The sequence below is a fragment of the Pseudomonas rosaeacicularis genome, assembly GCF_057128745.1.
The window spans coordinates 223168-280286 of record NZ_JBSKHT010000004.1 but is presented as its reverse complement, the minus strand read 5'-3'; the positions used below and the strand labels follow the sequence as shown (position 1 = coordinate 280286).

At 59.5% G+C, this 57119-nt stretch carries 50 protein-coding genes (1 of these 50 running past the window's edge); 36 read left to right on the top strand and 14 right to left on the bottom strand.

Annotated features, from left to right (window positions below):
- From ACWKWM_RS07870 to ACWKWM_RS07855, 4 genes are all read left to right on the top strand, one after another.
- Nucleotides 1-705: the 3' portion of an alpha-D-ribose 1-methylphosphonate 5-triphosphate diphosphatase gene (locus ACWKWM_RS07870; RefSeq protein WP_483845599.1), read on the top strand. The gene continues 465 nt to the left of window position 1, outside the view; 705 of the gene's 1170 nt are visible here — the last part of the coding sequence; its start codon lies beyond the left edge, outside the window; the stop codon is at nucleotides 703-705.
- Nucleotides 705-1271: a phosphonate metabolism protein/1,5-bisphosphokinase (PRPP-forming) PhnN gene (gene phnN, locus ACWKWM_RS07865; RefSeq protein ID WP_483845598.1), complete on the top strand. Its 567-nt coding sequence runs from the start codon at nucleotides 705-707 to the stop codon at nucleotides 1269-1271. The genes ACWKWM_RS07870 and phnN overlap by 1 nt, the downstream gene beginning before the upstream one ends.
- The gene (gene phnP, locus ACWKWM_RS07860; protein WP_483845597.1) at nucleotides 1262-2026 is read left to right on the top strand and encodes a phosphonate metabolism protein PhnP; all 765 of its coding nucleotides are present in this window, start codon (nucleotides 1262-1264) and stop codon (nucleotides 2024-2026) included. Before phnN ends, phnP begins: the two co-directional genes overlap by 10 nt.
- A gap of 679 nt (nucleotides 2027-2705) precedes the next feature.
- Nucleotides 2706-3527, top strand: a complete 822-nt coding sequence (locus ACWKWM_RS07855) for an alpha/beta fold hydrolase (protein ID WP_483845596.1) — start codon at nucleotides 2706-2708, stop codon at nucleotides 3525-3527.
- 202 nt (nucleotides 3528-3729) lie between these two features.
- Here ACWKWM_RS07855 and ACWKWM_RS07850 read toward each other — a convergent pair whose 3' ends face one another.
- The 3 genes from ACWKWM_RS07850 to msrB form a co-directional block, all read right to left on the bottom strand.
- Nucleotides 3730-5166: a catalase gene (locus ACWKWM_RS07850; protein ID WP_483845595.1), complete on the bottom strand. Its 1437-nt coding sequence runs from the start codon at nucleotides 5164-5166 to the stop codon at nucleotides 3730-3732.
- A 279-nt stretch (nucleotides 5167-5445) separates the two neighbouring features.
- Entirely contained in the window at nucleotides 5446-6174 is a 729-nt protein-coding gene (gene msrA / locus ACWKWM_RS07845) for a peptide-methionine (S)-S-oxide reductase MsrA (protein ID WP_483845594.1), read from the bottom strand.
- 49 nt (nucleotides 6175-6223) lie between these two features.
- Nucleotides 6224-6742: a peptide-methionine (R)-S-oxide reductase MsrB gene (gene msrB, locus ACWKWM_RS07840; protein WP_483845593.1), complete on the bottom strand. Its 519-nt coding sequence runs from the start codon at nucleotides 6740-6742 to the stop codon at nucleotides 6224-6226.
- 178 nt (nucleotides 6743-6920) lie between these two features.
- Between msrB and ACWKWM_RS07835 the strand changes: the two genes are divergently transcribed.
- Together ACWKWM_RS07835 and ACWKWM_RS07830 are read left to right on the top strand one after the other, a co-directional pair.
- On the top strand, nucleotides 6921-7637 hold the full coding sequence (locus tag ACWKWM_RS07835) for a response regulator transcription factor (RefSeq protein ID WP_483845639.1): 717 nt from the start codon (nucleotides 6921-6923) through the stop codon (nucleotides 7635-7637).
- Nucleotides 7634-9133 carry a sensor histidine kinase gene (locus ACWKWM_RS07830; protein ID WP_483845592.1) on the top strand — a complete coding sequence of 500 codons (1500 nt, stop codon included), beginning with the start codon at nucleotides 7634-7636 and terminating at the stop codon, nucleotides 9131-9133. The genes ACWKWM_RS07835 and ACWKWM_RS07830 overlap by 4 nt, the downstream gene beginning before the upstream one ends.
- 127 nt (nucleotides 9134-9260) lie before the next feature.
- Here the strand turns inward: ACWKWM_RS07830 and ACWKWM_RS07825 are convergent, their stop codons facing one another.
- Entirely contained in the window at nucleotides 9261-9893 is a 633-nt protein-coding gene (locus tag ACWKWM_RS07825) for a response regulator (RefSeq protein ID WP_483845591.1), read from the bottom strand.
- A gap of 35 nt (nucleotides 9894-9928) precedes the next feature.
- A complete protein-coding gene (locus tag ACWKWM_RS07820) occupies nucleotides 9929-11287 on the bottom strand; it encodes a cache domain-containing protein (protein ID WP_483845590.1) in 1359 nt (452 codons plus the stop codon).
- Between the two features lie 377 nt (nucleotides 11288-11664).
- On the opposite strand from ACWKWM_RS07820, the gene ACWKWM_RS07815 reads away from it, so the two are divergent.
- Both ACWKWM_RS07815 and ACWKWM_RS07810 read left to right on the top strand, forming a co-directional pair.
- Complete coding sequence (locus tag ACWKWM_RS07815) at nucleotides 11665-13725, top strand: carbon starvation CstA family protein (RefSeq protein WP_483845589.1); 2061 nt, start codon at nucleotides 11665-11667, stop codon at nucleotides 13723-13725.
- 18 nt (nucleotides 13726-13743) lie between these two features.
- The gene (locus ACWKWM_RS07810; protein WP_483845588.1) at nucleotides 13744-13941 is read left to right on the top strand and encodes a YbdD/YjiX family protein; all 198 of its coding nucleotides are present in this window, start codon (nucleotides 13744-13746) and stop codon (nucleotides 13939-13941) included.
- 93 nt (nucleotides 13942-14034) lie between these two features.
- On the opposite strand, the gene ACWKWM_RS07805 is transcribed toward ACWKWM_RS07810, so the two are convergent.
- Genes ACWKWM_RS07805 through ACWKWM_RS07795 form a run of 3 tightly spaced genes read right to left on the bottom strand, consistent with a single transcriptional unit; the run spans nucleotide 14035 to nucleotide 21306 of the window.
- Entirely contained in the window at nucleotides 14035-19101 is a 5067-nt protein-coding gene (locus ACWKWM_RS07805; RefSeq protein WP_483845587.1) for an RHS repeat domain-containing protein, read from the bottom strand.
- A 47-nt stretch (nucleotides 19102-19148) separates the two neighbouring features.
- The gene (locus ACWKWM_RS07800; protein ID WP_483845586.1) at nucleotides 19149-20228 is read right to left on the bottom strand and encodes a hypothetical protein; all 1080 of its coding nucleotides are present in this window, start codon (nucleotides 20226-20228) and stop codon (nucleotides 19149-19151) included.
- Between the two features lie 31 nt (nucleotides 20229-20259).
- Nucleotides 20260-21306, bottom strand: coding sequence for a hypothetical protein (locus ACWKWM_RS07795; protein ID WP_483845585.1), 1047 nt, complete (start codon nucleotides 21304-21306; stop codon nucleotides 20260-20262).
- Between the two features lie 300 nt (nucleotides 21307-21606).
- Between ACWKWM_RS07795 and ACWKWM_RS07790 the strand changes: the two genes are divergently transcribed.
- From ACWKWM_RS07790 to ACWKWM_RS07775, 4 genes are all read left to right on the top strand, one after another.
- Complete coding sequence (locus tag ACWKWM_RS07790) at nucleotides 21607-22479, top strand: helix-turn-helix domain-containing protein (RefSeq protein ID WP_483845584.1); 873 nt, start codon at nucleotides 21607-21609, stop codon at nucleotides 22477-22479.
- Nucleotides 22480-22859: 380 nt separating this feature from the next.
- Nucleotides 22860-24410 carry an ATP-binding protein gene (locus ACWKWM_RS07785; protein WP_483845638.1) on the top strand — a complete coding sequence of 517 codons (1551 nt, stop codon included), beginning with the start codon at nucleotides 22860-22862 and terminating at the stop codon, nucleotides 24408-24410.
- Between the two features lie 20 nt (nucleotides 24411-24430).
- On the top strand, nucleotides 24431-25048 hold the full coding sequence (locus ACWKWM_RS07780) for a response regulator transcription factor (RefSeq protein WP_483845583.1): 618 nt from the start codon (nucleotides 24431-24433) through the stop codon (nucleotides 25046-25048).
- Nucleotides 25049-25274: 226 nt separating this feature from the next.
- Nucleotides 25275-27584 carry an ATP-binding protein gene (locus ACWKWM_RS07775; RefSeq protein WP_483845582.1) on the top strand — a complete coding sequence of 770 codons (2310 nt, stop codon included), beginning with the start codon at nucleotides 25275-25277 and terminating at the stop codon, nucleotides 27582-27584.
- Nucleotides 27585-28478: 894 nt separating this feature from the next.
- On the opposite strand, the gene ACWKWM_RS07770 is transcribed toward ACWKWM_RS07775, so the two are convergent.
- Entirely contained in the window at nucleotides 28479-29129 is a 651-nt protein-coding gene (locus ACWKWM_RS07770; RefSeq protein WP_483845637.1) for a phosphohydrolase, read from the bottom strand.
- Between the two features lie 241 nt (nucleotides 29130-29370).
- Here ACWKWM_RS07770 and ACWKWM_RS07765 point away from each other — a divergent pair, with 241 nt between their 5' ends.
- The 6 genes from ACWKWM_RS07765 (at nucleotide 29371) to ycaC (ending at nucleotide 34987) form a co-directional block, all read left to right on the top strand.
- Complete coding sequence (locus tag ACWKWM_RS07765) at nucleotides 29371-29856, top strand: helix-turn-helix domain-containing protein (protein ID WP_483845581.1); 486 nt, start codon at nucleotides 29371-29373, stop codon at nucleotides 29854-29856.
- Nucleotides 29857-30043: 187 nt separating this feature from the next.
- Entirely contained in the window at nucleotides 30044-30964 is a 921-nt protein-coding gene (locus ACWKWM_RS07760) for a LysR family transcriptional regulator (RefSeq protein WP_483845580.1), read from the top strand.
- A gap of 272 nt (nucleotides 30965-31236) precedes the next feature.
- Nucleotides 31237-31653, top strand: coding sequence for a DoxX family protein (locus ACWKWM_RS07755; RefSeq protein ID WP_483845579.1), 417 nt, complete (start codon nucleotides 31237-31239; stop codon nucleotides 31651-31653).
- Nucleotides 31646-32284: an antibiotic biosynthesis monooxygenase gene (locus tag ACWKWM_RS07750; protein WP_483845578.1), complete on the top strand. Its 639-nt coding sequence runs from the start codon at nucleotides 31646-31648 to the stop codon at nucleotides 32282-32284. The genes ACWKWM_RS07755 and ACWKWM_RS07750 overlap by 8 nt, the downstream gene beginning before the upstream one ends.
- Before the next feature lie 139 nt (nucleotides 32285-32423).
- Nucleotides 32424-34262 (top strand): amidohydrolase, encoded by a 1839-nt coding sequence (locus tag ACWKWM_RS07745; RefSeq protein ID WP_483845636.1) that lies wholly within the window; start codon nucleotides 32424-32426, stop codon nucleotides 34260-34262.
- A 101-nt stretch (nucleotides 34263-34363) separates the two neighbouring features.
- A complete protein-coding gene (gene ycaC / locus ACWKWM_RS07740) occupies nucleotides 34364-34987 on the top strand; it encodes an isochorismate family cysteine hydrolase YcaC (RefSeq protein ID WP_483845577.1) in 624 nt (207 codons plus the stop codon).
- A 134-nt stretch (nucleotides 34988-35121) separates the two neighbouring features.
- On the opposite strand, the gene ACWKWM_RS07735 is transcribed toward ycaC, so the two are convergent.
- Nucleotides 35122-36060, bottom strand: coding sequence for a LysR substrate-binding domain-containing protein (locus tag ACWKWM_RS07735; RefSeq protein ID WP_483845576.1), 939 nt, complete (start codon nucleotides 36058-36060; stop codon nucleotides 35122-35124).
- 130 nt (nucleotides 36061-36190) lie between these two features.
- Here ACWKWM_RS07735 and ACWKWM_RS07730 point away from each other — a divergent pair, with 130 nt between their 5' ends.
- The 5 genes from ACWKWM_RS07730 (at nucleotide 36191) to ACWKWM_RS07710 (ending at nucleotide 40136) form a co-directional block, all read left to right on the top strand.
- Entirely contained in the window at nucleotides 36191-37201 is a 1011-nt protein-coding gene (locus tag ACWKWM_RS07730) for an aldo/keto reductase (protein ID WP_483845575.1), read from the top strand.
- 167 nt (nucleotides 37202-37368) lie between these two features.
- Nucleotides 37369-37776 carry an SRPBCC family protein gene (locus ACWKWM_RS07725; protein ID WP_483845574.1) on the top strand — a complete coding sequence of 136 codons (408 nt, stop codon included), beginning with the start codon at nucleotides 37369-37371 and terminating at the stop codon, nucleotides 37774-37776.
- A gap of 213 nt (nucleotides 37777-37989) precedes the next feature.
- Entirely contained in the window at nucleotides 37990-38730 is a 741-nt protein-coding gene (locus ACWKWM_RS07720) for an MFS transporter (RefSeq protein ID WP_483845573.1), read from the top strand.
- Between the two features lie 62 nt (nucleotides 38731-38792).
- Nucleotides 38793-39206, top strand: a complete 414-nt coding sequence (locus ACWKWM_RS07715; RefSeq protein ID WP_483845572.1) for a hypothetical protein — start codon at nucleotides 38793-38795, stop codon at nucleotides 39204-39206.
- Nucleotides 39207-39455: 249 nt separating this feature from the next.
- Nucleotides 39456-40136, top strand: a complete 681-nt coding sequence (locus tag ACWKWM_RS07710) for a GntR family transcriptional regulator (protein WP_483845571.1) — start codon at nucleotides 39456-39458, stop codon at nucleotides 40134-40136.
- A gap of 436 nt (nucleotides 40137-40572) precedes the next feature.
- Here ACWKWM_RS07710 and ACWKWM_RS07705 read toward each other — a convergent pair whose 3' ends face one another.
- Nucleotides 40573-40899 (bottom strand): NIPSNAP family protein, encoded by a 327-nt coding sequence (locus tag ACWKWM_RS07705; protein WP_483845570.1) that lies wholly within the window; start codon nucleotides 40897-40899, stop codon nucleotides 40573-40575.
- Between the two features lie 165 nt (nucleotides 40900-41064).
- Here ACWKWM_RS07705 and ACWKWM_RS07700 point away from each other — a divergent pair, with 165 nt between their 5' ends.
- From ACWKWM_RS07700 to ACWKWM_RS07650, 11 genes are all read left to right on the top strand, one after another.
- Complete coding sequence (locus ACWKWM_RS07700; RefSeq protein WP_483845569.1) at nucleotides 41065-41955, top strand: NAD(P)-dependent oxidoreductase; 891 nt, start codon at nucleotides 41065-41067, stop codon at nucleotides 41953-41955.
- A gap of 38 nt (nucleotides 41956-41993) precedes the next feature.
- On the top strand, nucleotides 41994-43421 hold the full coding sequence (locus tag ACWKWM_RS07695) for an aldehyde dehydrogenase family protein (RefSeq protein ID WP_483845568.1): 1428 nt from the start codon (nucleotides 41994-41996) through the stop codon (nucleotides 43419-43421).
- Nucleotides 43422-43512: 91 nt separating this feature from the next.
- The gene (locus tag ACWKWM_RS07690) at nucleotides 43513-43908 is read left to right on the top strand and encodes a carboxymuconolactone decarboxylase family protein (RefSeq protein WP_483845567.1); all 396 of its coding nucleotides are present in this window, start codon (nucleotides 43513-43515) and stop codon (nucleotides 43906-43908) included.
- Between the two features lie 56 nt (nucleotides 43909-43964).
- Nucleotides 43965-45305, top strand: a complete 1341-nt coding sequence (locus ACWKWM_RS07685; RefSeq protein WP_483845566.1) for an MFS transporter — start codon at nucleotides 43965-43967, stop codon at nucleotides 45303-45305.
- 13 nt (nucleotides 45306-45318) lie between these two features.
- Entirely contained in the window at nucleotides 45319-46257 is a 939-nt protein-coding gene (locus ACWKWM_RS07680; protein ID WP_483845565.1) for an NAD(P)-dependent oxidoreductase, read from the top strand.
- The gene (locus ACWKWM_RS07675) at nucleotides 46254-46643 is read left to right on the top strand and encodes a cupin domain-containing protein (RefSeq protein ID WP_483845564.1); all 390 of its coding nucleotides are present in this window, start codon (nucleotides 46254-46256) and stop codon (nucleotides 46641-46643) included. The genes ACWKWM_RS07680 and ACWKWM_RS07675 overlap by 4 nt, the downstream gene beginning before the upstream one ends.
- A 121-nt stretch (nucleotides 46644-46764) precedes the next feature.
- On the top strand, nucleotides 46765-47526 hold the full coding sequence (locus tag ACWKWM_RS07670) for a carboxymuconolactone decarboxylase family protein (protein WP_483845563.1): 762 nt from the start codon (nucleotides 46765-46767) through the stop codon (nucleotides 47524-47526).
- A 15-nt stretch (nucleotides 47527-47541) separates the two neighbouring features.
- Nucleotides 47542-48390 (top strand): N-acyl homoserine lactonase family protein, encoded by an 849-nt coding sequence (locus ACWKWM_RS07665; RefSeq protein ID WP_483845562.1) that lies wholly within the window; start codon nucleotides 47542-47544, stop codon nucleotides 48388-48390.
- Nucleotides 48387-49154 carry an SDR family oxidoreductase gene (locus ACWKWM_RS07660; RefSeq protein ID WP_483845561.1) on the top strand — a complete coding sequence of 256 codons (768 nt, stop codon included), beginning with the start codon at nucleotides 48387-48389 and terminating at the stop codon, nucleotides 49152-49154. The genes ACWKWM_RS07665 and ACWKWM_RS07660 overlap by 4 nt, the downstream gene beginning before the upstream one ends.
- Before the next feature lie 251 nt (nucleotides 49155-49405).
- The gene (locus tag ACWKWM_RS07655) at nucleotides 49406-50749 is read left to right on the top strand and encodes an MmgE/PrpD family protein (RefSeq protein ID WP_483845560.1); all 1344 of its coding nucleotides are present in this window, start codon (nucleotides 49406-49408) and stop codon (nucleotides 50747-50749) included.
- Nucleotides 50750-50775: 26 nt separating this feature from the next.
- Nucleotides 50776-51669, top strand: a complete 894-nt coding sequence (locus ACWKWM_RS07650; RefSeq protein ID WP_483845559.1) for an NAD(P)-dependent oxidoreductase — start codon at nucleotides 50776-50778, stop codon at nucleotides 51667-51669.
- A gap of 87 nt (nucleotides 51670-51756) precedes the next feature.
- On the opposite strand, the gene ACWKWM_RS07645 is transcribed toward ACWKWM_RS07650, so the two are convergent.
- Together ACWKWM_RS07645 and ACWKWM_RS07640 are read right to left on the bottom strand one after the other, a co-directional pair.
- Nucleotides 51757-53163, bottom strand: coding sequence for an ATP-binding protein (locus tag ACWKWM_RS07645; RefSeq protein ID WP_483845558.1), 1407 nt, complete (start codon nucleotides 53161-53163; stop codon nucleotides 51757-51759).
- Between the two features lie 169 nt (nucleotides 53164-53332).
- Nucleotides 53333-54283 carry a GlxA family transcriptional regulator gene (locus tag ACWKWM_RS07640; RefSeq protein WP_483845557.1) on the bottom strand — a complete coding sequence of 317 codons (951 nt, stop codon included), beginning with the start codon at nucleotides 54281-54283 and terminating at the stop codon, nucleotides 53333-53335.
- A gap of 477 nt (nucleotides 54284-54760) precedes the next feature.
- Here ACWKWM_RS07640 and tam point away from each other — a divergent pair, with 477 nt between their 5' ends.
- On the top strand, nucleotides 54761-55525 hold the full coding sequence (gene tam / locus ACWKWM_RS07635) for a trans-aconitate 2-methyltransferase (protein ID WP_483845556.1): 765 nt from the start codon (nucleotides 54761-54763) through the stop codon (nucleotides 55523-55525).
- 94 nt (nucleotides 55526-55619) lie between these two features.
- Here the strand turns inward: tam and ACWKWM_RS07630 are convergent, their stop codons facing one another.
- Nucleotides 55620-56150, bottom strand: coding sequence for a winged helix-turn-helix transcriptional regulator (locus ACWKWM_RS07630; RefSeq protein ID WP_483845555.1), 531 nt, complete (start codon nucleotides 56148-56150; stop codon nucleotides 55620-55622).
- A 574-nt stretch (nucleotides 56151-56724) separates the two neighbouring features.
- Between ACWKWM_RS07630 and ACWKWM_RS07625 the strand changes: the two genes are divergently transcribed.
- A partial coding sequence (locus tag ACWKWM_RS07625) for a phage infection protein (protein WP_483845554.1) occupies nucleotides 56725-57119 on the top strand: 395 nt, incomplete at its 3' end.

Genomic DNA, 57119 nt, shown 5'->3' with positions numbered 1-57119 from the left:
GTGGAGCAGCCGCTGGTGCAACTGGTGTCGGTGATGGACCATTCGCCGGGTCAGCGTCAATTTGCCCTTGAATCCAAGTACCGCGAGTACTACATGGGTAAATATCACCTGAGCAGCGAGCAGATGGACGAGTTCGTCGTCGAGCAGGTCGCCAACTCCAAGACCTACAGCGACCGTTATCGCAAGGCTATTGTCGACATCTGCCTGGCGCGCGGGCTGTCGGTGGCCAGTCACGATGACGCGACCTTGGCGCACGTGGAGGAGTCGGCGGCTTACGGCATGTCCATTGCCGAATTCCCGACTACGCTGGAGGCGGCGCAAGGTTGCCGTCGCCTGGGCATGAGCGTGGTGATGGGCGCGCCGAACATCGTTCGCGGCGGCTCGCATTCGGGCAATATCGCGGCGGCCGACCTGGCGAAAGAAGGGCTACTGGATATTTTGTCGAGCGATTATTATCCGGCGAGTCTGTTGCAGGCAGCGTTTGCGCTGGCCGCGCAACTGGACTCTTTTGGGCAGGAGGGCGGGCAGGGCGCCGGGCTGGCCAAGGCGATGGACACGGTCAGCGGCGCACCGGCCAGGGCGGCGGGGCTCAATGATCGCGGCGAAATCCGTGTCGGTCTGCGGGCCGATCTGATTCACGCCAGAAGCCACGGCACGCTGCCGGTGATCCAACAGGTCTGGCGACAGGCGAAGAGGGTGTTTTGATGGCAGGCAGGTTGATCTATCTCATCGGACCGTCCGGTTCGGGCAAGGACAGCCTGCTGGATGCGGCGCGCGAACCTTTGGCCGAGCGTGGCTGCCGGATCGTGCGTCGGGTCATCACCCGTTCGGCGGAAGCAAATGGCGAGGCTGCGCAGGCGGTCAGCGTCGAACGGTTTCTGACGATGCAGGCGCAGGGCGAGTTTGCCTTGAGCTGGTTTGCCAACGGCTTGCACTACGGCATTCCCGTCGAGATCGATCAATGGCTGGCGCAGGGGCATGGCGTGCTGATCAATGGCTCGCGCGGGCATCTGCTTCAGGCTCGCGAGCGTTATCCCCAATTGCTGGCCGTGCTGCTGACGGTGGATCAGGCAGTATTGCGTCAACGCCTGCTGGCGCGAGCGCGCGAATCAGTGGACGAGATCGACGCACGACTGGCGCGCAATGCGCAGTTTGCTTCGGAGCTGTCGGCGGGCGATTCAGGGTTGTTTGAGCTGGATAACTCAGGCCCGTTGCCCAGTACTGTGGCGCGCTTGATTCATCATCTTGATCGCGAGCGCGTATGCGCCTGACCTTGCTCGGCACTGGCGATGCGCGCCAGGTGCCGGTCTATGGCTGCCAGTGCGTGGCGTGTCTGGCTGCCCATGATGATTCGCGCTGGCGGCGGTTGCCGTGTTGCGCGCTGGTGGAAGTGGGTGATCAGCGTTGGTTGATCGACAGCGGGCTGACAGACCTGTGCGAGCGTTTTCCTCCGCATAGTCTGAGGGGGATTCTGCAGACCCATTACCATGCCGATCACGCTCAAGGCCTGTTGCATTTGCGCTGGGGGCAGGGGTTGGTGATTCCGGTCCATGGCCCCGCGGATCGCGAAGGGCTGGCGGACCTCTACAAACATCCGGGGATTCTGGATTTCAGTCAGCCGTTTGCTGAATTTGAAACGCGGCAGTTGGGTGCATTGAATGTCACCGCGTTGCCGCTGGTGCATTCCAGGCCGACGTTGGGTTATTTGCTGGAAATCGAAGGCCGACGTGTCGCTTATCTAACCGATACAGTTGGCCTGCCTGAAGACACCACGGCGTATCTGCAACAGGCGCCTTTGGATGTGTTGATCCTCGATTGCTCCATGCCGCCTCAGCCGCAAACCCCGCGTAATCACAATGACCTTAATCTGGCGTTGCAGATTGTCGATGCACTGCAGCCACGGCAGGCAGTGCTGACTCACATTGGGCACACGCTGGATGCGTGGTTGATGCACGAACCCCGCGAGCTACCCGCCAACGTCACCATCGCCCGCGACGGCATGGTCTTGCAACCACAGGCCCTGTAGGCGCGAGCTTGTTCGCGAAGTGTTTCGCCTGACACACCGCACCGAACCCTCGCCAACAAGTTGGCTCCTACAAATCACGAGCACCACGAACGCATCGGTTATTGCGGGTTTGCTCGAATCCGCATGTCGACAGTGCATCAGCTTTTGTTGGAGCGAGGCTTGCCCGCGAAGCTGACGCCTGGATTCGCCTGACACTGCGCGTCGTTAACTTCGCGGGCAAGCCTCGCCCCAACGGTTCGGCGTTAAACCAAGATTGTGCAAACATCCGAAATCCCTGTAGGCGCGAGCTTGTTCGCGAAGTGTTTCGCCTGACACACCGCATCGCAGCCTTCGGCAGCTCCTTCAGGTACGGGCTAATCCTGGATTTGGGCTTGACGCCGAATGTGTAGGAGCGCGCTTGCCCGCGATGACGGTGTGGCTGTGCCGCCTATGTCTTCTGACCCAACGCGATCGTGGGCAAGCGCGCTCCTACGGTCTTCATGCGCCGCGAATGTCGGTCCACCACAAACCTACAGGGGACTGCTTTTTTTCGTGGGAGCGGACCTGTCCGCGAAGGGGGAGGCGAGCCCGACGCATGGCGCAAAACAAGCACAATCTTTCAAGTCGTTTGGCCCATCTGCGACTAGGCTCACTGGTTCTTGCATACCCCATCCGTGAAACGATACGAGGATCGCGTCCCATGACTACCTTGACCCTGAAAGACGGCACCGAGTTTTTCTACAAAGACTGGGGCACCGGACAGCCCATCGTGTTCTCCCACGGCTGGCCGCTGGATGGCGATGCCTGGGACGCGCAGATGCTGTTTCTTGGCCAGAAAGGCTATCGCGTCATCGCCCACGACCGTCGCGGTCACGGCCGTTCCGGGCAGACCTGGGAAGGCAATGACATGAACACTTACGCCGATGACCTGGCAGAGCTGTTCGAACACCTGGACCTCAAAGACGTGATCATGATCGGTCACTCCACCGGCGGCGGCGAAGTTGCGCGCTACATCGGTCGTCACGGCACGTCACGTGTGGCCAAGGCTGTGCTGATCGGGGCAGTTCCGCCGATCATGCTCAAATCGGCGAGCAACCCTGAAGGCGTGCCCATCGACGTATTCGATGGTATTCGTGCGGGCGTGACAGCAGACCGTTCGCAGTTCTTCAAGGACCTGGCGATGCCGTTCTTCGGCTTCAACCGTGACGGCGCCAAAGTGTCTCAGGGCGCGATCGATTCGTTCTGGTCCATCGGCATGCTGGGCGGGGTTAAGGCCGAGTACGACTGCATCAAGGCGTTCTCTGAAACCGACTTCACCGAAGACCTGAAAAAGATCGATGTCCCGACGCTGATCCTCCACGGCGATGACGACCAGATCGTACCCATCGCGGCCTCTGGTCTGAAAAGCCACGAGCTGGTGCAAGGCTCGACCCTGCACATCGTCAAAGGCGGCGCCCACGGCATGTGCACCGTGCAGCCGGATGAGATCAACGAGATCTTGCTGGGCTTCATCAAGGGCTGAAGCGGGGCAACGCCGGCGTAGAGCGAACAGAGGACTGTGGGAGCGGACCTGTCCGCTAAGACAATGTGTCGGGCAAAGGATATATGTCGGGCACCCGGGCCTCTTCGCGGACAGGTCCGCTCCCACGGGTGCTGTGTCCGGTGACGTCGAACGTTGAAGTATGCATTCCCACGCACAGCGTGGGAATGATCTCAAGCTTGTGTCAGCCAACCATTTCGATAGCCGCCGCAACCCCCGCGCCATAGGCAGGATCGGCCTTGGTGCAGTTGTCGATGTGGCGTTGTTTGACCAATGCCGAGGCGCCGGAAATTGCCCTCGCCGTGTTGAAGAACAGTACCTGTTGCTGCTCAGGCGTCATCAAACGGAACAACGCTCGCGGCTGCGAGTAGTAGTCGTCATCGTCTTCCCGGAAATTCCAGTTGTGCGCCGCACCGTCCAGGGCCAGTGGTGGCTCGGTGAAGTCCGGTTGCTCGACCCACGCGCCTTTGCTGTTGGGCTCGTAACCGATGGTCCCGCCCGCATTGTTGTTCACCCGCATCTGACCGTCGCGGTGGTAACTGTTGACCGGGCATCGCGGGGTATTCACCGGAATCTGGTGATGGTTCACGCCCAAACGATAGCGCTGCGCGTCGCCGTAAGAAAACAAACGTCCCTGGAGCATCTTGTCCGGTGAGAAGCTGATCCCCGGCACCACGTTGGCCGGGTTGAACGCCGCCTGCTCGACGTCGTGGAAATAGTTGTCCGAGTTGCGGTTGAGCTCGAACTCACCCACTTCAATCAGCGGGTAATCGGCGTGGGGCCAGACTTTGGTCAGGTCGAACGGGTGGATATGGTAAGTGCCGGCATCCGCTTCCGGCATGATCTGCACGAACATTGTCCACTTCGGAAACTGACCCTGCTCGATGGCGTCGTACAAATCGCGCTGATGGGTTTCTCGGTCGCCGGCAACCTGTGCAGCGGCTTCTTCGTCGGTGAGGTTCTTGATGCCCTGTTGGGTTTTCATCGTGAACTTGACCCAGTAACGCTTGTTGTCCGGGCTGATGAAACTGAAGGTGTGGCTGCCAAAACCGTGCATGTGACGGTACGAACTTGGCAGGCCGCGATCGCTCATCACCACGGTGACCTGGTGCAGCGCTTCGGGCAGTGAACTCCAGAAATCCCAGTTGTTGTCGGCGCTTCGCATGTTGCTGCGCGGGTCGCGTTTGATCGCGTGGTTCAGGTCCGGAAACTTTAACGGATCGCGCAGGAAGAACACCGGCGTGTTGTTGCCCACCAGATCCCAGTTGCCTTGCTCGGTGTAGAACTTGATCGCAAAGCCGCGAATATCGCGCTCGGCATCGGCGGCGCCACGTTCCCCGGCCACGGTAGAAAAGCGAATGAACAGCTCGGTCTTTTTGCCGATCTCGGAGAACAATTTGGCCTTGGTGTAGCGAGTGATGTCGTGAGTCACGGTGAAGGTGCCGAACGCGCCGGAACCCTTGGCGTGCATGCGCCGCTCCGGGATGACTTCGCGGTCGAAGTGCGCGAGCTTTTCCAGCAGCCATACGTCTTGCAGCAACAACGGCCCGCGTTTGCCCGCTGATTGCGAGTTCTGGTTATCGACGACAGGTGCGCCGGCGACGGTGGTCAGTTTGTTCATGGTTCAGGCTCCTCAGGTGGACATTCAAGTCTCTTGAAGGGCAGCGCTTTTTTATAGGACGGTTGTGCGTTTTGACACTGCGGTACGGCGAAAAACAGGCAAAAAAAAGCGCCTGAACCAGGCGCTAAAGGGGAGGAGTGAACGTTAACTGGCGGGCTCGGTGGCTACAGAGATGAATGATGACCTGTAGGAGCCAACTTGTTGGCGAGCAAGGCGGTGCGGTGTCAGGTATGCCGCCTCGCGAACCAGTTCGCTCCTACAGAAAGTCAGCGTTCGCGTTTATAACCCCTCTTTCACCAACACCGGCTCATCGCTGTAGCGATCGGCGAACAACTGCTTGAGCTGGCCGACTTTGGGCAGGTCGTTAATCACGATGTACGGGTAGGTCGGGTGAGTGGTCAGGAAGTTCTGGTGATAGCCTTCGGCTGGGTAGAACTGCTGACCGGTCTCGATTTTGGTCACGATGGGCGCGCTGAATGAATGAGCGGCGTCCAGTTGCGCGATATAGGCCTGGGCCACGGCTTGTTGTCCCTGGCTTTCGGGGAAAATCGCCGAGCGATATTGCGTGCCGTGGTCCGGCCCCTGACGGTTCAATTCGGTGGGGTTGTGCGCCACAGAAAAGAAGATCTGCAACAGCGTGCCATAGCTGACCTGCTGCGGATTGAAGGTGATTTTCACCGCTTCCGCATGACCGGTGTCGCCGTCACTGACCCGCTCGTATTGCGCGGTGTCCGCCTTGCCGCCGGCATAACCGGAAACCACGTTTTTCACACCATTAACGTGCTGGAAGACACCCTGGACACCCCAGAAGCAGCCGCCCGACAGCACCGCGGTTTCTGTCGTCGCGGTGCTGACCATTTCATCCTGTTGCGGCGGCGCCAGTGCCACGGAATCTTCGCCGGCAAACGAACAGGCAGCGGTTTGCAGCAACAGTGCACCGGCCAGCATGCGCAGGCCGCCGCGACGCCAGGCTGGCAGTGCTGCTTTGAAAGCGTTCAGGTTTTTCATACAGCGCTCCAGAATTCAATCAGAAGTAATGTTGAGTAGCGTCGCCTCTTCAGGCCGCCCGCTTTTCAAATGTCATCGCCAGGCCGTTCATGCAATAACGCAGACCGGTGGGCTTGGGGCCATCGGTGAAGACGTGGCCCAAATGCCCGCCGCAGCGCCGGCAGTGAACTTCCTTGCGGGTCACGCCGAACGAGGTGTCGGTGCGGATCGCCGTGGCGTTTTCCAGCGGCGCCCAGAAACTTGGCCAGCCGGTATGGCTGTCGAACTTGGTGCTGGAGGCGAACAACGCCAGCGCGCATCCGGCGCAGGCAAACGTGCCGTCGCGGTGTTCTTCATTCAACGCGCTGCTGTAAGGTCGTTCGGTGTCTTCGTGGCGCAGCACCTGATATTGGTCATCGTTGAGCATCGCCCGCCACTCGGCATCGGTGTGCTGCACTTCGAAGGTGCCGATCGGGGAGTCCCTTGGTGCCAGCGCTTCCCCGTCGGCAAATTTGGGCAGCACGCCCAACGCTATGACGGCGACCCCGGCGGTGGCGCTCAAGGTCAAAAACTGTCGTCTTGAAAACATGAAAACGTCCTCGAAGTCGCTGTGCATCCGATGGCAATCAGGCGATGGAGCAAGACTAGGCTCATGCTGCTCCCGAAATCCTCACGCAGAGTTAAACAATTCGTGATAACTCAATGCCGCCAAACGCTGCACAATGACGACATCGCGCAACTCCGGCGCCCAGCAGGTTCAGCACTCGATGGAACAGCCCAAACGCGTTCTGGTGGTCGAAGACGACAGTCATATCGCCGACCTCATTTGTCTGCATTTGCGAGACGAGCACTTTGAAGTAGTGCACAGCGCCGACGGTGAAAAGGGCCTGCGCCTGCTGGAGCAGGGCGGTTGGGACGCGCTGATTCTCGATCTGATGCTGCCCGGCGTCGACGGCCTGGAAATCTGCCGTCGGGCCCGCGCCATGACCCGCTATACACCGATCATCATCACCAGCGCGCGCTCCAGCGAGATGCACCGGATTCTCGGCCTTGAACTGGGGGCCGACGATTACCTGGCCAAGCCGTTTTCGATGATGGAACTGGTGGCACGGGTCAAAGCCTTGTTGCGTCGGGTTGATGCCATGGCGCGCAACCTGAAAATGGATTCGGGCAGCCTCTCCAGCGCCGGATTGTTTATCGATCCGCTGACTCGCGAAGCCTCGCTGGAGGGCGGTCAGCTGGACCTCACGCCACGGGAATTCGACCTGCTGTACTTCTTCGCTCGTCAGCCGGGCAAGGTGTTTTCGCGCCTGGATCTGCTCAATTCGGTGTGGGGATACAACCACGAAGGTTACGAGCACACGGTCAACACTCACATCAATCGTCTGCGGGCCAAGATCGAAGCCGATCCCGCGCAGCCGCTGAGGATTCTGACGGTCTGGGGCCGCGGCTATAAGTTCGTCGCGCCGGGAGAGCCCACGTGAGAATGTCTTTGACGCAACGGCTTTCGCTGGTGTTCGCGGTGTTGCTGCTGGTGTGCAGCGGCACCTCGGTGTGGTTGCAAGTGCGCTCCAGCAAAATGCACGAGCTGGAAGTGGTGCAGGGTTTGTCCCGGGACTTGGCGCAGCACATCGCCCACGACACGCAACTGATGGACGCCAACGGGCTCAAGCCTGAGGCGGTACGGCAACTGTTCGGGCAGTTGATGCTGGTCAATCCCAGCGTCGAGGTTTATCTGCTGGATGTGAACGGCAAGGTCATTGGCGATGCCGCGCCCAAGGACCGGATGCTGCGTCAGCAGATCGATCTAGGCCCGGTGCAGCGCCTGCTGGCGGGTGATCCGCTGCCGATTCTGGGTGACGACCCGCGCAGTGCCCAAGGCCGCAAAGTGTTCAGTGCCGCGCCCTTGATGGTGGCGGGGCAACCGGCGGGGTTTCTGTACGTAGTGCTGCTGGGCGAGGCCCATGATCAGTTCGCCGAGCGTGGTGCCACCAGCGAAGCGCTGAAAACTGCGCTGTGGTCGATTGGGCTGGTGGCGTTGTTGTGCCTTGTGGCGGGGCTTGCAGCGTTCGGCCTGATCACGCGGCCATTGCGGCGGCTGACCGATTCGGTCGGCCGGTTCGATATCAATGCCGCCCCGGTTGCACTGCCCGCGCCGAACGCCGCCACTGCATCGGATCAGGCCAATCAGGACGAAATCAGCGTGCTGGATGCCACGTTCCGGCAGATGCAGGCGCGGCTGAGCGAGCAGTGGCGCACCCTGACCCGGCAAAGCCAGGACCGCCGCGAACTGGTGGCCAATATTTCTCATGACCTGCGTACGCCACTGGCATCGTTGCACGGCTATCTGGAAGTGCTCTCGGTGAAGGACGCGAGCCTGAGCCCGGAAGAGCGTCGACGCTACCTTGGCGTCGCGCTGGACCAGAGCCGCAAGGTCGGCGGCCTTGCGCAATCGCTGCTGGAACTGGTGCGTCTGGAGCACGGTTTTGTGGTGCCGGTGATCGAGCGCTTTTCGCTGACCGATCTGGTGCAGGACATTTTCCAGAAGTTCGAACTGAGCGCAGAAGCCAAGGCCATTACGCTGACACCTGATTTTGCGACCAGAGTCCCCGGCGTGCACGCGGACCTGGGCTTGATCGAGCGGGTGCTGACTAACTTGCTGGACAACGCGCTGCGTCATACGCCCCGGGGCGGTGAAGTGAAGATCACCCTGGCGCCGCAAGGGCAGTTCGTGGACGTGACGGTGAGTGACAGCGGGCCGGGAATTGCGCCTGAGTTGCGCGACGGTCTGTTTCTGCGGCCATTCAATATCGGCGGCGCGCGCCGTGATGGCGGGTTGGGTCTGCGCATCGTGCATCAGATTTTGCAATTGCATGGGCATCGGGTGGATCTGCTGGACGTCGCGGGGCAGGGTGCGACGTTCCGGTTTGCATTGCCGGTTGATCAGCAGACGGCGGAACAGCGATTGCCTGTTTCCTGATCGGAGATGATCCATCTGTAGGAGCGAATTTATTCGCGAGGCAATGGATCAGACGCAACAGAAGGATTGATCCTGCCGGCGTCTCGCGAATAAATTCGCTCCTACAGTGTTTTCGTTATCCAGAGCATCACGGCAACAACAACCCATGCTCCATCGCGTACTTCACCAGCCCCGCCGGTTTATCCACTTTCAATTTACGCCGAATGCTCAAGCGATGGGTCTCGACCGTGCGCACGCTGATGGCCAGATCCCGGGCGATGGTTTTGTTGTCCAGCCCCTTGGCCAGGCCCACCAGCACCTGTACTTCACGTGGCGTCAGCTCGTTTTCTTCAGTCTTTTTGGACACCAGTTTCAACGTCACTTCGGCGCTGTAGAACGTCCCGCCGGTAGCAATGGCCTCAATGGCGGCGACGATTTCCCGTGACGGCGCGTTCTTCAGCACATAGCCACTGGCGCCGGCGCGGATCGACGTGGCGACGTACTCCTGATTGTCGTACATGCTCAGGATCAGAATCTTGATCGCCGGACAGCGGCTGCGCACGAGTTGGGTCAGCTCCAGGCCGTTCATGTCCTGCAAACCGATGTCCACCAGCAGAATGTCCGGCTTGACCTCTTCGCACAGCTTCAATCCCTGAGCTGCGTTTTCCGCCTCGCCCACCACTTCAAATTGCGGCCGGGCGGAGAGCAGGGCGCGCACGCCGTCGCGCACCAGAGAATGATCGTCAACCAGGGCGATGCGGATCGGTAGGGACTGGCTCATGTTCGCAACGTCATTCCTGGCTGAAAAAGAAGGGTTCAAGCGATGGCTCGAATCGGCATGGTCACGGTCATTTCGCTGCGACCGGGCACCGAAAATAGCGCCAGTTGGCCCTGGAAGTGTTCGACGCGCTCGCGGATATTACGCAAACCGATGCCGCCTTGTATCTCCTGCAATCGGCCGACATCGACTTTAAAGCCCACCCCGTCGTCGCGCACCGACAACTGCACCTGCCGCTGATTGCCATCCAGGTGGATGTAGACGTTTTTGGCGTGGGCGTGGCGTTCGATGTTGGTCAGCGCTTCCTGCAGGATACGGAACAGTGCAACCGGCGCGCCTTCCTGAAGCTTGAGATTGCCCAGGTTGTGCTGGTAATGAATCGACAGGCCGCTTCGCTGTTCGAACTCGGTCACCAACTGGGTGACAGCCGCAGCCAGGCCAAGGGTGTCGAGCAGGGAGGGGCGCAGGTCATGGGAAATGGTGCGGATTTCACCGATGGCGTCGCCCAGCCGGTCGGTGCCCTGACGCAGCGCGTCCATGCCGCGTTCGTTACCGGCTTCCAGTTGCAGGCAGGCCAGCTCGAACTGAAATTTGATCGACACCAACACCTGACTGATGCCGTCGTGCAGTTCCCGGGACAGCCGCGAACGCTCCTCTTCCTGCAGGTTGATGATGCGCTGGTTGAGCAATTGCAATTTGCGGTCGGCCAGCCGGTGCTCGCTGGCATTGAGCGTTACACCGCAGATGAACACCAGCAACACCGCGACCAGTGCCACGGCGCCGATGTCGAACATGGTCGCGTAAATGCCCTGAGCGACTTCCTTGCGCGCCTGCTGGGTCGCGCGTTCGACGTCTTCCAGATAGATGCCGGTGCCAAGCATCCAGCCCCAGCGGTCAAGCATCACCACTCGCGCCAGTTTGCCGGTGACTTGTCCGGTGGAGGGTTTTTCCCAGGCGTAATGCTGAAAGCCGTCGCCGCTTTCTGCGCTGGTCAGCAGCGCGCGGATCACCAGCAGGCCTTGGGGGTCGGTCATGTTCCACAGGTCCTTGCCCACCAACGCGGCTTGGCGCGGGTGCATCAGGTTGCGGCCGTTGCGGTCGTAGACGAAGAAATAACCGTCGATGCCAAAGCTCAGTTTCGACAGTTCTTCGAGGACTTGCTGCTTGGTTTGCTCGTCGTCGCGGCCGCTTTCATAGATCGGGGTGAGGGCGCTCATGGCCATTTCGACGTAGTTTTTCAGCTCCGCGCGTTTGCTCGCCAGAATGCTGTCTTCGATTAACTGCGCCTGCTGCTCGCCCAGACGCTGGTTCTGCACGATGACCAGCGCGCAGATCACCGACACCGCAAGGATCAACGGCAAAATGCCCAGAGCGACAATCTTGTGTTTGAGTTGCATGGAGAGAGGTCCCGCAAGCGCGTGTTGTTTGGGCGGTATTAGACACGTAACGCCGGCTGACGGCGAGGGCGCTGCTTGCCGCAACACATGTAGGAGCGTGGCTTGTCCCGCGATCTGGCGCGAAGCGGCAGCGAATTCGGTGGATAAGTTATTTCAAATAGACCGTGTTGACAGAATTACGGCGGGTTCCCGCCGATCGCGGGACAAGCCACGCTCCTACAGATGAGTTTGCCGCTGCGTAGTACTACGCAGTCACTACCGTAGTAATACCAATTTCTCTTGCTGACAGCAGCGCGGATAGTGGCGACGCTCCGTTACCGCGGGGACAACAATAACAATTACGCCACGAGCCAACAGGCTTGGGCAGGAGACCCACAATGACCCGACTGACCAAACACCTGGGTTGGTTCGCCGTCGCTGCCCTCGGGGCATGCGCCTTGGGTGTCGTCGCGCTGCGCCGCGGCGAAGCCATTAACGCGCTCTGGATTGTCGTCGCCGCCGTCGCGATTTATCTGGTTGCGTACCGCTATTACAGCCTGTTCATCGCCAACCACGTCATGCAGCTTGATCCGACTCGGGCCACCCCGGCGGTCGTCAACAATGACGGTCTGGATTACGTTCCGACCAACAAACACATTCTCTTCGGTCACCACTTCGCCGCCATCGCGGGCGCTGGCCCTCTGGTCGGCCCGGTGCTGGCCGCGCAAATGGGTTATTTGCCCGGCACGCTCTGGCTGATCGCCGGTGTGGTGCTTGCAGGCGCGGTGCAGGATTTCATGATCCTGTTCCTCTCAACCCGCCGCAACGGTCGCTCCCTGGGCGACATGGTGCGTGAGGAAATGGGCCGCATCCCCGGCACCATCGCCTTGTTCGGCTGCTTTCTGATCATGATCATCATCCTTGCGGTGCTGGCGCTGATCGTGGTCAAGGCCCTGGCCGAGAGCCCTTGGGGCATGTTCACGGTCATGGCGACCATCCCGATCGCGATGTTCATGGGCGTGTACATGCGCTACATCCGTCCAGGCCGTATTGGTGAAATCTCCATCGTCGGCGTGGTGTTGCTGCTGGGTTCGATCTGGTTGGGCGGGCAAATCGCTGCAAGTCCTGCCTGGGCGCCAATGTTCACCTTCACCGGCGTGCAGATCACCTGGATGCTCGTGGGTTATGGCTTCGTCGCCGCCATGCTGCCGGTCTGGCTGCTGCTGGCGCCTCGTGACTACCTTTCTACGTTCTTGAAGATCGGCACCATCGTTGCCCTGGCAATCGGCATCCTGATCCTTGCGCCTGAATTGAGAATGCCTGCGCTGACCCAATTCACCGACGGCACTGGCCCGGTGTGGAAGGGCGCGCTGTTCCCGTTCCTGTTTATCACCATCGCTTGCGGCGCAGTTTCCGGCTTCCACGCGCTGATCTCGTCGGGCACCACGCCCAAGTTGCTGGACAACGAAAAGAACGCCCGTTACATCGGTTACGGCGGCATGTTGATGGAATCGTTCGTCGCCATCATGGCCATGGTTGCGGCCTCGGTGATCGATCCGGGCGTCTACTTCGCCATGAACAGCCCGGCTGCCGTGGTCGGCGGTGACGTAGTGACGGTTGCGCAGACCATCTCCAGTTGGGGCTTTGCCATCACGCCGGAAACCCTGACCGCTGTGGCCAAGGATATCGGGGAAAACACCGTGCTGGCTCGTGCCGGTGGTGCCCCAACATTGGCGGTCGGTATCGCGCAGATCCTGCACCAGGTGCTGCCGGGCCAGAACACCATGGCGTTCTGGTACCACTTCGCGATCCTGTTTGAAGCGCTGTTTATCCTGACTGCTGTTGACGCAGGCACCCGCGCCGGTCGTTTCATGCTGCAGGACTTGCTCGGCAGTTTCGTCCCGGCTCTCAAGCGCACTGAGTCCTGGACCGCCAACATCATCGGTACCGGTGGCTGCGTCGCGCTTTGGGGTTACTTGCTGTATCAGGGCGTGATCGATCCGCTGGGTGGCATCAACACCTTGTGGCCGCTGTTCGGTATCTCTAATCAGATGCTGGCCGGGATCGCGCTGATGCTGGCGACCGTCGTGCTGATCAAAATGAAGCGCCAGCAGTACGTGTGGGTGACCATCCTGCCGGCCTCTTGGCTGCTGATTTGCACCGTAACTGCAGGCTTCATCAAGCTGTTCGACCCGAGCCCGGCGGTTGGCTTTCTGGCGCTGGCGAAAAAATACAGCACTGCCGCCGATGCCGGTCAGATCATCGCCCCGGCCAAGACGGTCGAGCAGATGCAGCATGTGATCTTCAACGCGTACACCAATGCCACGTTGACCATTCTGTTCCTGTTCGTGGTGCTGAGCATTCTGTTCTACGCGGTCAAGGTTGGTCGCGCAGCGTGGATCAAGAAAGAACGCTCGGACAAGGAATCGCCGTTTCAGCCATTCCCTGAAACCCATTGATCGAGCGGAGCACTGCGTATGTTCAATGACCTGAGCAAGCTGGGCAAATACTTGGGTCAGGCCGCGCGCCTGATGGTGGGTATGCCCGACTACGACAACTACGTTGAACATATGCACAAGACCCACCCGGACAAGCCGGTGATGAGCTACGAGATGTTCTTTCGGGAGCGTCAGGATGCGCGGTATGGCGGGAAGGCTGGGCCTAAGTGTTGTTGATCGATAGATCGGTTTGAACGAAAACGCCACGCTGAGTCGTGGCGTTTTTTTATTTCCGGTCGGCTCACTGTTTACCGTTCGATATTTTATCGATCACTGCGGAAAGTATGTCTTCATTGCCCCAATGGACATATTTGGGATGCCCTGGAGGTACATTTTTAGTCGAACGAAAGGGTTGGTTCGCACGGTCTTCAGAAGATTGTTGTTGAGAATATTGCGCTCCGATACGCTTAAAAGACGCATGAGATGAGGCGAGCGAATACTCACAACATGGTCGAATCCCACGACTGGGCGTTGCAAGACGTTCGCAGTTTTCTGAGCTGCTCCCGATCGCCCACCCCAGCAGGCTATCAAGATAATCGGCTTGTCAGCAGGATAAGCAGTCGGCATAGCGTCGATCAGTGGTTTGATATCTTTCAGGGCCACTTGCGTCGCTGAGCTCATCTTGCCCTCAGTATTCATAAGACTTCCGAAAATACTACCGTGTGTTTCATATGCAACGATCCCCTTATTCCAAATGTTGTCGTGAAACACGACATCGTGATCGCCGGGAAATTCTTCGAAAAGCGTTCTGCCTTTCACTCGCTCTGATGGACCTTTTATCCTCGTCGACCCACGGCCCGGCGCCCTCGACGCTCGTACCGCTGCTTTTGTAGCAATCCCGGAGCCCAACCTCGTCACCGCCGACGCAACCCCTGTCCCTAACGAAACCCACCCCAGAATACCGGCTGCTTTTTCATCTCCTCCGGTAGCTTCCAGTGTCATCGCCGCCACGCCGGTGGCCAACGACACCGCCGCAAACCCTGCTGAGGTAATTGCCATTGCACCGCCAAGCGTCAAGGCGCCCATCCCCCCGGCCCATAACGCAGCGAGGGCAGGTGCAGCAGTGCCGAACGAGGCGACGGTACCGGCGATCGCCAGCGCGGTACCGACACCTGCCACCAGCCATTTCCACCACGCGTGACCATTAGGGTCGATATTGTTGACCGGGTCGCCCGCGCAATAGGCATACGGGTTCAATCCGCCGTCGCCAAAAGGGCTTTCGCTGTCGGGGCTTAAAAAACTCATCAGCACAGGGTCATAAGGACGATAGCTGCCGGGTAGGTACCAGCCAGTCAATTCGTCTTGCCGTTCCTCCGCAAAACCGGGTTGGCCCTGCATCGCATCGCCGCTTCTGAAGCCATGGGGCGAGTAAGTAGCCATGCGCGCAGAATCGTCGACCTCAAGGCGCACCGACCCTTGTGCGTCTGCACCCAGGAGCATGACGCTGGTGGTGGCCTTTACAGTTTCTGCGCGGTTGAGAACGCCCTGATGTACCGCCTCGGAAAGCTTACTGATGGCCAACACCGTACGCCCCGCGCTCAGGTAACCGCGCCATCCCTCGGCGTCTCGCTCGTTGGCAACCGTATCGGCCCGATAAAAAAGCCGCCGCTTTTTACTGTCCAGAATGACTTCGCCCAGTTGGCCGAGCGGGTCGTACCGATATTCAGCGGTTCGAACACCTTCAGTCACACTCACCAGACGATTTTGTGCATCCCATGTCAGCACCCGGCCAAGACCGTCGCGGGTCACATTTCCATGGGCGTCGTAGGAGGGCTCGATCAGTTTTGGCCAACTGGCATGGGTGTGGGTGACTTGTTTTATCTGAGTGGGATCGGCATCGCTGTAGGTGAATACGGCGTCGTCTTGCGTCCCGTCGGTATAAACGCTGACGACCTTCTGGTAGCCGTCTAGGGCATTGAGGGTATACGCCTGACTGCGCAGCACATTGCCGAAAGGGTCGGCACTGGAGTTGGGGCCTTCGGTGGTGTAGGTCAGCAGTCGGCCGCGGGTGTCGTAGGCGTAGGTCTCGTGACTGAGGAGCAAGGCGCCCGATCGCCATATCCGCGATTGCACCTGATCACGTGCCGTATACGTGAGTTCCTGCGACCAGGGTTGATCTGCCTCGGAGGAGGACATCGTGCGGGTGATCTCCCGGCCCAGCGGGTCATAGTCCAGCGTCTGAGTCAAACTGCGGTTTTGTGTGAGGTCACGAGTGACTATTCTTTTTGGCCGGGAAAAGCTGTCGTAAGCAAAGGTGACGGCGAGCGATTCAGTCGATTGACCAACCAGGCGGCCGATGGCGTCGTACTCCAGTGCGTGCACGATTCCCGCGAAATCCGTAACGCTCAATGGCAAACCTCCCAGGGAATAAAGCCATTCGCTGGAATGGGTTTCTCCGTCAACGGTCCACACTTGCGACTCGAGCTTTCCGGCTGGGGAGTAGGTCCAGGCCATCTCGCCTAAATCTCCGGTCGCTGTCAGCAGCTGGGCATCACGCGCTGTGTAGGTGAATTCGGACTGCCCGGTGCCGTCGTTAATCCCGGTCACCTGATTGTTCAGGAGCTTCTGATACTGGTACTCGATTGAATCGCCCCGCGCAGTGGTACTCGAAACGGGGGGGATTTGTCCTGCTGTATACAGCTCAAGCTGTTGCCTGCCGCCGACCTCAATGCTGCGGTCGCGCCCCAGCCCGTCATAGGTCTTCCTGCCAAGGGCAAATTTGGTGCCTTGCGGTGTCACCACGTCCACGGACTCACGATGGTCGTCGTCACTGTGAGCGGCATACGACCAGTTCACGACTGTGTTGTCAGGCAGGGTTTTACTGCTGACCCGCCCCTGCAAGTCGTAAAGGGTGCGAGTGATGATGGGGTCCGCCAGCGGCACGATGTCGGATTGAGTGATCACCCGGTTCAGCCCGTCTCGTGAAACATCCTGCGCGAACGTCAGACCGCCGTTAGGGTGCAGATGCTCGGACCTTATGACACTGCCCCATTGGTTCAAAAACGTGACGACTTCCAGGCTCTTGCTGTTATCGATGCTCTGAGTCCACTGCCGGCCCTTGAGCGTGACGGGGTCATAAAGGCTGTATTGCGTGGTGCCATCGGGACGGTAAGTGATGGAGCGATTACCCCAGCCGTCGTACTCGTAGCGGGTTGTAAGGCTGATTGGCTCGGCCTGCATCGGCAGCCAGTCCTGAGAGGTTTCCTGCTCGACCTGTCCCAAGGCGTTGTAACCAGTGCTGAGGATTTCCCGGAAGGTGCCCGGCGCGTTATCCAGGTCCTCGACCTCGATGCGCAGCGTGCGCCCGTCGCCATCCAGATGCAGGCGCTTGCGCACGCCGCGAACATCGGTTTCTTCGACCTCTACATTGAGCGCCCGGGTGCTTCCCGTTAATTGGTAACGGCAGGTCATGGTCACGGTGAAATCGGTATCGGGCGCGATTGTTTTACTGACAATGCGGCCCAGCACATCGTGTGTGTACTGCTCGACGACGCCATCATGATCCTGCTCCATCACCGTCAGGCCGGTGAGCACAGAACGAGCGGAGACCTCGATGGCGGTGTTCTCTTCATCGTTCTCAAAGCCGGTAACCGTCGTACGCATGATCAGTTGGTTGTCCGCCAGCTCATAGCGATAGCCGGTAGTGGTGCTGATGCCGTTGAGGGTCGACACGCTGGTCAAGGGCCGCCCGTGATGCTCACCGCCATCCTGAATGAAGGTTTGAGTCGTGGAGCCAATCATCGCGAGGCCCGTCGGCGTGGATTCGCCCATGAGCTCTTCTGCAACCACCACATGTGCGGCAAAGCCAGGGATCCGCGAGGGCAGTAATGCATAACGATAGGTCGTGACCAACGTAGCGGCCCCGCCCGTGGTGCCATCCTGCAGTAAGGCAGGCTGAACTTTGTACTCACGCGTCCAGCGGGTGAAGCCCAACGGATCGGCGGGACACTCGGGGCCTGTGTAGTCGGCGGGGTAATACTCGCGCGTCTCGACGATGCCGCTTGTGTCACGGAAGTAAAGAATATTGCCAGCCTCGTCGTAACGCGTTTCGGTCTGTTCCTGTCGCGGCGGCTGTGAAGGCTGGGCTGTGTCCGCGTACTCGGTGGTCACTTTCCAGGGCAGCTGGCACCAAGGCGGTTGTGCTCGCCACGGCTGGATGGGGTCTTCGTCATACTCGGTGAACACGCTGGTGGATTTGCCCTGGTATGAGGTGATGTGTGCTGTCTGAAGGTGGAAACGGTTCCATGTCTGTACCACAGAGCCTCGATCCAAGCCGTTTTCGTCGAACAACATTTCCCTGACGCTATAGGAATAGGCGTTTGTTGCTTGATAGAGGTTGTCTCTACCGTCTTCCCAACCTCCCGGTAATTCGGCGCCCCTGCCGAGGAAATTACGATCGCCGACCCATTCGTATCGTTTGGTCAGAAAGGGCAGGTCGTCGTTGGCAATGTGGCGCCAGGTGGTCACGCGCGGCAAAAACGCCAGTGGTGCGCCCGGCGGCAGCCTATGACCATTGGCTCCGGATGCATATAGCACGGTGTCGAGGCTACCAAGTGGATGTTGTATTTGGTTGGGGAAAAGCAGTCCGTCGATCTCGTCGTAGCCAAATACCCAACGACTTTGCTCTTCATCGGGCAGGACTACTTGCGTTAAACGATCGTCCGCGACGGTGATTCTGATGGTGGTTCCCTGATTTGACTCCGGATTGGACTGCAGTTGTATTTCGGTCGCCGACACCGGGCGGATCGTCAGTAAGGTTCTGCTTTCGTCTCTCACCTCCCAAAGTCTTGAGACATTGACGACGCCTGACGGACGCCACTCAAGGAACACACACCGGCCTTCGGGTGAGCAGATCTGTTCAGGCTTGGCGACGCCGGTTTGTTCCTGCATTCGCAGAATCTCGATAACGCCTGACTTGTACTCGATGTGGAAGTCCGCCCCTCGACAGACCACCCGGAAGCTCAGCAACTTGCGGTCGAAAAACACCAGCTCACCTCCGTCGGTAAAGTCGGACTGGTCCATATCGATGGCGTATTGAGCGCCATCCGACAGACGTAACGCTTTCCGGCCCCGGTCCAGTTCCGATAACGTGAGGCTCCAGCCCCGACCAAATCCCTGGCTGGTGGCCGATGCCAGAGAACTGAACGCTAGACTCGCCGAGACTATCGGGCCAGCAAGGTCATTACCGGTAGAAATCGGCAGCTCCAACGCTAGGGTGAACTGGCCGGTGCGGGCGTCCACTCCCGTGCTTACATGGCTGAAGAAGTTGCCCGCTTGGGAATAGAGGCCGTTGCCGTTTTGCAGGCGGGTTAGGTCGAAGGCTTGGGTTTCAGACATGTCAGGGCCAGCTCCTGTATCTTCGTTGTAGGTATTTATTCGAAGGGTTAATCAGTTAAGTAAATGGTATTTCCATCTCCAGATCTGAAACGAATAATGCTCTCGTTGCCGTAGTTGTCTATTGTCGTAGCTTGGCCGTCGCCACCCCAAGCGGTGGCCGTGCATTCTTTTATTTCGTAAACCCGAATCAATGATGCACGCCCCAAACTCCATCCCTGATTGACTTCGATGTCAGCATATACCCAGGAAAACTGGGAATGGACATGCCTCACAGTTGTATTTCCTGGAGGGGGTGCACACAGGAAGTAGCCTTTTCTAGAGGCAGGCTTATATCGGGCGTACACCTCCCCCCATACTACCATTGTGTAAGTAATTCTCCTGATCTGATAGTTGTGGTCTGTGAGATAGTATTCATACAAGTCGACGTCGAGATATTCGGCGCTTGAATAATCAGTACGTGTCAATGTGAAATCCGAGGCTGAATAGTTTCGAGGTGGCACAGGATTAATAGTCAACGAGCTGTTAAATGCTCCACCGTCCGCTCCGCCACCGGGAGCGGCATCGCTGCTACATGTGTGAATGACACCACCGATGGGTGACGGCAAGCTAGCGCCGATGCGCATGGCATTGACGTTTTTGGTCGATAAGTAAAGAAAGAACGTCTGGTCCTGAATGGTGTCCTCTTCAGAGGGCGATGGCGACACGCGAGTAAAAGGGGTAGTAGTGATCGAGTAGTTTGTTGAAGGTGTCGGTATTACGGATAATTCGTCTTCGTTAATTGTTTCTAGGTGGTCAATTTTTATGGTTGAAGACTTCGCGCTTTCGGGATAGTAGTCAAATTCCGCAGATCGATAGAGTCTGACCTCCGTATTAATGAGGCGTGTGCGGGTATAATATTCCACGAGATTAATATTCTTTAGGTCGGCCTCAGGTATCTCAACCAGTTCATTGTTGGCGTCGCGCGCCGCAATAACGATCTGTACAGGCACCTGTTGGTGGCCGTTGCGGAAAACATGAGCGAGAGTGTTGTCGGTGGTACGGCCCAGGTACATAACCTGGAACTTACTCAAATGGGTCCATTGAGCACGAATTTTAGATTCGACCAGTGGATGTGTTTTCTTCTTCATAATATTTGCTCCCTTGTTTGTTTTGATTTGACTAACTAGCGTCTGATATTTCCAGGTTGGTTCGGCCTTCCAGGCCCGTCGGGAGTTTGAACTTTATCTTGAAAAGATGGGGGTTGCCTTGATAATCCACGGCCGTGATCGTGCAGGGACCATTTTGGGTGTTGGCGCTTTCGCTGTGATAGGGAATGAATAAAGAGCCTTGCAGCAGTACAACAATTTTGTCTGAGTTTGGCGAACTGACGTTATCAGCGCGTTCATTCGCTACGAAATAGTCGCCCGTCACAATGGCGGGGTTGTGTTTAAAATTAGCTTCCTTTGGCCCGGCAAAAGCGACGTAGGAAGCTTTGGTTTCGTCAGGGGCTTTATCTTGCCATTGAATCATTCCGGATGGAGACATTGTCGCGGAGTACAGCTTCACTCCGAACGGAAAAATAACCCACTCGTATATGAATATCCCTGAACTTTCGCTGCCCGATATTAATGTCCGGTTGATAGAGTAATCGGCAGGCGCTGAATATTGAGGAATGGGGACGGCTACTAACGTGATATCTGTGACAAATTCAAAATTGGTTTCATAAACCTCGCCGGAACCTTTGGTGATTTGTGCCCAGAGTTGTTTGGTTGTGCCCCCCGATGCTGAGGTCATGGCGTAGAATTTTCTTTCAAGCAGCGGATTGGCTTGGTAGTCATTGTCGGATGACGATGTTGCACTCTTTGCCACTGCGTGCAAGTCGAGGGGTGGGGAAGTAATCGATGCGTAATAGTCGTATTCATTTTTTTCAGTCGATACCCACCAATTTCCTGTGGAAGCCTCTGTTTCCAGAGCAATAAAGGCGCCCGCAGCATTCCTTTCCACGACGCGGAGGCTTTCGAGTTCATCTTCCGTTATTTCTTTTGATTCTCGCGCCTTTACGGTTATGGTGATTTCTACCTGCTGTTTATCATTGGCGTATTGATGATCGCTGGCCGAAGTCAGCTGGATGCGAAAATCGGTAAGCCAGTTTGTTGGGAATGGGTCTAAGGGGTCTGGTATTTGTCTGAAAAATAAGTTTTTGTACAGTTTTGTCAGCCATTTCATAGCGTCTTCCCTGTGCCTCGTCAATCGTCCGTGATGGCAGCATGAATATTGAAAATTCAAACCTTGTATTTAGACTAGCCGCGGAATGCATCAATTTCAGGCATCGTTTAGTTTTTTTCAAAGTAAGGAGCCAGACGCTTATCGCGAAGTAGGCCACTGATTCAGTATCGCTACTAGCGTGATCGCTCCGACGCTTTCTGGGACTGCAGTGGCGGCGTGTTGGGCTAGAATCGCAGCCGCTTTTCACTTAATTACCTGCCGGACCTCGTACCGGACAATGGACCGACCCTGGACCCCGCCTTGAACGCACCCTTGATTACCCAGCTCAGCCGCGACAGCATCACCGCGACGCGGGCAACCCACGCGACGCCTGATCCAGCGCGGGTGATCGATATCCCATGCGCGGACGCGTTTTCGATCATCGTGCAGCTGGAAGATTTCGCCGATCACCGGCTATGGCGGGGGCGGCGTCTTAGCTACAGCGGCGGGTATCAGCAGGGCAGTGTCTCGCTGCCGTTCATGGGAGACGAGTTACGCTGCCAGCATCGTTCGGCCTACGACAACCTTCGCGTGAACATCCCCCGGCAGACGCTGGACCAGCTGCAGGCCGAGAATGGCGGGGCGAAGGTCGATATGTTCCGCTACGAGCAAGGGGGCAGCCAAGATCCGGTGCTCTATCACCTGGCGCAGGCACTGCTGCCTGCGCTGCAGCGTCCGGATATGGCCAACCGTTTGTTTATCGATCACGTGCTGTTGGCGATGTTCGGCCACGCGCTGCAGCACTATGGTCGGGTTCGGCCAGCGTCGGGCAAGCCTTGTGCCAGCCTCACGCCTGTTCAATTGCGTCTGGCTCAGGAACTGATAGCCAGCCAGTTAGGCAACGACCTGTCGGTGGAGCGCATCGCTCAGGAGTGCTCACTCTCGCGCAGTCACTTTTCCCGAGCGTTCAAACAAGCCACCGGCGTTGCGCCGCACACCTGGTTGCTGCACATGCGTGTCGAGCGGGCCAAGGGCATGTTGCTGGAACAGCCCGTCATCCCGATGGCGCGCATCGCGCAGGAGTGCGGTTTTGCGGACCAACCTCATCTCACCCGAGTGTTTTCCCGTCTTGTCGGCCAAACGCCCAGCGTCTGGCGCAGCCGCCAGCAACGGCTGGTGTTCCTGCCTGTCTGAAGCGCTGTGTGGACGGTCGGCATTGATGTTTGCGGCACTGCCCGTCCAGTGAAGTCCAGTTTTAAGAAGTTAACCGTTGCGACAACTTTTGATGACGCACTAGAGCATTCTTCGCAATTAACGTGGGAACGCGGCTTGTTTGCAACTCACCAAATTGAAGTAGCGCTGTTCCGGTTCACGCCAGGCGAGCTGTCGTCTTAATGCCCTCATTCGAAAAACTACCCCAACAGATAATATCGAGTGGCGTGGTTAGCTGATTAGATACCCGTTCGAAATAGACGACTCTCCCCAATGACGAATGCCATTTGTGAGCGAACGATCCGTGGGCGCTGCCGGTGACGGCAGGCAATACGAACCCCCAAAAGGACAGCGTGAATAAAATGATAAATCTGGGTCAGACCCGTGTTTGCCTCGAGCAAAGGGAATTATTCAAGGACGGCGCGGCGTTGCGTGTGGGTGCTCGTGCGTTCGATATCCTCCACTTGCTGATCCGCTGTCAGGGACGCTTGGTCACCAAGGACGAAATACTGCACTGCGTCTGGCCGCAGACAGTGGTCGAAGAGAACAACCTGCAGGTTCATATCTCGGCGCTGCGCAAAGCGCTCGGCGACGATCGTGATCTGATCCGCACTATTGCCGGGCGGGGCTACGTGCTGCTGGGGGCTGGCGCGGCGCAAACGGAAGTCAGGTCGCAGCACCCCTCGTTCGAAGAGCCGTCACGGCCCGAGCCGACGCTGCCCGGCAGCGTGCCGTTGGTAGGGCGGGAGGTCTTGTTCAATGAAGTCTGTCAGGCCCTCAGTGTCTGCGCGCTCGTCACATTGACCGGGCCGGGCGGGGTAGGCAAAACCGCGCTCGCCATCGAGGTCGCCCAGTGTTTCGCGAGCACTCGGTCTGCGGCGGTGTATTTCGTGTCGCTGGCGGAGTTGAACGGCTCCCTCCTTTTAATGGACGCCATGGCCAGCGCCCTGGGCATCGACTGCACCCACACCGATCCCACCCCGCAGAGCCTGATGAGCCGTCTCGCCGGCCATACCTGTCTGATCGTTCTGGACAACTGCGAGCACATGATTGAAGCGGTGGCCACTCTGGTCGAAGGGCTGATGCATCAGTGCCCAGGCCTGACAGTGCTGGCCACCAGTCGCGAGCCGCTGCGCATTGCCCATGAGCGCAGTGTGCGCGTTGCGGCGCTGGACGTGCCCGAAGTCGGCGCGGATCGTCAGGCGATATTGAGCTCGGCGTCAGTGCAGTTGCTGTCGATGCACATGCGCGAGCTGGACGGCACATTTGCACATCGGCATCTGTGCCCTGACGCTGATTCGAGACTGGACACCCAGAGCGTCGAGCTGATGGGCGAGGTCTGCCGGCGACTGGAAGGCGTGCCTCTGGCGCTGCAAATGGCCGCAGCCCGCGCCTGCGGATTGGGCCTGTTTGAGCTGATCGCAAGCCTGGATGAACACCTGCATTTGCTCAGCTCCGGTTTGCGCACCGCGCCTTCGCGTCACCAGACGCTGCAGGCGTCTCTGATCTGGAGCCTGCGTCTGCTCGACGACGATGAGTTGGCGGTGCTTGAACGCCTCAGCCAAGTGCAGGGCCGTTTCACCCTGGACCTTGCCTGCGACGCCGTTCAGGACCGCAAAATCCCGCGCTCCCGGGTGCTTGACTGCATCATCGGGCTGGCGCTTAAATCCCTGCTCAACGTCACCGCCCAAGGGCCGTTCCGGTTCTACGCCGTACCTGATTCGACGCGGGCGTTCATCAAATGCGCCCTTCAGGGCGCAGGGCAGATCCCTCTCGATCACAGCGATGCGCCGGTTGCCCAACGACGTGCCTCAGCGCTGTCGATCGCAACGCTACAAACCGGGACTTCTGGACCAATCGGGCCTGACGGTTATCATGCGCGACATCAGAGGATGCTGGCGGCCAGCCGGTAGCACGCCCAACGGAAGCCTTTATGAGTGCGACACCGATTGTTTACGTCGTGGATGACGATGCAGCCATGCGGGTGGCGCTGGGGCGACTGCTCAGTTCGGCGGACATGGAATCCCAGGCGTTCGCCACCGCCGAGGAGTTTTTGCAGAGCGATTTCGCCGAACAGCCGACCTGCCTGCTGCTGGACGTCAATCTCAGTGTCGGCAATGGCTTTGATCTGCAGAGCGAACTGCTGCGTCGCGGGCATGGCTTTCCGATTATCTTCATGACCGGTTTCGGCACCATTCCCATGTCAGTTCGGGCCATCAAAGCCGGCGCTCATGAATTCCTGACCAAACCCTTCGAGCCCGATACCCTCATTGATCTGGTGCGTCAGGCGTTGCAGCAGGACGCGTGCAACTGGGCGGACCGGGCAGTGACGTCCAGCGTTCGCCAGCGCTTCAACAGCCTGACGCCGCGGGAGCGCGAAGTACTGGCGTTGCTGATTACAGGCAAGATGAATAAACAAATAGCCCTTGAACTGGGTACTAGTGAAGTCACTGCAAAAGTGCATAAACGGCACGTAATGACAAAGATGAACGCCCGTACGGTTATCGAACTTCTGAAGATGCGCGAGCGTTTAGGCGTGTTGTCAGATTAATCGGGAGCACAATTATCCATGTGCTCTTAAAACTTGTTGAAATGTCGTCCGACATCCTCTTTTCCCCAACTATCACTGCCACAAACTTCGGCCTATGATCGTCATCGTTACTGTCGATGACAGTGCACATCGAAATTTTTATCCAGCGTTTCCCCACGGATTTTTGCGCCGTTGTGTCGTCGGCCTCGCCTTAAAAAGGCGCCGTGGGATGCACTCAAGGGCTTTCATGAGCAGCATCGTCAACGTAACTCCTGTTTCAGGACGCGCCGCTGCAGGTCTGGATAGCCGGTGGCTGGACAGCCTCGTCTGGGAGTTTCTGTATCTGGATGGAGAGCTGGGCCACTACCGCGTCCGACGCCCCGACACAGATGAGGCGTGGCGGATCGTGCGGCCTGCGGCGCTCGCGGGCGCCAGCGCGTTGCATCGGCTTGAACACGAGTATTCGCTGGCAGGCTCGCTGCTTCCCGGCTGGTCATTGCAGCCGCTGGCGTTGCTGCAATCACGCGACGGCTTGTTGCTGGTTTTGAACGACCCCGCAGGCACTTCGCTACATCAGCAACCAGATGGCGGCCACACGCTCGAGGACTTTCTGTCACTGGCCGAGGGCGCCGCTGCCGCGCTGGCTCATGCCCATGACGCACAGCTGCTGCACCGCGATATCAAGCCGTGCAATCTGGTCCGGGGTGCGGATGGCGTGGTACGCCTGACCGGTTTCGGCTTGAGTATCGGACTGGCGCAGGGCGATCCGGCCAGCGACTGCGACTCGATCTGCGGGTCGCTGGCGTACATGTCCCCCGAGCAGGCACGCCGGGTCGAGCGGCAGGCCGATGAGCGCAGCGACCTGTATGCCTTGGGCATGACCTTTTACGAGTGGTTGACCGGGCAACTGCCGTTTGAAGCTGCGGATGCGGTGGAGTGGGTGTATTGCCACGTCGCACGTCAGCCGCCACTGCTCAGTCAGTTTCGTGGCGATATTCCCGCGCCACTGGCCCGCCTGGTGCTCAAGCTCATCGCCAAGAATCCCGCAGACCGCTATCAGACAGCCCACGGGCTGGCGGCGGATCTGCGTCATTGCCTGACGCAATGGCGGCGGTTTCAGGACATTCCGGATTTCGTCCCTGACCAGCGCAACGCCGGTGTTCGCGCTGCGCCGCGTTCGCTGGTCGGTGCCGATTCCCAGGGGCTTCTGCCGCTTGCGGGCGGACAATTAATTTCAGCCTCGCGGGCTTCGATCAGCATTCCAGGCGGCCAGGACACGCTTGACCTGGTGTCTGTAATGAAAGCCAATCAGGCGCTGTGCGAAGAAATGCTGCTGGACCGCCTGATCGAGATTCTGCTGACCAACACTATCCTGCACGCCGGTGCGCAACGGGCCTTGTTGTTGCTGGTGAAGGATGGGGCACCTTTCATCAGCGCCACCGGGCAGAGCCAGGAGGGCGCAATTGTCATCACGCTGGCAAGCGTCGCGCCGGGGAAAAACGATTTGCCGTTGTCGATCCTTTATCGAGTGATGCGCACCCGCCAGCGCCTGGTGTTCGATGATGTGGGCAACGATCCGTATTTTTCCGCCGACCAATACCTGCTGCGTCACCAGGTGCGCTCGGTGTTGTGTCTGCCGCTGATCAAGCAAGGGCAGGTGATCGGCGTGTTGTACCTGGAAAACAATTTGGCGTCGGGTGTGTTCACCACCAGTCGTACCACGGTGCTGGAGTTGCTGGCGGGGCAGGCGGCGATTTCTTTGGAGACCGCGCGGTTATATGCCGAACTGGTGGAAGAAAACGCCCGTCGCAAGGACACGGAAACCGCACTTCGCAATGCCCGCGCAGAACTTGAGCGGGTGTCCAAGGCCACAGTCATGGGCGAGCTGGCGGCCTCGATTGCCCATGAGATCAACCAGCCATTGGCGTCCGTCGTATCCAATGCGGCGGCCAGCCTGCGGTGGCTCAATCGCGAAACGCCGGCGGTCGAAGAAGCGATGTCCGGGTTGCGCGACATCCTCGACAACGGCAGGCGCGCGGGGGAAATCGTCAGCGCATTGCAATCGCTGGCCCGGCAGGCGCCGCAGAATCGTCAGCGGGTGCAGATCAACGATGTCATCCGGCATGTGGTGGCGTTGACCACCAACGAGGTCGAGCAACAGCGGGTCTTGCTGACCACCCACCTGACCCGGTCGCCGCTGCGGGTGTACGCCTCATGCGTGCAGCTGCAGCAAGTGGTGCTGAACCTGATTCTCAATGCACTGGACGCCATGAGCGGCGGCGACCACGTGCTGCGCAGGTTGTCGATCACCAGTGAAGTGGTGGGCGAGGCATACATCGTGGTCAGTGTCGAAGACAGCGGCACCGGCGTTGCGCCAGAGCACATGGACAAGTTGTTCAATGCCTTCTTCAGCACCAAGGACAAAGGCATGGGTATGGGGCTGGCAATCTGCCGCTCGATCATCGAAGCCCATCTCGGACGTTTGTATGTCATGCCTGCGCGATACGGCGGCACGACGTTTGTGTTTGTACTGCCGGTTGGCGCTGCCGGGGGTTGAGATCTCTATCGGCGTCGAATCCAGATTTCAGCGCGCCCAAGTGCGCTCCCACGGGTTTTGTGCCAGGCCGAAACATCAGCAGCGCCTCAGATTCATTGTGGGAGCGAACCTGTTCGCGAAGGCTGGTTTCCAGACGCAAAGATGTGGCGGATGTCCGGGCCTCTTCGCGGACAGGTCCGCTCCCACCAAGTTTTGCGTCAGGCCGAAACATCAGCAGCGCCTCAGATTCACTGTGGGAGCGAACCTGTTCGCGAATGCTGGTTTCCAGACGCAGGGATGTGGCGAATGTACGGGCCTCTTGGCGGACAGGTCCACTCCCACGGGTTTTGTGCCAGGCCGAAACATCAGCAGTGCCTCAGATTCACTGTGGGAGCGAACCTGTTCGCGAAGGCTGGTTTCCAGACGCAGGGATGTGGCGGATGTACGGGCCTCTTCGCGGACAGGTCCGCTCCCACGGGTTTTGTGCCAGGCCGAAACATCAGCAGCGCCTCAGATTCAATGTGGGAGCGAACCTGTTCGCGAATGCTGGTTTCCAGACGCAGGGATGTGGCGAATGTACGGGCCTCTTCGCGGACAGGTCCACTCCCACGGGTTTTGTGCCAGGCCGAAACATCAGCAGCGCGTCAGATTCATTGTGGGAGCGAACCTGTTCGCGAAGGTTGGTTTCCAGACGCAAAGATGTGGCGGATGTACGGGCCTCTTCGCGGACAGGTCCGCTCCCACGGGTTTTGCGTCAGGCCGAAACATCAGCAGCGCCTCAGATGCACTGTGGGAGCGAACCTGTTCGCAAAGGCTGGTTTCCAGACGCAGGGATGTGGCGGATGTACGGGCCTCTTCGCGGACAGGTTCGCTCCCACGGGTTTTGCGGACGGGCTCTTTCAATTCCAATGCTGGTTAATTCGGCCACTTCGACGCCATCAGCCGCTCACAGTAATCGGCCTTTTTGAAGCGGCGGTCACAAAATCGCAGTACGTCGGCGTTGATCGTGCCGTGGGTGCTTTGCGGGCGGTGGGTCTGGCCTCGGGCGAGGGTGTCGAGCAACTTGCTCTTGAACCCCGGCTCGCGCGGAAATGCCTCAAGAATCAGCCCCAACGCCTGTGGCCCCAGTGCCAGGCAATGAGTGCCCAGCAGATCGGTTTCGACGCCCGCTGCCAATAGCGCGGTGATGCCAGGTTTGTGCTCCGGGATGCCCGGCGTGGTGTGCAGCGCAACCGCATCCCAGACTTGCACCATGTCTTCACCGCACCGACCATAACCCCGCAAAAACTGCACCGCAGCGTCGGCGCTGTCGACCTCAAAGCGCTGCTGCGAGCGACGGTACAGCGCGGTCACTCCCACCCGCAAAAACAGCGCGCTGACGTACAGCAAGTCGGGATCAAAGCGCACGTCCCGGCCTTGACCAATAAGCGATGCAAATAAAAACGCGCGCGACGCCGCGTCGAACAGCAGCCGAGACTGGCTGTCGCGCATCAGTTCGGTCGCCGCGCGGGCCATCGCGCTGTCGGGGATCCGCACGCCTGCAACGTATCGGGTGTTCACATGCATCCCTCGCAGCGAACGAGCACATCGTCGGATTGCAACATAGACCGGCACAGGCATCCCGTCCTTGGCTGCGGCCTGAAATGTTCTGAAGTTCACGCCACCCACTCAGCGTCACACGTCGTATCTCCCCGGATTTACGAGGCATAACCTGCATTCAGAACGTTTAATGCGGCAAAAAGGACTTTAAGGCCCGGCCATTTCAGAATTGCCCTGCGACTACAACCGCCAAGCAGGAGAGTCTGGAATGAACGCAATCAACTCATCACTGACGCGCGAGGCTCGCTCGCTGACCACCGCCTGTGCCGCCCATCTTGCGCAGCCTCAGCCGTATTCGCATCGATTTGCCCTTCATCAGCCCGAGCCTTCATCAGATCGGGTGGCGCTTTCGCCGTGGCAGGAGCGACGGGCTAAGGAGCTGATGCACAGCCACATGGATCAGGGTTTGTCGATCGCTCGAATTGCCAGCGAATGCTCGCTGTCGCGCAGCCATTTTTCCCGTGCGTTCAAGAAAAACACCGGCGTCTCGCCTCGGGACTGGTTTCTGCGGCTGCGTCTGGACAAGGCCAAGGGCCTGCTGACGGGTTCTGATCTCACGATTTCGCAGATCAGCCTGGATTGCGGATTTGCCGATCAATCGCATTTCACCCGGGTGTTCACCCGCATGCTGGGCGTCACGCCGTTTACCTGGCGTCGTTCGGCGTCCGCCACGCCGATGCGCCGAGCGGGCTGATTACCCGCTGACGCAGAGCAGTGAGCGGGACCGTGGTGATCACTCCCATCAGTGATGTGTCATTGGTTCTGGCAACAATGCGCAGTGGACAGCACATTCGTTCAAGTCGCAGGATGACTCGCTGTGTTTAGCTGGCACGGCAAATTGCCTTCCAGGCTTTCCTCATCGCTGATCCCGGAACCGATCCATGAACCGAAATGACCTGCGCCGCGTCGACATGAACCTGCTGGTGATCTTCGAAGCCCTGATGTTCGAACGAAACCTGACCCGCGTCGCAGAAAAACTGTTTATGGGCCAGCCCGCGATCAGTGCGGCGCTTGGGCGGTTGCGTGATCTGTTCGATGACCCGCTGCTGTTGCGCAACGGTCGCGCGATGGAACCGACGGCTCGGGCCCTGGCGATTCTCAAGGAACTACAGCCTGCGCTGGACACCATCTCCGGTGCGGTAAGCCGAGCCAAGGAGTTCGACCCGGCCACCAGTTGTGATGTGTTCCGCATTGGCCTGTCGGACGATGCAGAATTTGGTCTGTTCCCGCCGCTGCTGTCTCAGCTGCGCGAGGAGGCCCCGGGCATCATCGTCGTGGTGCGCCGGGCAAATTTCCTGTTGATGCCGGCGTTGTTGGCGTCCGGGGAAATCTCCGTGGGCATCAGTTACACCACCGATTTGCCGGCCAATTCCAAGCGCAAGAAACTGCGTGATATCGGCGTCAAAGTGCTGCGTGGCGACAAACGCCCCGGCGAACTGACGCTGGATGATTACTGCGCTCGGCCCCACACGATGGTGTCGTTTTCGGGGGACCTGAGCGGCAACATCGACATTGATCTTGCCAAGGTCGGACGGGCAAGAAGGGTGGTGGTGGCGGTGCCGCAGTTCAGTGGATTGCGGCAGTTGCTGGCCGGTACTGAGCTGATCGCCACCGTGCCTGATTATGCGGCGTGCGCACTGGTTGAAGGCTGCGCCTTGCGAGCCGAAGATCCGCCATTTCCTATCGAGCCTGCCGAGTTGTCGATGGTCTGGAGCGGCGTCCACGACAACGACCCGGCCGAGCGCTGGTTGCGTTCGCGCATCACCCAATTCATGTCCCAGGAAAGCCGGCCAATGCCGTGAGGATGTGATCGCTCCTGCTCGATTTCAGCGATCAGCGCGATCACCTGTTGGAGCCGAGCTTGCTCGCGAAGCTGGCACCTCGAAACGTCAGACACACCGTGTCGTCAGCTTCGCGGGCAAGCCTCGCTCCAACAGGTATTCAGCAGCAATAAAAAATCTTCCACAGCAGAGCACGCCCGTTCAATAACTCGTCCACCCGCCACGTCATTATCGAGACCACTGCTTGCCGCGATGCATCCCCGGCAAGCATTTCTTGAATGTGTTGGTGTGCAATGACTGACTCGATCCTCGACCACAATGCCCAGGACATCGGTCTGCTGTTTCTCAGAACCAGTGGCGCGTTGTTTCTGCTGTGCGTACACGGCCTGCCCAAGCTGCTGGATTTCCACGCGCAACTGGCGATGATCGAAGACCCTTTCCATCTCGGCGCTCAGCTGACTTTGTGCCTGTCGATCTTCGCCGAAGTGCTGTGCCCGCTATTGATCCTGATCGGCGTACTGGCGCGTTTGGCGTGCCTGCCTATCCTCTTTCTGTTGCTGGTGGCGCTGCTCGCGGTTCACCCCGAATGGACGGTGCAAGAGGGGCAGTTCGGTTGGTTGCTGCTGATCATATTCACCAGCGTGCTGATCGCCGGGCCCGGTCGGTTGGCGCTCAATGCCCGTTTTGCAGGAGCACTCCGTTATGCCTGATTCCATTACCCGAGAAGTGGACGTGATGCCCGCCTCGCGCCTGTCGGCCGACGAGATCGTCACCCTGGTGGTCAAGCATCGGGTCAAGTCAGGCATGGAGGCGCAGTACGAAGCCTGGTTGCGGCGCACCGTCGCGATGGCCGCCACTTATCCCGGTCATTTGGGCGTGGATGTCATTCGTGGCAAATCCGGCGGGCTGCACATGTTCACCTGTGTCCTGCGTTACTGTTCAACCGAGGTCATGCAGACCTGGCTTGATTCCGAGCAGCGCCGCCAGCTGGTTGCAGAGGCCGCGCCGATGCTGGCCGATGGCGACGTCACAGAGATCGAACGTCACAACGAATTCTGGTTTGTCCCCAGCACCGATGCGCCGCCCCCGCCGCGCTGGAAGCAGGCCGTGGTGACCTTCTTCGTCATCTGCCCACTGACGCTGATGATACCGCTGCTGTGGCAGCCGATCTTCGCCCTGCACGTAGTGTTCACCAATTACATCCTCAGCACTGCGCTGGTCACCGCGACCATTGTCTTGCTGGTGGTTTACCTGCTGATGCCGTTCGCCACCCGACTCGCCGCGCCATGGCTCAACGGCAAAACTGCCAGCGCGGCGCCCGGTGCGGACCATGAAGGATAACGACGCTGATCTTGCCCGCCGCCAGTTCGTGGCCAAGGGCTCGCTGCTCGGCGCAGCGGCTGCGGTCTTCTCTTCCTTGCCGTTTTCCGGTTACGCCAGCGCCTCTCAAACTTCTCAATCCTCTGCTCAAGGAACTGCGATGAACGTCGATCTGATCCTCTTCAACGGAAACTTTCATACCGTTGATCAAGAAAAACCCACCGCCAGCGCGGTCGCTATTTCCGCCGGGAAATTCGTCGCCGTCGGCAGCGACGCCGAAGTAATGGCGATGCGCGGCAGTGCCACGCAAATCATCGACATGCACAAGCGCACGGTGATTCCGGGGCTCAACGACTCACACTTGCACCTGATCCGTGGCGGTCTCAATTACAACCTCGAACTGCGCTGGGAAGGTGTGCCGTCGCTGGCCGATGCGCTGCGCATGCTCAAAGCCCAGGCTGACCGCACACCGACGCCGCAATGGGTGCGTGTGGTCGGTGGCTGGAACGAATTCCAGTTTGCCGAAAAGCGCATGCCGACCCTGGAAGAGCTCAACCAAGCCGCGCCCGACACTCCGGTGTTCGTACTGCACTTGTACGACCGCGCGCTGCTCAATCGCGCCGCGCTGCGAGTGGCCGGCTACACCCGTGACACGCCAAACCCGCCAGGCGGTGAGATCGTCCGTGATAGCAACGGCGACCCGACCGGCATGTTGGTGGCCAAGCCCAACGCGATGATTCTGTACTCGACGCTGGCCAAGGGGCCGAAGCTGCCGCTGGAGTATCAGGTTAACTCCACCCGCCAGTTCATGCGCGAGCTGAACCGTCTGGGCGTCACCAGTGCCATCGATGCCGGTGGCGGTTTCCAGAATTATCCCGACGATTACGCCGTGATCGAAGAGCTGGCCAAGGCCAAACAATTGAGCGTGCGGATCGCCTACAACCTGTTCACTCAGAAGCCCAAAGAAGAACTCACTGACTTCAAGAACTGGACCAGCACCGTGACCCTGCACCAGGGCGACGACTTCCTGCGGCACAACGGCGCGGGCGAGATGCTGACCTTCTCGGCGGCCGACTTCGAGGACTTTCTGGAGCCGCGTCCTGACCTGCCGCCGGGCATGGAGCAGGACCTTGAGCCGGTGGTTCGCCATCTGGTCGAGCACCGCTGGCCGTTCCGTTTGCACGCCACTTACGACGAGTCGATCTCGCGCATGCTCGACGTGTTCGAGAAAGTCAACCGTGAAATTCCGTTCAACGGCATCCCGTGGTTCTTCGATCACTGCGAAACCATCACCCCGAAAAACATCGAGCGCGTGAAAGCGCTGGGCGGCGGCATCGCGATTCAGGACCGCATGGCGTTCCAGGGTGAGTATTTCGTCGAGCGTTACGGGGCCAAGGCCGGCGAGCACACGCCACCAATCAAACGCATGCTGGCCGAAGGCGTGCCGGTGGGCGCAGGCACTGACGCCACCCGGGTGTCTAGCTACAACCCGTGGACTTCGCTGTACTGGATGGTCAGCGGTCGTACTGTCGGCGGTCTTGAGCTGTATCCCGAAGGCCTGTCTCGGGCCACCGCGCTTGAGCTGTACACCCGTGGCAGCGCCTGGTTCTCGTCCGAGCAGGGCAAAAAAGGCCAGATCAAAGTCGGGCAACTGGCGGACGTGGTCGCGCTGTCGGCCGACTTCTTCAGCGTTGAGGAAGAGTCGATCAAGTGGATCGAATCGGTGCTGACCGTGGTGGACGGGAAGGTGGTGTACGGCACCGCCGAGTTCGACGACTTGTCGCCACCGACCTTGCCGGTACTGCCGGACTGGTCGCCGGTCGCGATGGTGCCCGGCCACTGGCGCCCGAATGCGCCAATGGCCGCCAGCGTTCACCAGTGCGCCGGGCCTTGCACGGTGCATTCCCACAGCCACGAGCGAGCGCGCATGTCGAGCGTGCCGGTCAGCGATTTCCAGGGTTTCTGGGGCGCGTTCGGCTGTTCCTGTTTCGCGTTCTGATCCGAGCAACCTTGCCTCGCCTGCGATAGCGGCGGGGCGATTGGCCGGTGCAGACCACCGGCTTTCACACGACACCATTCTTACCCTCGAAGGAGTCAACCATGAGCACCCCCTACAAGCGTTTGAACAAAGATGACGCCGTTGTTTTGCTGGTCGATCACCAGACCGGATTGATCTCGCTGGTGCAGGATTTCTCGCCCAACGAATTCAAGAACAACGTGCTGGCACTGGCGGACGTGGCCAAGTTTTTTAACCTGCCGACCATCCTCACTACCAGCTTCGACAAAGGTCCCAACGGCCCGCTCGTTCCTGAACTCAAAGAGCTGTTCCCTGACGCGCCGTTCATTCAGCGCCCTGGTCAGATCAACGCCTGGGACAACGCCGATTTCGTCAAGGCGATCAAGGACACCGGCCGCAAGCAAATCATTATTGCCGGTGTGGTGACTGACGTGTGCGTGGCGTTCCCGACGCTGTGTGCGCTGGAAGAAGGTTACGAAGTGTTCGTGGTGACGGATGCGTCCGGCACCTTCAACGAAACCGTTCAGCAAGCGGCCTGGGCACGCATGACCGCTGCTGGCGCGCAACTGACCAACTGGTTCTCGGTGGCCTGCGAGCTGCAAGTGGACTGGCGCAATGACATGGAAGGCCTGGCCAACCTGCTGTCGCCACGCATCCCCAACTACCGCAACCTGATGAACAGCTATTCGGCGCTGACCGCGAAGTAAGCGCCGACGCGCTGATTTTGTAGGAGCCAACGTGTTGGCGACCGGGCTATTGGCGGTGAGTCAGGCACCCCGGCTCGCGAACAAGTTCGCTCCTACAGTTTCATGCGCCGCAACGGTGGCGTCTGACGCGGCTCCTACACCGTTTCGGCGTTTGTGTGGGCGAGGGCTGGGCTTTCGCCGTTGAGCAGCACTTCCTTGGCCATCGCCACCAACGGCCGCAGATTGATTCGATGCCATGCCGCCCAGACTGGCGTGGTGTATTGCATCCACGGCACTTCGCGCAACACCACATTATTCGGCGCACTGGCCCGCAGGTTTTTCTGCAGCATGGCGATGCCCAGGCCTGCTCCCACCAGACGCAACGCCGTCATCGGCTCGGTGACTTCCAGATGAATATCCGGAGAGAAGCCGGCCTTCATGCACGCTGCCACGAACCCTTCTTCATGCGCCGGAACGCGCTGAGTAACCAGCCCGCTGGCCACTGAAATCCATTGCGCGGCCTGCAAATCCTCGGGGCGCAGCACGTCCTTTTTCGCCAGCGGATGATGCTCGGGCATCGCCAGCAGCATCACGTCATCTAACACCAGAGCGCTGTCCAGGTCAGGGTCGTCGCTGGCGGGTGGTTCGCTGACCAACGCAATGTCCAGACTGCGCTGACGCAATCCTTCCAGCTGCTCGGCTGAAGTCTGGCTGTACAGCGCAATGTGTAGATCGTGCCGGGCTGCTCGCAGAATTTTCAACGCATCGGGCAACACCGAAGTGTGCATTGCGTTCTCGATATAGCCGATACACAACCCGCCTTCTTCGCCACGGCCCAGACGTTTGCCCAGTGATTCAAGGCGCTTGGCGTGAGTCAACAGAGCCTTGGTTTCGGCCAGAAAGGTGCGCCCGTCCACCGTCAGGCGAATGCGCTGCTGGGTGCGTTCGAACAGGTTCAGCCCAAGCGACTCTTCCAGCTGAGCGATCTGCCTGCTCAAGGGAGATTGCGAAATGTGCAGCCGTTCGGCCGCGCGTCCAACGTGCTCTTCTTCGGCGACCGCCACGAAATAACGAAGCTGGCGTAGATCGATCATGGAGTTCAGACCTGTCAGGACTCAAGTTTGGCAAATTATGTCTTGGACGGTCTTTTCCGGTCAACTTAACCTTTGGCTCATGTCGATGGCATCACATGCCGATCATTGAATGAATCAAAGAGGACTCACCATGAGCTTGAAAGACAAATTGCCAGGTGTTCTGGGCTTTGGCACCGCACCTTTGGGTAACATGTTTCGCGCCATTCCTGAAGAAGAAGCGCTGGCCACCGTGCACGGCGCGTGGAATGCAGGCGTACGTTATTTCGACACCGCACCTTTCTACGGTTCGGGCCTGTCGGAAATCCGTTTGGGTGAAGCGCTCAAGCATTACGACCGCGACCAGTACGTGTTGAGCTCCAAGGTCGGGCGATTGGTACTGGATGAAGTCGAAGACGTGTCTGCCCGTGACCTGGGTGAGAAAGCCGGTGTGTTCGATCACGGTCGTCCCAACAAACTGGTCAACGATTACAGCGCCGACGCCACGCTGCGCTCCATTGACGACAGCCTCAAGCGCCTGCAGACCGATCGCCTGGACATCGTCTGGGTACACGATATCGCTCAGGACTTTTACGGCGATGAATGGCTGGAATACTTCAACATCGCCCGCAAAGGCGCATTCAAGGTGCTGACCCGTTTGCGCGAAGAGGGCGTGATCCGCGCCTGGGGCCTGGGCGTTAACCGCGTCGAGCCGTGTGAACTGACCCTGGATCTGGAAGAAGCGCAGCCGGATGGTTTCCTGCTGGCGGGGCGTTACACGCTGCTGGACCACGATCGAGCGTTGCAACGCTTGATGGCGTCGGCCCATGCGCAGAATGTCGACATCGTTGTCGGCGGTCCTTACAGCTCGGGGATTCTGGCCGGGGGCGAACACTTCGAATACCAGAAAGCCAAGCCTGCGATTGTCGCCAAGGTCGAGGCCATGCGCCAGATCGCGCAACGATTCAACGTTGACCTCAAAGCCGCTGCGCTGCAGTTTTCACTGGCCAATCCGGCAGTCGCTGCCGTCATTCCAGGATCGAGCCGTCCGGGTCGTATCGAGCAGGACGTGGCGGCGTTGACCCAACGCATCCCCGCCGAGTTCTGGCAGGCGTTGGTCGCCGCCGGGCTGATTTCGCCGGTTGCGCCGTTGCCTGCGCACTGATCACTAGCCTCTGCGTTGGCACTTGGTTTCGATGGCCTCATGCCAACCCGGTGGCGTATCGTGCTTGTCCCGTGTGGTGTCCAACCGTGGCCGCGCTCCGGTGGCGACGTAATGCATAACCCGGCGATTTCATCGCCTTTGAATCACCTCTTTTCTGGAGAATTTCCATGGCAACTGCTTCTGCTTCTTTGAGTCTGCCGGTGTCCGCGGACAAGGTCTGGCAATTGGTGGGCGGCTTCTTGTCGCTACCGGATTGGCTGCCATTCATTACCAGCAGTGAACCGGCCGAAGGCGGACGTATTCGCAAACTCACCGCCGAGGACGGCGCATCGATCACCGAGCGTCTGGAAACCTTCGACAATCAGGCGCGTACCTACAGCTACTCAATCACCGAGGGGCCGTTCCCGGTTACCGATTACGTGGCGACGCTGCAGGTGGCCGCTGTTGGCGATAACCAGACGCAAGTCACCTGGTCCGGGCGTTTCACCCCTGATGGCATTACCGATGCCGAGGCGTCTGCCTTGTTTCAGGGCATCTACGATGGAGGTCTTGAAGCGCTGAAAGCGAATTTCTAAAGCGATATTGAGCGTCGGGATGAACGATCCCGCTTTTGTTGGAGAGGCTTGTCCGCGAAGCTGGGAGTGCGGTGTGTCAGGTAAATCGCGTCGTAAGCTTCGCGGGCAAGCCTCGCTCCAACAGTTGGTCTTCAACAATAACCGCACACCCGTACAACACCCGGCATGGCATTTGCGGCTAACGTAGGAAGATCCTTCGCACGAGTGCTTCCCATGCAGCTGAAAACACCCGGGCCTGCCCGAATCTTGAGCCGACAAGGCAGCTTCTGGGTGGCGGCCGCTGTTGTCGTGCACACGTTGTGGACCAGCGCCGCACCCGCCATGACCTATCCGCTTTACGCACGTGAATGGCAACTGACGCCCACCGTCACCACGATGATTTTCGCGGTGTTCCCCATCGTTGTGGTCCTGACCTTAATCCTGCTGGGAGACTTGTCGGATTACATCGGCCGGCGCAGCGCGATGCTATTGGGAATGCTGGCATCGCTGATTGGCGTGCTGCTGTTTGCCTTGGCGCCCAGCGTCATCTGGCTGCTGGTGGGACGTGCGTTCATGGGGATTGGCGTCGGGTTGTCGGCGGGCCCGTCTGCGGCAGCGGTGGTCGAATTCAGCGCGCCGGGCAAAGCCAAACAGGCCGGCTCCATCACCACCGCGTCCCAAGCGCTGGGGCTGGCGGCGGCACTGATCATCAGCGGTGGGTTGATTCAATACGCGCCGTTTCCTACGCGGTTGAGCTTCTGGCTGCTGGCCGTGGTGCTGCTGGCGATTCTGGTCGGGGTCTGGCACTTGCCGCGCCATACCAAAGCCGAAAGCAGCAAGCGCTGGCAACTGCGTCTGCCCAATGTGCATAAGCCGTTGCGCCGGATGTTTCTGGTATCGGTGACGGCGGTGCTCAGCGCCTATTCAGTCGGGGCGACGATGCTGTCGCTGGGCTCGCAGATTGCCACGACCTGATCGGCTCCAGCAACGCGCTGGTCAACGGCAGCGCGATTTCCTTGTTTGCGGTTGCGGTCGGTGTGACCGGGATCGTTGCCCGCCGTTTCACTCCCAATCTGTCAATCATTCTCGGCGGCGGATTTGCCATCGGCGGCATGCTGCTGCTGATCCTGGCCACCTCCACTCACGCGTTATCGGTGTTCCTGCTTTCCAGCGCCAGCAGTGGTGCGGGCTACAGCTTGCTGTTCATGGGCGGGCTTAATGCCATCAATGCCCACGCACCAATGCATCACCGCGCAGGCACGCTGTCGGCGCTGTTTCTGGTGGCGTACCTGATGCAGGGCGTGGTCGCGATGTTGCTGGGGAGGGCGGCCACCGCGTGGGGGCTGGACATGGCGATCGATGTCGGCTGCGTGGCGTTGGCGTTATTGAGCCTGGGGGCGATTTTGCTGGTGTTTTTTGTGCCCAAGACCGAGGTGCCGCAACCCCTGTGATGCTTTGGTCGACGCCCTGTAGGAGCGAACTTGTTCGCGAGGCGCCCTGACTGACACACCCAGCTAGCCGCCTCGCCAACACGTTGGCTTCTACAGAGGCGCCGTCTGCCTTTTAAAATTTCCGAAACGGCCTGTAATACAATACGATTGCTGAGCACGTTGCCGATCATGATGATTCGCCGCGTTCGCTTCACGCGACGGCCACTGGCCGTTGCAGCAATGAAATGTACAGGTCTTAGGGAATCCAACATGAAGGTACAACGCCAGGCGTCTTCCTTGCGGCATCAGGTGCAGGATGCACTGCGCAACGAAATCATCTCCGGCCGTTTCAAACCGGGCGATCGACTGGTGGAGCAGCAGCTCTACACCGCGCTGGACGTCAGCCGCACTTCACTGCGCGAGGCACTGCGCCAGCTGGAAGCCGAGGGCCTGGTTGAACAGGTTCCCCATCGTGGGGCTTACGTGGCATCGGTGGATGCCAAAGATGCGATTCAGATTTACGACGTGCGCGGCGCCCTGGAAGTGCTCGCCGTGCGCAACTTCGTGCGCTATGCCAGTGACGAAGACGTGGCAGAGCTGGCCGAGGTTTTCGACGAATTCGAACAGCAATCGCGCACATCGAAAGTCGATGGCACGACGTTGCTGGACATCAAACGGCGCTTTTATAACGTGCTGCTGGACATTGATCAGAGCCGCGTAGTAGGTGGCATGCTGGAGCAACTGAATAACCGCGTGAGCCTGCTGCGCGCGCTGTCGCTGGGGCGTGAGGGTCGGATGGTTCACACCTTGGCCGAATTGAAAGAAATCGTGCGCATGATCAAGCTGCGCGATGAAGCCGGGGCCTGTGCCGCAGCGCTGCTCCACGTCGAAAACGCCTCGAAAAATGTGTTGGAGTTGTTGGCGTTGAACGACGTACACGCCACGCAGTAGCGGCATGACCGATCACTGTAGGCGCGAACTTGTTCGCGAAGCGTCCGGCCTGACGCTCCGCTTAAACCGCCTCGCCAACAAGTTGGCTCCTACAGGTTCTGCGAATCGCCGGGCATTCTGCGCCACTCTGTAGGCGCGAACTTGTTCGCGAAGCGTCTGGCCTGACACACCGCTTAAACCGCTTCGCCAACAAGTTGGCTCCTACGGGTTCTGCGATCGCCGGGCATTCTGCGCCACTCTGTAGGAGCGAACTTGTTCGCGAAGCGTCTGGCCTGACGCACCGCTTAAACCGCCTCGCCAACAAGTTGGCTCCTGCAGGTTCTGCGATCGCCGGGCATTCTGCGCAACTCTGTAGGCGCGAACTTGTTCGCGAAGCGTCTGGCCTGACACACCGCTTAAACCGCTTCGCCAACATGTTGGCTCCTACAGGGCTATTTCAGCGCAACGCTGAGTAAGCCGTCGGCGTCAGGAACTGGTTTTCGATGCGCTGAACGATGATCGCCTCGGCTTCGCTGGCGGCACGTTTGGCGATCCATTCCGCGTCGCTCTGGAAGGCGTTCCACTTGGTTTCTCGGTCAGCCAGGCTGTCCCACTTCACCAGATACGTCAGCGTCTGGTTGCTGTCGCCGGTGAGCGACGTCCAGAAGCCGATCTGCTCGATCCCGTATTTTTCGAAAAACCCCAATGTGGTCGTAGTGAAGCGCTCGTGCAGGGCAGGCAGGCGGCCCGGTGCGCAGTGGTAAATGCGTAACTCAACGATCATGTTCAGCCCCTCAAGTGATTACCGGTCGAGAAATAGGCAAAGTAGCCTATTGACCGATTGTATGACAGTCCTATAGTTTTGTTGCAACTGCTGACGCGTACCGGGCAGAAAAAAGTCGTTCGGTGTCGTCGTTTACCCGCTCAAGAAAAACAATAGGGCACGAATATGAATCAACCACAACGGATCGGCTTCATCGGCCTTGGCATGATGGGCGTGCCGATGACCACCTGCCTGAACAAAGCCGGTTTTCAGTTGTTCCTCGCTGACGCCGATTCAGCGCGCTTGCAAGATATTGAAACCACCCTCGGCGCGACCGCGCTCACAGCAGAAAATGCCCAGTCCCTCGACGTCCTGATCACCATGCTGCCCAACTCCAGCATCGTCGAAAGCGTCTTGCTGGGCGCGGACGGCAAGTCCGGCTGGGCTGCATCGCTGTCAGCGCAAGCCGTGGTGATCGACATGAGCTCCTCCGAACCTGCACGCTCCCGCCAATTGGGGCAAAAACTCAACGACCTAGGTCTGGCTTATCTGGACGCGCCAGTGTCCGGCGGTGTCAAACGCGCGGTCGATGGCAGCCTGGCAATTCTGGTCGGTGGCGACCCGGCGATCATGGCGCGTTGTCAGGCGGTACTTGAGGCCATGGGCAAAAACATCCTGCACATCGGCGAAGCTGGTTCCGGTCATGCGGCCAAGGCGCTGAACAATTTTGTGTCCGCTGCGGGCCTGATGGCGACGGTTGAAGCCCTGCATGTCGCCAAGCGTTTCGGCATTGATCCCGGCGTCATGGTCGATGTGCTCAACGCCTCCAGCGGCGGCAGCAACACATCACTGAACAAGGCCAAGCAATTCATGCTCAGCGGCACCTTCGGCTCCGGGTTTTCCATGCAGCTGATGAACAAGGACTTGAAAATCGCCAAGGGCCTGGCCGACGGTCTGGATTACCCGCTGACCTTCGGCCAGCGCGCGATCAAGGTCTGGGACGAGGTGGCGCAGGATTCCACGCCCACCACCGACCACACCGAGATGTACCGGATGCTGGCCAAAGAAGGCGAGTAACTCTCAGCCACGTCTCGATTTTCAACGGAGCACATCACATGTCCCGTGCAGCCAGTTTCTACATCGACGGACAATGGGTCCAGCCACACGCACCGGCCTGGTTTGACGTCATCGATCCTGCCACCGAAACCGTGATCGACCGCCTGGCCCTGGGCGATGCAACAGACGTCGATCGCGCCGTTGCTGCGGCGCGCAAAGCCTTGCCGGCGTACGCGCAAACCAGCGTCCAGCAACGCATCGACCTGCTGCGCCGAATCATCTCGATCTACGAGCGCCGGCAGGAAGAGTTCGCCCAGGCCATGCGCCTGGAAATGGGCTCGCCGATCAGCGCATCACGCAATTTCCAGGTGCCGCGGGGTTGGCTGCATCTGAATCAGCTCATTGAAGTGCTGAAACGTTTCGAATTCGAACAGCGCCAGGGCAGCACGGTATTGCGCTACGAGCCGGTAGGCGTGTGCGGCCTGATCACTCCGTGGAACTGGCCGATCAATCAGATCGTGGTCAAGGTCGGTCCAGCACTGGCGGCGGGTTGCACCATGGTCCTCAAACCCAGCGAATACTCGCCGCTCAGCAGTCTGTTGTTCGCCGAAGTGCTGGACGAGGCGGGTGTGCCCGCCGGCGTATTCAATCTGGTCAGTGGCGATGGCCCGGGTGTCGGCGCTGCGCTGTCGGCGCATCCAGACATCGACATGGTCTCGTTCACCGGCTCCACCCGAGCCGGCGTGCAAGTGGCCAAATCCGCCGCCGACACGGTCAAGCGCGTGGCCCAGGAGTTGGGCGGCAAGTCGGCCAATATTTTGCTGGATGATGTCAATCTGCAGGATGCGGTCACCCGTGGCGTCGCCGCGAGTTTCACCAACAGTGGCCAGTCATGCTCGATCCCGACACGGATGTTGATCCCGCGCAGCCTGATGAGCGATGCCGTGCAGATCGCCAGGCAAGCGGCCGAGGCATTCAAGGTCGGCGCCACTGATGACGAATCGACCCAGCTTGGGCCGCTGGTCAATCGTGCGCAGTTTCGTCGGGTGCAGGCGTTGATCCAGCAGGGCATCGACGAGGGCGCAGAACTGGTGACCGGTGGCGTTGGCATGCCCGAAGGCCTGAGCCGGGGTTACTTCGTTAAACCCACCGTCTTCGCCAACGTCACACCGACGATGAGCATCGCCCAGGAAGAAATCTTCGGCCCGGTGCTGTCGATGATCCCCTACGACAGCGAAGCCGAAGCGATTCAGATCGCCAACGGCACGCACTACGGCCTGGCGGCTTACGTGCAATCGGCCGATCAGCAGCGTGCGCGCAATGTCGCCCGCGCGTTGCAGGCCGGCAGTGTGCATCTGAATTACCCGCCCGCTGATTTCGCCGCGCCGTTCGGTGGCTACAAGCGCTCAGGCAACGGGCGGGAGTGGGGCGAGTTCGGGCTGCGCGAGTATCTGGAAGTGAAATCCATGGTGGGGTATGGGGACTGACAACCGCCTGTAACACCGCCTGCTGCACAAAAAAATTTGCTGGTTTTGACTGTATGACAATCAGTCGATCTTACGAAAAGTGGAGATGAAGATGGACGACAACGAACGCTTCAATCAGGGCTTCAACAATCGCAAGGAAGTGCTTGGCGACCGCCACGTAGAAAAATCCTGGGCGGCGGCGGATGACTTCAACCGCCCGATGCAAAAACTGGTGACCGAAGTCTGCTGGGGTGAAATCTGGGGCGACGCCACATTGCCGTTCAAGACCCGCAGCATCATCAACCTGGCGATGCTCACCGCCCTCAGCCAGCACCATGAATTGGGCGTGCATGTGCGCGGCGCCTTGCGCAATGGCGTCACCAAAGACGAAATCCGCGCGGTGCTGATGCAGGCCTCGGTCTATTGCGGCGTGCCGTTGGGGCTGGCGGCCTTCCGGGTCGCGTCCGACGCCATCAAGGCCTACGAAGCAGAAGTCGCCGCAGGCTGATAGCCCCAACACACACCGACACGCTTGCCGTCCAACAATAATTATAAGGAACCGTCATGAGCACCATTGCCCAGGCCAGACCACTGGCCGAGACCGATCAGTCGATCGAGAAGAAAAGAAGAAACGCGATCAAGGGCGCATTCTTCTCCGAATACATCGATATGTTCGACATCTACCTGCCGGTCGTCGTGCTGTCCCCGGTGTTGTTCTTCTTCCAGCCTGCCCAGCTGTCTCCGGGCATGGCGGCGATTCTCGCCTCACTGGTGTTCATCACCACGCTGCTGGGGCGGCCCATCGGCGCACTGTTGTTCGGCATGATCGCCGACAAGACCGGGCGGCGCATGGCGTCTATTTATTCGGTGTCGGGGTTCGGTGTGGTGACGCTGCTGATCGCCTTGCTGCCCGGCTACGAAACCATTGGCATCGCGTCGTACTGGGCACTGGTGATCCTGCGCTTCGTCGACGGGATTTTCCTCGGCGGCGGCTACACCGGCGCCATGCCGTTGGCTATCGAATATTCGAAAAAGCATCAGCGCGGCTTCGTCGGCGGGCTGATCATCGCCGGGTTCCCGTTGGCGTACGTCAGCATCAACCTGGTGGCGATGCTGATGTTCATGCTGTTCCCGCTGGCAGGGCCCGATTCGCCTTATGTGCAGTGGGGCTGGCGGATTCCCTTCGTGATCGGCGCGCTGCTGGCCGGTGTGTTGGCGCTGTATTACGTGTACGCCGTTTCGGAATCGGAAATATGGGAAGAAGACGCCGAAAAAAAACCACGGGAAAAACTTCCGCTCACCGACCTGCTCAAAGGCAAAAGCGGTCGTAACCTGCTGCAAGTGCTGTTGATGATGACCGGCTTCTGGCTGACACAAAACATCATCACCATCTTCCTGCCCACCGGTTTGTTGGTGAACATCTTGCACCTGTCGGGGTTGCAAGTGACCGGCACGCTGCTGGTCTGCTACTCGGTGCTGTTCTTCACCTACATCGCTTCCGGAATGATCGGCCAGAAAATCGGACGTCGGCGTTTCTTCCTCATTCTTGGGCCAGTCATCGCCACGGTGGGCGCGGGCGTGATGTACGTGCTGGCCAACGTGCCGGGGCTGTCGCTGCCGGTGATCATGACCCTGGTGTGCCTGATGTCGGTGTTGGTGACTTCGCCGTGGGGCGTGATCGTGACCTACATCAACGAGCGCTTTGTGACTGACGTGCGCGCCACCGGGTTCGGTGTCGGCTTCAGCCTGTCGGTGATCATTCCTTCGTTCTACGCGTTTTATATGGCCTGGCTGGGGCAGATCATCCCGTTCAGCGTGACCCCGGCAGTGTTGCTGGTGGTGGGCGGCGTGATCGCGACCATCGGCGCATACATGGGCCCGGAAACCAAAGACGTGGATTTCTGATGCGCGATCTTTATTGCGTGCTGCACACAGGAGAACAGGTGTGACTAACAAAACCATTGGCTTCATCGGCCTGGGCAACATGGGCGGACGCATGACTCGCTGTCTGGTGGATGCCGGCCTCAACGTGATCGGTTACGACACCGACGCGCAGCGGGTGAAGACCGCAGGTGCCCAGGTGGCCGAGTCCATCGCCACGGTGGCGGCCGAGTCCGGCGTGATTCTGTTGTCATTGCCCGACAGCAAGGTGGTCGAGGCGGTGGTGGAGGGCGCCGAAGGCTTGCTGCGTCATTGCCGTGAAGGCCAGATCGTTGTCGATTTGAGCACCGCAGCGGCCAGTTCAACCGTGCGTTTGCACGGCCTGTTCGCCGAGCGCGGGGTGCAGTACCTCGATGCCGGTATTTCTGGCGGCGCTGCAGCGGCTGAAAAGGGTGCGCTGACGCTGATGGTCGGGGGTGATGAAGCGACGGTCACGGCGTTGGAATGGGTGTTTGCGCCCATTGCCAGCAAGGTTTTTCGCATGGGCGACAGCGGCGCCGGACACACCACCAAGACGCTTAATAATTTCCTTAACGCGGTGAGCCTGGCAGCCACGGCCGAGGTCATGGTCGCGGGCAAGAAAGCCGGGCTGGATCTGCACCAATTGCTCGACGTACTCAACAGCAGCAGCGGGGTGAATTTCGCCACACAGAAGCGCTTTCCGTTCATCGTCGATGGCGATTATCTGGAAGGCGGCCTGACCGGCAAGCTGATGAACAAAGACGTGGTGTTGTACATCGACCGCCTGCGTGAACTTGGCGTCGCCTCGCTCAATGCTTCCGGCCCATTGGCGAGCTTCGGCTTGCAGGTGGCGCTGGGTTATGGCGACCAGATCAGCAACAAAGTCGTGGACGCCATCGGCGATATGTCGGGCGGCGTACGGCTCCACGAACCCTATTCAGGAGACAGCAAATGAAGGTTATTCACGGCAGTGTTGAAGGTGCAATTTCCGAGCAGCGCGGCGCGACGTTCAGCGGCGTGGTGTGGGCCGACCCAGTGATGCCGACCACCGACGGCGTGACCATTAACAACGTGTCATTCAACCCTGGCGCACGCACGTTCTGGCATTTTCATGAGTTCGGCCAGGTGCTGTACGTCACGGCGGGCAGCGGCTGGATCTGTCTGGAAGGCAATGAGCCACAAGTGATTCGTCAGGGCGACACCGTATGGATCGGCCCCAACGAGCGGCATTGGCATGGCGCCAACACTGAAAATTTCATGGTGCACACCGCGACCTCCATTGGCAAAACCGTGTGGCAGGAAGCAGTCGCCGAACACGATTATTTGCGCGCGGTGCGTTGAGCCCGCGACCTGCTGTTTCTGTAGGAGCCAACTTGTTGGTGAGGCGACTGATGCGCGGTATTACGTCTGCCGCCTCGCGAATAAATTCGCTCCTACAGGAAGAAGATATGAGGAATTCCGCATGAGCCTCACCCAAGCACAACAACGCGCCAAAGAGGCGTTGGAACGTAGCAGCCCCTGGAGCCCGGCATGGGACAGCCTGCTGCGGCTCGACCCCGGTTTTGTCGAGGCCTACGCCGGTTTTGCCGCGGTGCCATGGCAGAAGAATCATCTGGAAAACAAGGTCAAGGCCTTCATCGGCATCGCGGCCAGTGCGGCGGCGACGCACCTGTATCAGCCGGGTATTGGGGAGCATCTGCGTATCGCCATCGCTCACGGTGCCACACGCGAAGAGCTGACCGAAGTGCTGGAGTTAATCAGCACCGTCGGCATCCACGCCTCGAACGTCGGCGTGCCGGTGTTGCTGGAGGTACTGGAAGAAGAAGGGCTGCGCGACGGCCCGGAACCGCTGGACGCACGACGTGAAGCGCTGAAAGCCAGCTTCATCGAAAATCGCGGCTACTGGCATTCCTCCTGGGAAGGGCTGCTGGAGCTGGACCCCGAGCTGTTCGACGCCTACGTCGAATTCTCGTCAGTGCCTTGGCGCAGCGGCGTGCTGCCGCCCATGGTCAAGGAGCTGATGTATTGCGCCTTCGACGCCGCCGCCACGCACCTTTACGTGCCAGGCCTGAAGCTGCACATGCGCAACGCCCTCAAGTACGGCGCAACCAAAGAACAACTGATGGAAATGCTCGAAATCGTCAGCGTGATCGGCATTCACGGCGCGCTCGTCGCAGCGCCGATGCTGGAGCAGGCGCTGGGCGAAACGGGCACTCACTCATAAGCAATCGGAGTCGACATGAACAACAATAATCCGACGACCGCCGCACAACCGGACTGGACCAACCCCGAGGTGATCGTCGTGCGCTACGGCACCCGGCAAACCACCAAAAGCGAGTGCTACTACAACTATGGCGCGTACCGGGAACCGGACGCCGAACTCACCATGGATTACTTCTTCTGGATCTTTCGCACTGACGAGCAAGTCATCGTCATCGACACCGGGTTCAGCCCGGAAGCAGCCATCGCGCGCAAGCGTCAACCGGTGGTCAAACCCGCCGATGCACTGGCGCGGTTGGGTATCGACCCGGCCGAGGTCAAGCTGCTGGTGCTGACTCATGCGCACTACGATCACGCCGGTAACCTCGGCTTGTATCCCAATGCCGAGATCGTCATGTCCCGGCGCGAATTCGAGTTTTGGGGCACTGACATGGGCAAGCGCCCGCAGTACGCTCATCAGATCGATCCGCTGGACATCGAACGGATTCAGGCACTGGCCGACGCCGGGCGTATCACCTTTCTCGACGGGCCGCGCAACACGCTGATCCCCGGCATCGAACTGCACGAGCTTGGCGGTCACACGCCGGGGCAACTGGCGCTGGTGGTGGAAATGCCCGAGGGCCCGGTGATCCTGGCGTCCGATGCCGTGCACTACTACGACGAATTCGAGCAGGACCGCCCGTTCGCCGTGCTCGACAGCCTGGCTGACATGTACAAGGGCTACGAGCAGATTCGCGAATGGTTGCAACGGCCTGGTGCGTTGATGATTCCCGGGCATGACCCGGATGTGATGAATCGCTTTGCGCCGGTGGATCGGGCTGATCCTTCGTTTGCTGTGCGCATTGATTCATCGGGAGCCGGGATATGAAGGGCAAGCGCGCGCTGATCACCGGATCGTCCAACGGGCTTGGCCTGGCGATGGCGTCAGGCTTGGCGGCGGCGGGATGTGACGTAATGCTGCACGGGCTTGAATCGCCGGGGTACATGCATAAGACCTGTGGTGATCTGGCTCGGGAGTTCGGTGTTGAAGTCGGCTACGTGCAGGCCGACCTTTCTCAACACGCAGGCGTCGAGGCGATGATGGAGGCGGCAGGCGCGATTGATGTGCTGATCAACAACGCCGTAGTGAGGTACTTCGCGTCGATTGAAGATTTTCCGGCCGAGCGCTGGGATCAGGCGCTGGCGGTGAATCTCACGGCAGCCTTTCATGCGGTGCAGTTGAGCTTGCCCGGCATGCGCGCGCGGGGCTGGGGGCGGATTTTCAACCTGTCTTCGGCGTATGGCTCGCGGGCGATTGCCAACCGCATCGACTACGTCACCACCAAGACCGCATTGCTCGGTTTCACCCGCGCCGTGGCCATCGAAACACAGGGGCAGGGCATCACCTGCAACGCGGTGTGTCCGGGGTCAGTGTTGACGCCGAACATCGAAGGGCGGCTGACCGAACTGATGGCCCGCAAGCAACTGGATCGCCAGACGGCAACGCGCGAGTTTCTGGTGGGCAAGCAGGGCACCGGGCGGTTTGTCGATGCGAGCCATGTCGCCGATTTGATCGTGTTCCTGTGCAGCGATTCCGGAGCGTCTATCACCGGCGCAACCTTGCCGGTGGATGATGGGTGGTTGGCGGGGTGAGACGGATGCTGACTTTCTGTAGGAGCCAACTTGTTGGCGAGGGCCTTAATGCGGTCCATCAGTGAAGCCGCCACGCGAACAAGTTCGCTCCTACAGAGTTCATACGCCGCATCATTCGAGCAAGAGCACACACTTTGTGGGAGCGGACCCGTCCGCGAACACTGTTCGCCAGGCGCTAAAGAGGCCTCGGATGCCCCGTCTTTTCCTGTTCACATTGACAGCTGCAAGCGCAACACAACAACGGAGCCACCATGAAGTCACCCGCTGTCACTCGCCCGCTGTGCGAATTCATTGAGCGCACGACGTGGGCTGATATACCGCCGGCGGTGCGCCATGAAGCCAAGCGCGCGCTGATCAATTATTTCGCCGTGGCGCTGGCCGGTTGCAACGACCCGGACGTGGACAAGGCCGTGACGCTGTTCCAGCGCTTCAACGCTGGCGGCTCGGCCCATGTCATTGGGTGTACAGGCGCCACAGACATGCTCAACGCCGCGTCGCTCAACGCCATGAGCGCCAACGTATTCGACTTCGACGACACCCACATCCCGACCATCATTCACCCCACGGCTCCGGTGGCTGCCGCGTTGTTCGCCTTGGCCGAAACTCAACCCATGACCGGCGAACAACTGCTGCTGGCGTTCGTGCTGGGGGTCGAGGTTGAGTGCCGTCTGGGCATGGCCATCTCGCCTGAACACTATCGACGCGGCTGGCACATCACCTCGACCTGCGGCGTGTTCGGCGCCGCAGCGGCGGTCGGCAAAGCGCTGAAACTGGATGCTCAAGAGCTGGCGTGGGCGATGGGCAATGCCAGCGCGCAAGCCTGCGGTCTGGTGGAAACCCTGGGCAGCGCTTCAAAAAGCCTCGGTGTCGGTAACGCAGCGCGCAACGGCCTGCTGTCTGCGTTACTGGCTCAAGACGGTTTCAGCGGCCCCGAATACCCGCTTGAGGGCGAGCGCGGATTTCTCAACGTCATGGGCGAAAGCCCGAACTATGCCGACATCATCGAAGGGCTGGGCGAACGCTGGGCGTTGAACGCCAACACCTACAAACCTTATTCGTGCGGCGTGGTACTCAACCCGGTGATCCAAGCTTGCCTTGAGTTGTCGCGGGACCGCCGCTGGACGCTGGAGGACATCACCCGTATTGAACTCACCGGCCATCCGTTGCTGCGACAACGCACCGACCGCCCGAATATTCAGTCCGGACGCGAGTCGCAAGTCAGCGCGCAACATGCCGTTGCCGTGGCGCTGGCAACCGGCAAGGCGGGCCTCGCCGAATTCAGTAACGCAGCCGTAGCCGACCCGCGTTCACGTGCGCTTTACCCCTTGCTGCGCTTTATCGACGACGCCGATTACGCGGTGGAATCAGCGCAGGTCCGGCTGTTTTTCAAGTCCAGCGAAACCCTCACGCACTCCATTGACGTATCGCTGGGCAGTCTGGCGGCGCCGCTTGGCGATCAGTTTCTGGAAAACAAACTGCGCGAGCTTGCCGAATTCGGCGGCTCAGGCTGCGCGCCTGGGCCGCTGATCGAGGCGTTGTGGTCGCTGGAAGGCACTGCCGACGTCAGCAGCGTCATGCGCATGGCCCACGGCTAACATTCAACTCATTCAGGAACCGAGACATGACTGACAAACAACTGGGCTTTATCGGCGTCGGCGTAATGGGCCGTCCCATGGCGCGACGGCTGCTCGAGCAGGGCCATTCGCTGGTGATTTTCGACAAGGATCCGGCTGCCCTGGCCGAGCTTTCCGGCCTGGGTGCGCGGGTTGCCGAGAGTGTGCGGGACGTGGCCGACAGCGCTGAAATCATCTTCACCAGCCTGCCGAGCCCGGCGATTTTCAAGGCCGTGGCGCTGGGTGCTGACGGCATCGTCGACGGCAGCGCGGTGCGGATTCTGGTGGACCTTTCGACGGTGGGTTCCCGCGCCTCGCAGGAAGTCGCGGCGGGGTTGCTCAAGCGCGGCATTGAAACGGTCGACGCGCCGGTCAGTGGTGGTGCGGCGGGAGCCAGCAAAGGCACGCTGGCGCTGATGGTCGCTGGCAAACCCGAAGCGGTGGCCCAGGTGCGCCTGTTGTTCGACGTGTTCGGCAAAGTGTTCATCGTCGGCGAGCAGGCCGGGCAGGGGCAATTGTTGAAGCTGTTGAACAACATGCTTTCGACCACAGCGTTCGCGATCACCTCAGAAGCCTTCGTCGCGGGCGTCAAGGGCGGACTCGATCCCCAAGTGATGATGGACGTGATCAACGCTGGTAGCGGCAAGAATGGCGCCACCCTGGACAAATTTCCCAAGCACGTGCTGCCCGGCACCTTCGACTTCGGCTTTCCGGTGTCCAGCGTGTGCAAGGACATCGGTCTTGCGATCGAAGAATGCCAGGCCCTCGGCGTGCCGATGTGGCTGGGCCAGGCCGCGCGACAATTGTGGACCGTTGCCGCGCAGCAGGATGGCGGTGGACGGGATCTGACTGAGTTGGTGCGAACGGTGGAGGGTTGGTCGCAAGCGAAACCGTCTCTGTAGGAGCCAATGCGTTGGCGATAATCTTGTGGTGAATCAGGTCAACCGCCTCGCGAACAAGTTCGCTCCTACAGGTATGGCGGTTGGCGCTCATGGGGTCATCAGGCATGCCCGGGTCGATTCCAGCAATCGGTAGGATCTGAAAGGCCCTTCGATGCTGATCATCAGCAGTGATTTCTGCGTCAGGCCGACCACGCAATCGATTGCTCGCAGGCGGTCGATGCCGTCGGGTTCTGCTGCGTTGCACAGCCTGTCCAGGGTCAGCTTGCCATCCAGTCGTGCGATGCGCCGGAGCACTTTCTGCTCGTCGGCTTCAAGCAGGCCATAGCTCCATTGCAATGATGCCTGCAACGACTGATGGCGCGGGGCAGTGGTGCGCAGGCCCGCCGCCAGCGATCCAAGATCATCCTGAAGGCTTAGCGCCAATTCAAAAAGCCCGAGGGTCGCCGCACGCGTGGCGGCCATTTCCAGTGCCAGGGGCATCCCTTCGGTTCGGCGGCAAACTTCGCCGATCAGCTCGACGCTTTGATCATCCAGTTGGCTGTCGCAGACGTTGGCGCAGCAGCTGTTCTGCTGACGCGCGTGTCGCATGAACAGCTGCGCGGAGGGGTTGAGCATTATCTGTTCGCGGGTGGCGTCGCGGGCAGGCACGCACAGTGGCGGCACGCGCATGCCACGCTCACCGGCCACGCGCAACGGCTCGCGACTGGTGGCGAGGACTGTGAGCAGGGGGCACTGACGCACCAGCGCATCAACCATTTGGGCGGCCACCGCCACGAGGTGCTCACAGTTATCGAGCACGATCAGATGCGGCGCGTGTTTAAGGTGGGCGATGAGCATAAGTAGCAGCGTGTCATCTTCGCCCCCCTCGACGCCCAGCGCCTGAGCCAGCGCGGCCATGACCTGCTGGGGGTGGGTCAAGTCGGCGAGCGCCACGAATGTCACGGGGGTGTCGCTGCTCTGCGCAAAACGCTGGGCGACGGTGATCGCCAGTACGGTTTTACCAATGCCGCCTGCGCCGGTGAGGGTCAGGATCGAGGTGTCGTTCAGCGCCTGACAGACGTGATCGATCAGGCAGTCGCGACCGATGAGCGTGGTCACGACCGGCAAGTGGCTGATGTGCCTGAGGGCGCGGTGGTGCGGGAGGGGCGGGGAGTCCTGCGCCTCACTTTCGGCCGGGTCGATATCGGGCTTGTCGTTTACCAGCAGATAGCCACGGCCAGCGAGGGTGCGTATCAGGTTGCGGTCTTTGCCCAGCGCCTTGCGCAGCGCAGAAATATGCACCTGCAGGTTGTTCTCGACCACGATGCTGTCGGGCCAGACGTCGGTCAGGATTTGCTCCTTGGTGACCAATGTCCCTTGGTGGCGAATCAGCAGTTGGAGAATGTCAAAGGCGCGCTCGCCAATCGGGACCGCCTGACCTTGCCTGAGCAAAATCCTGCGTTCCAGAAATACTTCGGTTTCGCCCAGCCCTTTCATGTCGTTCACGCTGTCCATAATGACTCCGGCTGCGGTCGCTGGCAGCGTCTGACCCCAGGTCCGAGGCGCCGAGCGGCAAGAGCAGAAGTTTATAGTGGCAGGGAAGGGCATCCGAATGAGGTGAGCGAGGGGAGCGAATCGGCCATCGCGGTGCCGAGGACGGACACAGACAGCGCTGTCCGGGCGATTAGCCGAATTGCTGACGATATTGTGAGGGTGTCAGCCCCAAGCGGTCATCGAACAACACGCGCATGTGCCGCACGCTGCCGAAGCCGCTGCGAAAGGCCACGGTCTTGAGTGGCAGGTCACTGCTTTCCAGCAGTTCTCGCGCCCGATCGATGCGTGCGTTCTGGATGAATTCCATGGGCGTCATGCCTACATCCCGGGCAAACACGCGGGCGAAGTGACGGGCGCTCATGTTCGCAAGACACGCCATGCCTTCAACGGTAAAAGCCTCATCCAGGTGCGCCAGTACGTGATTCTGCACCCGGGTGACCGGTGAGTCCTCTGCAGACACAGCGGCCATCATCGGGCTGAATTGCGCCTGCCCGCCTTGGCGCTTCATCACCACCAGCAGCACTTTGGCAACGTCCACCGCGACTTTTTTGCCGTGGTCTTGTGCCACCACTGCCAACGCCATGTCAATGCCTGCGGTGACTCCACCCGAGGTCAGCAGGCGCCGGTCGTGGATGTAGATTTGATCGGTGCTGACGCGGGCCTTCGGAAAGCGTTTGCTTAGGCGCTCGATGTAATTCCAGTGGGTGGTGACGTGATGTTCATCGAGCAGCCCGGCCTGACCCAAAATGAACGCGCCAGTGCAGACGGAGCCATATTGAGTGGACTGTCGAGCCGCTTCGCTCAGCCATGACAGAAGGCGCGAGTGGCGAATGTTGTAGGCGCCGGGGCCACCGGGCACCAACAGCAGATCGAAGTTGTGGCGGGCCTCGGCGATGCAGGTGTCGGGCAGCACCTTGACCCCGCTGGAGGCGCGGATGGCAGTGGGTTCAGTGCCGATGGTAGTTATCTGGTAGCCGTCATCCTGACTCAGGTAGCGGTTGGCGATCGAGAAGACTTCGATGGGGCCTGCCATGTCCAGCAGGAGAAAGTCGGGGAACAGTACAATCGCAACGGTTTTCATGACGCTGGCATCGCTGAATACACAATTGGCGACATTATGCCGAGGTTTGAGTGTGAGTGGGGTGATGTATCGGCGGTGTATGCCTATTCGCGGACAAGGCCGCTCCCACGAGTTTTGAGTCAGATCGGGTTTACCAGGCAGTGTTGGAGCGAGGCTTGCCCGCGAAGCTAGCGCCTCGGTCTTACCTGACACTGCGCATCGTCAGCTTCGCGGGCAAGCCTCGCTCCAACAACATTTGATTTAGACCAAAAAATCAGCAGCGGCCCAGATCCAATGTGGGAGCGAACCTGTTCGCGAAGGCGGTGGTTGGGTCGGTGGAGATGCAGCGGATGGACCGGCCTCTTCGCGGACAGGTCCGCTCCCACGGTTGTGTGCCAGGTCAAAAGATCACCAGCACCTCAGATCCATCAATGGGATTTGTAAACGTCGCCGGCAAAATCTAGGCTGTGCAGCACAACAACTCACAGGAGGGACCCCATGACTTGGTCTGCCAAGCAATATTCGACGTTCGAACAAGAGAGGACCCGGCCGGTTCGTGATCTAGTGGCGGCCATCGCTACGTCTGACGTGCAGGTGGCGGTTGATTTGGGCTGTGGCCCCGGTAACTCGACCCAAGTACTGGCCGAGCGTTTCCCACAAGCGAGCGTTACTGGCATGGACAGCTCGGACGATATGCTGGTGAGCGCACGTGAACGCTTGCCCTCCCTCAACTTCGCGTTGGCGGACATTGAGAATTGGAACCCGGATCAGACTTTTGACGTGATCCTCGCTAACGCCTCTCTGCAATGGGTGCCTGATCACGCCACGCTGTACCCGCGCCTGCTGAGCAAGCTCAATCCCGGCGGCAGCCTCGCCGTGCAAACCCCGGACAACATGGAAGAGCCGTCCCATCGACTCGCTCGTGAAGTGGCGGCGCAGGGCCCTTGGGCGAGCAAGATCGGCAGCGTTCGCCATCCGCCGCGCCATAACGCCACCTTCTACTTTGAGCTGCTGCAACCGCTGGCAAGTTCAGTGGATGTCTGGCGCACCACCTACCACCACCCGCTGAAAGGCGGCCATCAGGCAGTGGTTGAATGGTTCAAAGGATCAGCGTTGCGGCCGTATCTGGCGCCGCTCGATGAAGCGCAAAAGGCAGCGTTTCTTGAGCGGTACTTGCAGGCCATCAGCGAAGCTTATCCGGCGCTGTCAGACGGTAGCGTGCTGTTGCCGTTCCCCCGCCTGTTTGTCGTCGCTCGTCGCTGAGGTTGGAAGTTGCGTCGGCTCAGCTCCGGCCTGCAGGAAATCCCGGGCCATTTGCAGGATTTCCTCGGATAACGGACTGCTGCTTGCCAGAGCCTCAGTCCGTCACCGCTTTTTTGCTTTTGCGGAAGTTACGGCGTTTCTCTTCACGTTCGGCCTCGAAGGCTCCGCTAATCTTGCGGTCCAGCATAGTCATGGAGAACGGCCAGGCTTCAGGCGGGATCTTCCAGTTTTCGTCGACAACCTCACCGGTTGGTTTGTAAGTAAGTGTCACGGCCGGCTCCTCGCCAGACGAGCAATATTGCATGCCCCAGGCGCGCAGCAGTAGCAGTATAGGATCAAGCGCCAGGCCTTTTTCGGTGGCGTAGTACTCGTAACGTTCAGGCTTTTCGTTATACAAGCGGCGTTCGATGATGCCGTCCTTTTCCAGGCGCTTTAGCCGGGTGGACAGCAAGTACGAAGAGGCGCCCAGTTGCGCCTGAATATCGTCGAATCGTCGCGTGCCCAGACTCAGCTCGCGCATGATCATCAGGGTCCAGCGGTCGCCCACGGCTGCAAGTGATTTCGCAACCGGGCATACGGTGGAACCCACGTCATCCCAGCCCATTTTCTTGTCCCCTGTTTGCATCGTTGGCTGCTCGCTTTTCCCGTCTTGGGTTGGCGCACGGTGGCAGTTCGGAGTGAAGCGGGAAATATACCTCCTAGACTTCATCTATTGAAGCTTAAGCGTCGGGCTGCCTGCCGGTCTTGGGTTGAGCCCTTCGACGGGCGGAGTGGAGACCCTGAGGCGCATCGCTGCCTCGACGCAATCGTTTGAATTGAATGGAGTTCCTGCTGAAAGTTTTAAGCTTGCGAACTAAGAAAGACTTTCATCCATATTGAACAGCTCGATCGAATGGCTATTTTTAAAATTTTTTCGGGCCAAATTGGTGCAGAAAACTGCGTTTTAAATGTTTGAACTGTACAACTTTTAACGCTTATACCCACGTATGATGCGCGAACAGTGAATAGTGTTTTATTGTACGAATCACAATGGCGGTTGCCATGAATCGAGTCCCGCTGTAGCGCTCGTCGCAACGACACGCCTGCACCGCCGCAGAGGCGTCGAACCCGTGATGGGGATGGGGCTATGCTCAACAGGCTTGATTCGTCGTCTGACTGCACTGATCTGGGCATCACGCTCACATCATCGAAATGGACACTTGGAGCAATCGGTTATGAAAAGGCAATTAATGTGGAGCCTGGCGCTTTCCGTGCTTACGCTCAGTGTGTCGGCCGCCTACGCCGCCGATGATGTGAGCGACTGCAAACCCGTCGCAGAAAATGGATCTGATCATGTAGGTGTCAACCGAACGGCTTCCGACGGCACCGACCACGTGGGCGCCAATAAAGTAGCGTCCGATGGTTCGGATAAAGTCGGAGCGAACCGTGTTGCTTCTGACGGCTCCGATAAAGTCGGCGCTAACCGCGTTGCTTCGGACGGCTCAGATAAAGTTGGCGCTAACCGCGTTGCTTCAGATGGCTCCGATAAAGTTGGCGCTAACCGCGTTGCTTCCGACGGCTCCGATAAGGTTGGCGCTAACCGCGTTGCTTCGGA

Excerpts from the sequence above, each read along its gene's own strand:
- ACWKWM_RS07725 (WP_483845574.1), top strand. The coding sequence starts at position 37,369 with ATGGCAACTGCTTCTGCTTCTTTGAGTCTGCCGGTGTCCGCGGACAAG.
- ACWKWM_RS07700 (WP_483845569.1), top strand. The coding sequence starts at position 41,065 with ATGAATCAACCACAACGGATCGGCTTCATCGGCCTTGGCATGATGGGC.
- ACWKWM_RS07805 (WP_483845587.1), bottom strand. The coding sequence starts at position 19,101 with ATGTCTGAAACCCAAGCCTTCGACCTAACCCGCCTGCAAAACGGCAAC.
- ACWKWM_RS07770 (WP_483845637.1), bottom strand. The coding sequence starts at position 29,129 with ATGCATGTGAACACCCGATACGTTGCAGGCGTGCGGATCCCCGACAGC.
- ACWKWM_RS07755 (WP_483845579.1), top strand. The coding sequence starts at position 31,237 with ATGACTGACTCGATCCTCGACCACAATGCCCAGGACATCGGTCTGCTG.
- ACWKWM_RS07795 (WP_483845585.1), bottom strand. The coding sequence starts at position 21,306 with ATGAAATGGCTGACAAAACTGTACAAAAACTTATTTTTCAGACAAATA.
- ACWKWM_RS07720 (WP_483845573.1), top strand. The coding sequence starts at position 37,990 with ATGCAGCTGAAAACACCCGGGCCTGCCCGAATCTTGAGCCGACAAGGC.
- ACWKWM_RS07645 (WP_483845558.1), bottom strand. The coding sequence starts at position 53,163 with ATGGACAGCGTGAACGACATGAAAGGGCTGGGCGAAACCGAAGTATTT.
- ACWKWM_RS07750 (WP_483845578.1), top strand. The coding sequence starts at position 31,646 with ATGCCTGATTCCATTACCCGAGAAGTGGACGTGATGCCCGCCTCGCGC.
- ACWKWM_RS07650 (WP_483845559.1), top strand. The coding sequence starts at position 50,776 with ATGACTGACAAACAACTGGGCTTTATCGGCGTCGGCGTAATGGGCCGT.
- ACWKWM_RS07685 (WP_483845566.1), top strand. The coding sequence starts at position 43,965 with ATGAGCACCATTGCCCAGGCCAGACCACTGGCCGAGACCGATCAGTCG.
- ACWKWM_RS07850 (WP_483845595.1), bottom strand. The coding sequence starts at position 5,166 with ATGAACAAACTGACCACCGTCGCCGGCGCACCTGTCGTCGATAACCAG.
- ACWKWM_RS07820 (WP_483845590.1), bottom strand. The coding sequence starts at position 11,287 with ATGCAACTCAAACACAAGATTGTCGCTCTGGGCATTTTGCCGTTGATC.
- ACWKWM_RS07765 (WP_483845581.1), top strand. The coding sequence starts at position 29,371 with ATGAACGCAATCAACTCATCACTGACGCGCGAGGCTCGCTCGCTGACC.
- ACWKWM_RS07745 (WP_483845636.1), top strand. The coding sequence starts at position 32,424 with ATGAACGTCGATCTGATCCTCTTCAACGGAAACTTTCATACCGTTGAT.
- ACWKWM_RS07815 (WP_483845589.1), top strand. The coding sequence starts at position 11,665 with ATGACCCGACTGACCAAACACCTGGGTTGGTTCGCCGTCGCTGCCCTC.
- phnN (WP_483845598.1), top strand. The coding sequence starts at position 705 with ATGGCAGGCAGGTTGATCTATCTCATCGGACCGTCCGGTTCGGGCAAG.
- ACWKWM_RS07655 (WP_483845560.1), top strand. The coding sequence starts at position 49,406 with ATGAAGTCACCCGCTGTCACTCGCCCGCTGTGCGAATTCATTGAGCGC.
- ACWKWM_RS07640 (WP_483845557.1), bottom strand. The coding sequence starts at position 54,283 with ATGAAAACCGTTGCGATTGTACTGTTCCCCGACTTTCTCCTGCTGGAC.
- ACWKWM_RS07735 (WP_483845576.1), bottom strand. The coding sequence starts at position 36,060 with ATGATCGATCTACGCCAGCTTCGTTATTTCGTGGCGGTCGCCGAAGAA.
- msrA (WP_483845594.1), bottom strand. The coding sequence starts at position 6,174 with ATGAAAAACCTGAACGCTTTCAAAGCAGCACTGCCAGCCTGGCGTCGC.
- ACWKWM_RS07855 (WP_483845596.1), top strand. The coding sequence starts at position 2,706 with ATGACTACCTTGACCCTGAAAGACGGCACCGAGTTTTTCTACAAAGAC.
- ACWKWM_RS07730 (WP_483845575.1), top strand. The coding sequence starts at position 36,191 with ATGAGCTTGAAAGACAAATTGCCAGGTGTTCTGGGCTTTGGCACCGCA.
- ACWKWM_RS07660 (WP_483845561.1), top strand. The coding sequence starts at position 48,387 with ATGAAGGGCAAGCGCGCGCTGATCACCGGATCGTCCAACGGGCTTGGC.
- ACWKWM_RS07695 (WP_483845568.1), top strand. The coding sequence starts at position 41,994 with ATGTCCCGTGCAGCCAGTTTCTACATCGACGGACAATGGGTCCAGCCA.
- ACWKWM_RS07665 (WP_483845562.1), top strand. The coding sequence starts at position 47,542 with ATGAACAACAATAATCCGACGACCGCCGCACAACCGGACTGGACCAAC.
- ACWKWM_RS07810 (WP_483845588.1), top strand. The coding sequence starts at position 13,744 with ATGTTCAATGACCTGAGCAAGCTGGGCAAATACTTGGGTCAGGCCGCG.
- ACWKWM_RS07800 (WP_483845586.1), bottom strand. The coding sequence starts at position 20,228 with ATGAAGAAGAAAACACATCCACTGGTCGAATCTAAAATTCGTGCTCAA.
- ycaC (WP_483845577.1), top strand. The coding sequence starts at position 34,364 with ATGAGCACCCCCTACAAGCGTTTGAACAAAGATGACGCCGTTGTTTTG.
- ACWKWM_RS07705 (WP_483845570.1), bottom strand. The coding sequence starts at position 40,899 with ATGATCGTTGAGTTACGCATTTACCACTGCGCACCGGGCCGCCTGCCT.
- ACWKWM_RS07785 (WP_483845638.1), top strand. The coding sequence starts at position 22,860 with ATGATAAATCTGGGTCAGACCCGTGTTTGCCTCGAGCAAAGGGAATTA.
- tam (WP_483845556.1), top strand. The coding sequence starts at position 54,761 with ATGACTTGGTCTGCCAAGCAATATTCGACGTTCGAACAAGAGAGGACC.
- ACWKWM_RS07710 (WP_483845571.1), top strand. The coding sequence starts at position 39,456 with ATGAAGGTACAACGCCAGGCGTCTTCCTTGCGGCATCAGGTGCAGGAT.
- msrB (WP_483845593.1), bottom strand. The coding sequence starts at position 6,742 with ATGTTTTCAAGACGACAGTTTTTGACCTTGAGCGCCACCGCCGGGGTC.
- phnP (WP_483845597.1), top strand. The coding sequence starts at position 1,262 with ATGCGCCTGACCTTGCTCGGCACTGGCGATGCGCGCCAGGTGCCGGTC.
- ACWKWM_RS07690 (WP_483845567.1), top strand. The coding sequence starts at position 43,513 with ATGGACGACAACGAACGCTTCAATCAGGGCTTCAACAATCGCAAGGAA.
- ACWKWM_RS07630 (WP_483845555.1), bottom strand. The coding sequence starts at position 56,150 with ATGCAAACAGGGGACAAGAAAATGGGCTGGGATGACGTGGGTTCCACC.
- ACWKWM_RS07835 (WP_483845639.1), top strand. The coding sequence starts at position 6,921 with ATGGAACAGCCCAAACGCGTTCTGGTGGTCGAAGACGACAGTCATATC.
- ACWKWM_RS07825 (WP_483845591.1), bottom strand. The coding sequence starts at position 9,893 with ATGAGCCAGTCCCTACCGATCCGCATCGCCCTGGTTGACGATCATTCT.
- ACWKWM_RS07675 (WP_483845564.1), top strand. The coding sequence starts at position 46,254 with ATGAAGGTTATTCACGGCAGTGTTGAAGGTGCAATTTCCGAGCAGCGC.
- ACWKWM_RS07760 (WP_483845580.1), top strand. The coding sequence starts at position 30,044 with ATGAACCGAAATGACCTGCGCCGCGTCGACATGAACCTGCTGGTGATC.
- ACWKWM_RS07670 (WP_483845563.1), top strand. The coding sequence starts at position 46,765 with ATGAGCCTCACCCAAGCACAACAACGCGCCAAAGAGGCGTTGGAACGT.
- ACWKWM_RS07780 (WP_483845583.1), top strand. The coding sequence starts at position 24,431 with ATGAGTGCGACACCGATTGTTTACGTCGTGGATGACGATGCAGCCATG.
- ACWKWM_RS07775 (WP_483845582.1), top strand. The coding sequence starts at position 25,275 with ATGAGCAGCATCGTCAACGTAACTCCTGTTTCAGGACGCGCCGCTGCA.